The 57,671-nt window shown below is 37.2% G+C and carries 57 protein-coding genes (1 of these 57 running past the window's edge); 22 read left to right on the top strand and 35 right to left on the bottom strand.

Features of this window, described 5'->3' with window-relative positions; genetic code table 11:
- Positions 1 to 661: the 5' end (the start) of an alkaline phosphatase PafA gene (gene pafA / locus J4Q03_RS15875; protein ID WP_426049113.1), read on the bottom strand. Its footprint begins 986 nt before the window's first position; only the first 661 of its 1,647 coding nucleotides appear in the window; it begins with the start codon at positions 659 to 661; its stop codon lies beyond the left edge, outside the window.
- A gap of 69 nt (positions 662 to 730) precedes the next feature.
- Here pafA and J4Q03_RS15870 point away from each other — a divergent pair, with 69 nt between their 5' ends.
- From J4Q03_RS15870 to J4Q03_RS15845, 6 genes are all read left to right on the top strand, one after another.
- Positions 731 to 1,543, top strand: coding sequence for a hypothetical protein (locus J4Q03_RS15870; protein WP_426049112.1), 813 nt, complete (start codon positions 731 to 733; stop codon positions 1,541 to 1,543).
- A 9-nt stretch (positions 1,544 to 1,552) separates the two neighbouring features.
- Entirely contained in the window at positions 1,553 to 1,945 is a 393-nt protein-coding gene (locus tag J4Q03_RS15865) for a VOC family protein (protein ID WP_426049111.1), read from the top strand.
- A 21-nt stretch (positions 1,946 to 1,966) separates the two neighbouring features.
- On the top strand, positions 1,967 to 2,500 hold the full coding sequence (locus tag J4Q03_RS15860) for a GNAT family N-acetyltransferase (protein ID WP_426049110.1): 534 nt from the start codon (positions 1,967 to 1,969) through the stop codon (positions 2,498 to 2,500).
- Between the two features lie 120 nt (positions 2,501 to 2,620).
- Complete coding sequence (locus tag J4Q03_RS15855) at positions 2,621 to 3,205, top strand: TetR/AcrR family transcriptional regulator (RefSeq protein ID WP_426049109.1); 585 nt, start codon at positions 2,621 to 2,623, stop codon at positions 3,203 to 3,205.
- Positions 3,206 to 3,275: 70 nt separating this feature from the next.
- The gene (locus J4Q03_RS15850) at positions 3,276 to 4,013 is read left to right on the top strand and encodes an SDR family oxidoreductase (RefSeq protein WP_426049108.1); all 738 of its coding nucleotides are present in this window, start codon (positions 3,276 to 3,278) and stop codon (positions 4,011 to 4,013) included.
- A gap of 256 nt (positions 4,014 to 4,269) precedes the next feature.
- The gene (locus tag J4Q03_RS15845) at positions 4,270 to 5,187 is read left to right on the top strand and encodes an alpha/beta fold hydrolase (RefSeq protein WP_426049107.1); all 918 of its coding nucleotides are present in this window, start codon (positions 4,270 to 4,272) and stop codon (positions 5,185 to 5,187) included.
- Between the two features lie 80 nt (positions 5,188 to 5,267).
- Here J4Q03_RS15845 and J4Q03_RS15840 read toward each other — a convergent pair whose 3' ends face one another.
- The 3 genes from J4Q03_RS15840 to J4Q03_RS15830 form a co-directional block, all read right to left on the bottom strand.
- Entirely contained in the window at positions 5,268 to 6,194 is a 927-nt protein-coding gene (locus tag J4Q03_RS15840; RefSeq protein WP_111956739.1) for a malate dehydrogenase, read from the bottom strand.
- A 116-nt stretch (positions 6,195 to 6,310) separates the two neighbouring features.
- Complete coding sequence (locus J4Q03_RS15835) at positions 6,311 to 6,862, bottom strand: biliverdin-producing heme oxygenase (RefSeq protein ID WP_426049106.1); 552 nt, start codon at positions 6,860 to 6,862, stop codon at positions 6,311 to 6,313.
- Positions 6,863 to 6,888: 26 nt separating this feature from the next.
- Positions 6,889 to 9,078 (bottom strand): ATP-binding protein, encoded by a 2,190-nt coding sequence (locus J4Q03_RS15830; RefSeq protein ID WP_426049105.1) that lies wholly within the window; start codon positions 9,076 to 9,078, stop codon positions 6,889 to 6,891.
- A 568-nt stretch (positions 9,079 to 9,646) separates the two neighbouring features.
- On the opposite strand from J4Q03_RS15830, the gene J4Q03_RS15825 reads away from it, so the two are divergent.
- The 5 genes from J4Q03_RS15825 to J4Q03_RS15805 are packed head-to-tail and all read left to right on the top strand — an operon-like array spanning position 9,647 to position 15,626.
- A complete protein-coding gene (locus J4Q03_RS15825) occupies positions 9,647 to 10,807 on the top strand; it encodes a porin (RefSeq protein ID WP_426049104.1) in 1,161 nt (386 codons plus the stop codon).
- A 21-nt stretch (positions 10,808 to 10,828) separates the two neighbouring features.
- Entirely contained in the window at positions 10,829 to 12,259 is a 1,431-nt protein-coding gene (locus tag J4Q03_RS15820; RefSeq protein ID WP_426049103.1) for an anion permease, read from the top strand.
- A gap of 16 nt (positions 12,260 to 12,275) precedes the next feature.
- Positions 12,276 to 12,932 carry a succinate dehydrogenase cytochrome b subunit gene (locus tag J4Q03_RS15815; protein ID WP_426049102.1) on the top strand — a complete coding sequence of 219 codons (657 nt, stop codon included), beginning with the start codon at positions 12,276 to 12,278 and terminating at the stop codon, positions 12,930 to 12,932.
- A gap of 11 nt (positions 12,933 to 12,943) precedes the next feature.
- Positions 12,944 to 14,860 (top strand): fumarate reductase/succinate dehydrogenase flavoprotein subunit, encoded by a 1,917-nt coding sequence (locus J4Q03_RS15810; protein WP_426049101.1) that lies wholly within the window; start codon positions 12,944 to 12,946, stop codon positions 14,858 to 14,860.
- 10 nt (positions 14,861 to 14,870) lie between these two features.
- The gene (locus J4Q03_RS15805) at positions 14,871 to 15,626 is read left to right on the top strand and encodes a succinate dehydrogenase/fumarate reductase iron-sulfur subunit (RefSeq protein ID WP_426049100.1); all 756 of its coding nucleotides are present in this window, start codon (positions 14,871 to 14,873) and stop codon (positions 15,624 to 15,626) included.
- Positions 15,627 to 15,921: 295 nt separating this feature from the next.
- Here J4Q03_RS15805 and J4Q03_RS15800 read toward each other — a convergent pair whose 3' ends face one another.
- Together J4Q03_RS15800 and J4Q03_RS15795 are read right to left on the bottom strand one after the other, a co-directional pair.
- A complete protein-coding gene (locus tag J4Q03_RS15800) occupies positions 15,922 to 16,881 on the bottom strand; it encodes a hypothetical protein (RefSeq protein WP_426049099.1) in 960 nt (319 codons plus the stop codon).
- Between the two features lie 62 nt (positions 16,882 to 16,943).
- Complete coding sequence (locus J4Q03_RS15795) at positions 16,944 to 17,957, bottom strand: nucleoid-associated protein (RefSeq protein WP_426049098.1); 1,014 nt, start codon at positions 17,955 to 17,957, stop codon at positions 16,944 to 16,946.
- Positions 17,958 to 18,290: 333 nt separating this feature from the next.
- Between J4Q03_RS15795 and J4Q03_RS15790 the strand changes: the two genes are divergently transcribed.
- The 4 genes from J4Q03_RS15790 (at position 18,291) to J4Q03_RS15775 (ending at position 19,468) form a co-directional block, all read left to right on the top strand.
- Entirely contained in the window at positions 18,291 to 18,452 is a 162-nt protein-coding gene (locus tag J4Q03_RS15790) for a hypothetical protein (RefSeq protein WP_426049097.1), read from the top strand.
- 4 nt (positions 18,453 to 18,456) lie between these two features.
- Positions 18,457 to 18,813: a DUF7674 family protein gene (locus J4Q03_RS15785; RefSeq protein ID WP_426049096.1), complete on the top strand. Its 357-nt coding sequence runs from the start codon at positions 18,457 to 18,459 to the stop codon at positions 18,811 to 18,813.
- A 79-nt stretch (positions 18,814 to 18,892) separates the two neighbouring features.
- Positions 18,893 to 19,024 carry a hypothetical protein gene (locus J4Q03_RS15780; RefSeq protein ID WP_426049095.1) on the top strand — a complete coding sequence of 44 codons (132 nt, stop codon included), beginning with the start codon at positions 18,893 to 18,895 and terminating at the stop codon, positions 19,022 to 19,024.
- 48 nt (positions 19,025 to 19,072) lie between these two features.
- Positions 19,073 to 19,468 (top strand): DUF7674 family protein, encoded by a 396-nt coding sequence (locus J4Q03_RS15775; RefSeq protein WP_426049094.1) that lies wholly within the window; start codon positions 19,073 to 19,075, stop codon positions 19,466 to 19,468.
- A gap of 402 nt (positions 19,469 to 19,870) precedes the next feature.
- Here J4Q03_RS15775 and J4Q03_RS15770 read toward each other — a convergent pair whose 3' ends face one another.
- The 6 genes from J4Q03_RS15770 to pckA all read right to left on the bottom strand — a co-directional run bounded on the left by J4Q03_RS15770 (position 19,871) and on the right by pckA (position 25,004).
- The gene (locus J4Q03_RS15770; protein WP_426049093.1) at positions 19,871 to 20,596 is read right to left on the bottom strand and encodes a YoaK family protein; all 726 of its coding nucleotides are present in this window, start codon (positions 20,594 to 20,596) and stop codon (positions 19,871 to 19,873) included.
- A gap of 275 nt (positions 20,597 to 20,871) precedes the next feature.
- A complete protein-coding gene (locus tag J4Q03_RS15765; protein WP_426049092.1) occupies positions 20,872 to 21,468 on the bottom strand; it encodes a methyltransferase domain-containing protein in 597 nt (198 codons plus the stop codon).
- Positions 21,458 to 21,835, bottom strand: coding sequence for a glycine cleavage system protein H (locus J4Q03_RS15760; RefSeq protein WP_426049091.1), 378 nt, complete (start codon positions 21,833 to 21,835; stop codon positions 21,458 to 21,460). The genes J4Q03_RS15765 and J4Q03_RS15760 overlap by 11 nt, the downstream gene beginning before the upstream one ends.
- A gap of 19 nt (positions 21,836 to 21,854) precedes the next feature.
- On the bottom strand, positions 21,855 to 22,931 hold the full coding sequence (gene gcvT / locus J4Q03_RS15755; RefSeq protein WP_426049164.1) for a glycine cleavage system aminomethyltransferase GcvT: 1,077 nt from the start codon (positions 22,929 to 22,931) through the stop codon (positions 21,855 to 21,857).
- Positions 22,932 to 22,952: 21 nt separating this feature from the next.
- Positions 22,953 to 23,333, bottom strand: a complete 381-nt coding sequence (gene gcvH, locus J4Q03_RS15750) for a glycine cleavage system protein GcvH (RefSeq protein ID WP_426049090.1) — start codon at positions 23,331 to 23,333, stop codon at positions 22,953 to 22,955.
- Positions 23,334 to 23,399: 66 nt separating this feature from the next.
- The gene (gene pckA / locus J4Q03_RS15745; RefSeq protein WP_426049089.1) at positions 23,400 to 25,004 is read right to left on the bottom strand and encodes a phosphoenolpyruvate carboxykinase (ATP); all 1,605 of its coding nucleotides are present in this window, start codon (positions 25,002 to 25,004) and stop codon (positions 23,400 to 23,402) included.
- A gap of 129 nt (positions 25,005 to 25,133) precedes the next feature.
- Between pckA and J4Q03_RS15740 the strand changes: the two genes are divergently transcribed.
- Positions 25,134 to 25,823 (top strand): Crp/Fnr family transcriptional regulator, encoded by a 690-nt coding sequence (locus J4Q03_RS15740; RefSeq protein WP_426049088.1) that lies wholly within the window; start codon positions 25,134 to 25,136, stop codon positions 25,821 to 25,823.
- Positions 25,824 to 25,902: 79 nt separating this feature from the next.
- Here the strand turns inward: J4Q03_RS15740 and J4Q03_RS15735 are convergent, their stop codons facing one another.
- The 23 genes from J4Q03_RS15735 to dnaK all read right to left on the bottom strand — a co-directional run bounded on the left by J4Q03_RS15735 (position 25,903) and on the right by dnaK (position 49,395).
- Positions 25,903 to 26,244, bottom strand: a complete 342-nt coding sequence (locus J4Q03_RS15735; RefSeq protein WP_426049087.1) for a helix-turn-helix domain-containing protein — start codon at positions 26,242 to 26,244, stop codon at positions 25,903 to 25,905.
- Positions 26,245 to 26,294: 50 nt separating this feature from the next.
- Positions 26,295 to 26,753, bottom strand: a complete 459-nt coding sequence (locus tag J4Q03_RS15730) for a transposase (protein WP_426049086.1) — start codon at positions 26,751 to 26,753, stop codon at positions 26,295 to 26,297.
- A gap of 15 nt (positions 26,754 to 26,768) precedes the next feature.
- A complete protein-coding gene (locus tag J4Q03_RS15725; RefSeq protein ID WP_426049085.1) occupies positions 26,769 to 27,740 on the bottom strand; it encodes a hypothetical protein in 972 nt (323 codons plus the stop codon).
- Between the two features lie 92 nt (positions 27,741 to 27,832).
- Positions 27,833 to 28,999 carry a hypothetical protein gene (locus J4Q03_RS15720; RefSeq protein WP_426049084.1) on the bottom strand — a complete coding sequence of 389 codons (1,167 nt, stop codon included), beginning with the start codon at positions 28,997 to 28,999 and terminating at the stop codon, positions 27,833 to 27,835.
- A 139-nt stretch (positions 29,000 to 29,138) separates the two neighbouring features.
- Positions 29,139 to 29,951, bottom strand: a complete 813-nt coding sequence (locus J4Q03_RS15715) for a hypothetical protein (RefSeq protein ID WP_426049083.1) — start codon at positions 29,949 to 29,951, stop codon at positions 29,139 to 29,141.
- 2 nt (positions 29,952 to 29,953) lie between these two features.
- Complete coding sequence (locus J4Q03_RS15710) at positions 29,954 to 30,724, bottom strand: hypothetical protein (RefSeq protein WP_426049082.1); 771 nt, start codon at positions 30,722 to 30,724, stop codon at positions 29,954 to 29,956.
- 15 nt (positions 30,725 to 30,739) lie between these two features.
- Positions 30,740 to 31,465, bottom strand: coding sequence for a hypothetical protein (locus tag J4Q03_RS15705; RefSeq protein ID WP_426049081.1), 726 nt, complete (start codon positions 31,463 to 31,465; stop codon positions 30,740 to 30,742).
- A gap of 267 nt (positions 31,466 to 31,732) precedes the next feature.
- Complete coding sequence (locus J4Q03_RS15700; protein ID WP_426049080.1) at positions 31,733 to 32,197, bottom strand: helix-turn-helix transcriptional regulator; 465 nt, start codon at positions 32,195 to 32,197, stop codon at positions 31,733 to 31,735.
- Positions 32,198 to 32,740: 543 nt separating this feature from the next.
- A complete protein-coding gene (locus tag J4Q03_RS15695; protein ID WP_426049079.1) occupies positions 32,741 to 34,207 on the bottom strand; it encodes a hypothetical protein in 1,467 nt (488 codons plus the stop codon).
- Entirely contained in the window at positions 34,189 to 34,389 is a 201-nt protein-coding gene (locus tag J4Q03_RS15690) for a hypothetical protein (protein WP_426049078.1), read from the bottom strand. Before J4Q03_RS15690 ends, J4Q03_RS15695 begins: the two co-directional genes overlap by 19 nt.
- A gap of 316 nt (positions 34,390 to 34,705) precedes the next feature.
- A complete protein-coding gene (locus J4Q03_RS15685) occupies positions 34,706 to 35,053 on the bottom strand; it encodes a helix-turn-helix domain-containing protein (RefSeq protein ID WP_426049077.1) in 348 nt (115 codons plus the stop codon).
- On the bottom strand, positions 35,029 to 35,460 hold the full coding sequence (locus J4Q03_RS15680) for a transposase (RefSeq protein WP_426049076.1): 432 nt from the start codon (positions 35,458 to 35,460) through the stop codon (positions 35,029 to 35,031). The genes J4Q03_RS15685 and J4Q03_RS15680 overlap by 25 nt, the downstream gene beginning before the upstream one ends.
- Positions 35,461 to 35,504: 44 nt before the next feature.
- Positions 35,505 to 36,761, bottom strand: coding sequence for a hypothetical protein (locus tag J4Q03_RS15675; RefSeq protein WP_426049075.1), 1,257 nt, complete (start codon positions 36,759 to 36,761; stop codon positions 35,505 to 35,507).
- A gap of 71 nt (positions 36,762 to 36,832) precedes the next feature.
- The gene (locus J4Q03_RS15670) at positions 36,833 to 38,227 is read right to left on the bottom strand and encodes a TolC family protein (protein ID WP_426049074.1); all 1,395 of its coding nucleotides are present in this window, start codon (positions 38,225 to 38,227) and stop codon (positions 36,833 to 36,835) included.
- Between the two features lies 1 nt (position 38,228).
- Entirely contained in the window at positions 38,229 to 39,377 is a 1,149-nt protein-coding gene (locus J4Q03_RS15665) for an HlyD family secretion protein (RefSeq protein WP_426049073.1), read from the bottom strand.
- A 29-nt stretch (positions 39,378 to 39,406) separates the two neighbouring features.
- Positions 39,407 to 39,802 (bottom strand): DUF3302 domain-containing protein, encoded by a 396-nt coding sequence (locus J4Q03_RS15660; RefSeq protein WP_426049072.1) that lies wholly within the window; start codon positions 39,800 to 39,802, stop codon positions 39,407 to 39,409.
- 87 nt (positions 39,803 to 39,889) lie between these two features.
- Complete coding sequence (locus tag J4Q03_RS15655) at positions 39,890 to 40,591, bottom strand: hypothetical protein (protein WP_426049071.1); 702 nt, start codon at positions 40,589 to 40,591, stop codon at positions 39,890 to 39,892.
- A gap of 37 nt (positions 40,592 to 40,628) precedes the next feature.
- A complete protein-coding gene (locus tag J4Q03_RS15650; RefSeq protein ID WP_426049070.1) occupies positions 40,629 to 41,066 on the bottom strand; it encodes a hypothetical protein in 438 nt (145 codons plus the stop codon).
- Between the two features lie 147 nt (positions 41,067 to 41,213).
- Positions 41,214 to 42,446, bottom strand: coding sequence for a hypothetical protein (locus J4Q03_RS15645; RefSeq protein ID WP_426049069.1), 1,233 nt, complete (start codon positions 42,444 to 42,446; stop codon positions 41,214 to 41,216).
- 265 nt (positions 42,447 to 42,711) lie between these two features.
- Entirely contained in the window at positions 42,712 to 43,695 is a 984-nt protein-coding gene (locus tag J4Q03_RS15640) for a hypothetical protein (RefSeq protein WP_426049068.1), read from the bottom strand.
- A gap of 601 nt (positions 43,696 to 44,296) precedes the next feature.
- A complete protein-coding gene (locus J4Q03_RS15635; RefSeq protein WP_426049067.1) occupies positions 44,297 to 45,220 on the bottom strand; it encodes a hypothetical protein in 924 nt (307 codons plus the stop codon).
- A 542-nt stretch (positions 45,221 to 45,762) separates the two neighbouring features.
- Positions 45,763 to 47,067 carry a hypothetical protein gene (locus tag J4Q03_RS15630; RefSeq protein WP_426049066.1) on the bottom strand — a complete coding sequence of 435 codons (1,305 nt, stop codon included), beginning with the start codon at positions 47,065 to 47,067 and terminating at the stop codon, positions 45,763 to 45,765.
- Positions 47,068 to 47,496: 429 nt separating this feature from the next.
- Positions 47,497 to 49,395 (bottom strand): molecular chaperone DnaK, encoded by a 1,899-nt coding sequence (dnaK, locus tag J4Q03_RS15625; protein WP_426049065.1) that lies wholly within the window; start codon positions 49,393 to 49,395, stop codon positions 47,497 to 47,499.
- Between the two features lie 256 nt (positions 49,396 to 49,651).
- Here dnaK and ppk1 point away from each other — a divergent pair, with 256 nt between their 5' ends.
- The 6 genes from ppk1 to J4Q03_RS15595 all read left to right on the top strand — a co-directional run bounded on the left by ppk1 (position 49,652) and on the right by J4Q03_RS15595 (position 57,652).
- The gene (gene ppk1 / locus J4Q03_RS15620; protein ID WP_426049064.1) at positions 49,652 to 51,724 is read left to right on the top strand and encodes a polyphosphate kinase 1; all 2,073 of its coding nucleotides are present in this window, start codon (positions 49,652 to 49,654) and stop codon (positions 51,722 to 51,724) included.
- Positions 51,721 to 52,605: an exopolyphosphatase gene (locus tag J4Q03_RS15615; RefSeq protein WP_426049063.1), complete on the top strand. Its 885-nt coding sequence runs from the start codon at positions 51,721 to 51,723 to the stop codon at positions 52,603 to 52,605. Before ppk1 ends, J4Q03_RS15615 begins: the two co-directional genes overlap by 4 nt.
- 195 nt (positions 52,606 to 52,800) lie before the next feature.
- Complete coding sequence (locus tag J4Q03_RS15610) at positions 52,801 to 53,454, top strand: NAD-dependent epimerase/dehydratase family protein (RefSeq protein WP_426049062.1); 654 nt, start codon at positions 52,801 to 52,803, stop codon at positions 53,452 to 53,454.
- A 5-nt stretch (positions 53,455 to 53,459) separates the two neighbouring features.
- Positions 53,460 to 53,606, top strand: coding sequence for a hypothetical protein (locus J4Q03_RS15605; RefSeq protein WP_426049061.1), 147 nt, complete (start codon positions 53,460 to 53,462; stop codon positions 53,604 to 53,606).
- A 192-nt stretch (positions 53,607 to 53,798) separates the two neighbouring features.
- A complete protein-coding gene (locus J4Q03_RS15600) occupies positions 53,799 to 56,837 on the top strand; it encodes a choice-of-anchor I family protein (protein WP_426049060.1) in 3,039 nt (1,012 codons plus the stop codon).
- A gap of 104 nt (positions 56,838 to 56,941) precedes the next feature.
- Positions 56,942 to 57,652 carry a barstar family protein gene (locus tag J4Q03_RS15595; RefSeq protein WP_426049059.1) on the top strand — a complete coding sequence of 237 codons (711 nt, stop codon included), beginning with the start codon at positions 56,942 to 56,944 and terminating at the stop codon, positions 57,650 to 57,652.
- Positions 57,653 to 57,671 lie beyond the last annotated feature (19 nt).

Below are 57,671 nucleotides of genomic sequence, written 5' to 3'. Positions count from 1 at the left end.
TCCAGCCGTTTGCTATTAATTTTTCAGGCAGATTCTGCGAATTGAAAGATTTCACCCACTGAGGGAGATCATTCATATACCAGGTACTTGTAATAAAGTTTCCGGTACTGTCATCAAACCAGAAAGCTCCGTTCGGAGTATGTCCTGCCGGAAGAATGGAAGCACGGTCTTTTAATGAAACCCCGATCACTTTTCCCTGAAAATTGGTAGCCAGTCTCAATTCGTCCGTTACGGTTGTAGACCAAAGGTTTTTTGGAGAGTGACTTCCTATTTTGGTATTGGCTGTTCCTACAGGCTGAACGCTTTCATCTGTTGTACAGTACACATTTTTCCCGGTTTCTTTATCCGTCCAGTCGTTCCCTGCAATACCATGGATCGCAGGTACTGAACCTGTATAGATGCTGGTATGCCCCAAAGCCGTAACAGTAGGTACGTAATTGATATGAACATTGTTTAAAGAGTATCCTGTATTCAGGAGTCTTTTGAAACCATCGTTTCCGTATTTACTGTAAAAACGGTACAGATAATCCCACCTCATCTGGTCTACCACTAATCCTACGACTAATTTGGGTCTTTCTAATTGAGAGTTTTTGTTCTTCTGAGCATTGATTGTAATCACGGACAATAAAGCCGCTGCCGCAATTGAAATTTTCCTAAGCATCTAGTAAATTTTTGTTGACCACAAATTTACGGGTTTTGAAAGTTTTGGAGTGTGAAATTTTCTTTAAATTTGAGAACCTTCATTCAACCCATAAGTGCAGAAATGATTTTAGGAGTATATTGGTATTTTAAATTCCCGGAAAATGTATACAATTTTCAGTTTTTCAAATTTTTCCAAGGATTTGGAGGACATGCTGACAATCCGGCTGAGTTAAAAGCTCAGGTTTCAGTAGATCATCCCGAAAGTCTCATCCAAAAACTGGAGGAATTGCATTTCCGTTTTAAAAGGATGTATTTAGATATGAAGATCAATGAGGACCAATTATTGATCTCAACTGGTGATTATACACTTTTTGATGGGCATTTCCAGTTTGTTTCGCAAATAGAACAGCTGCTGGTTCATCACAATGCAGTTCTGACTGATGTGCCTTTTGAAGTAAAATCAAGCAGAATGTTCAGTCCGGAAAAGAAAGATTTTGAGACTATAGAGCACAGGTTTATGCAGATTACCGGTTCCGATTTTAAGAAAAACAATGCTGAAAACTGTTCTGTCCGCATTGACTGTAATCTGCCTGCAGCCAACAAAAATGATCTTATCAATGATCTTATCCGGATATGTAGTGAAGAAAATATTCAGGTGTTATATTATTATGATTGCCATTTTAAGCAACATACCAATCTGATGTTTTTTTTCTCCAACGGAAGACAGATGGAAAATGCCGTTCAAAATGTCGATATCAACGCTTTCGGAAACAAAGTCCGCCACTTGGATCAGAAATACCCGCTTCACTTCGGGCATTTCGGAGGAATGGAATATTATCCGCGGAACGGTCCTTTTGTGGAACTGATTACTGATGAAGAATATATTTTAAATAAAAAGTAAATTATTATTATGATCAAATTCAAATATGTCATTTTATATGTTGAAGATGTGGAAAAATCTATGAATTTTTATCATCAAACATTTGATATACCGATTAAATTTATCACTCCTGAAAAAGATTACGGAGAACTCCTTACCGGAGAAACCAGTCTTTCTTTTGCATCCATACATCTCGCCAGCTCTAATATAAAGCAGGGATTTTTATCTTCCAAATCTCAAGAAAAACCTTTCGGTATCGAATTGGGATTCACAACAGATGATGTTGAAAAACTGGTAGAAAAAGCGGTTAAAAACGGAGCCGTTCTTTATGAAGATATTGCAGTAAAACCTTGGGGACAAAAGGTAGCCTATATCAAAGATCCTGATCATTATTTAGTAGAAATCTGTACAGAAATTCAATAAACCAATCACATTCCGTATTCCATGGAAATAAAAAAATTAGAAAAACTGACTGAAAATCCCGCACTTCACTGGGGACTTAACGGATACAATACAGGCCAGATCCTGTCCATCTCTTTTATTGAATATGGCGGTTCTTTTGAATTTGTATTAAAAGAAAAGTCTATGCCCTACTCCAAGGTCTGGGAAACCCATTCCACCGACATTGAGGAGCTTAATGCAATCATTGAAAAAGGGCATTCTTTCGGAGCTTTTGAGGGGAAAGAATTGATCGGCTGGATCATCTGCGAGCACAGAATATGGAACAACAGCTTTTACATTGAGAATATTCTGATCAGCGAAAAGTCCAGAAGAAACGGAGCCGGAGCCCAGCTGATCAAAAATGCTGTCCGGGAAGCCAGACATTTAAACTGCAGAATCATTGAGCTTGAAACACAGAATACCAATTATCCAGCCATCCAGTTTTACAGGAGAATGGGCTTCAGTATTACAGGAATCAATACAAGACTCTATGAAAATCCGGAGGAAACGGCTGTATTTATGACTTTAGATCTATAAGATAAAACTTTTTTAGTCAATTTATTATCTCTTATAATCGACACCAACTATAAAACATATTGATTTTTTTATTTTGTACCGAATGGTACAATCACATATCTTTGTTCCAGAAATAATTCAATGGCAGGAAGACCTAAAATATTTGATGAGCAGGAAGCTGTTGCAAAAGCAACTGAAGTTTTCAGAGACAAAGGCTATGATACAGCTTCTGCGGATGAATTGCTCTGCGCTATGGGTATCGGGAAAGGCAGTTTTTATCTTGCCTTCAAAGGGGGAAAGCGGGAACTCTATATCCGGTCGATCACTCAGTTTTCAGAGTATTTTTATCAAAAGTTTTCAGAAAGTATTGCAATATCTGAGGACAAAGTACAATTCATCAGACAGTTTTTCCTGAATCTTGCCGAAGCTTCCGATTGTGATAAGAAACGGGGCTGCTATCTGGGAAATGCTTTGGTGCAGCTTTCTGAGAAAGATCATGAAATTAAAAAAATAACGGCCCTATTGCTGAAAAAGCTACAGGCTCTGTTTACAGAAATCATCAGAAGTGCTCAGGAAAACGGACAAATCACCAGCACAGAAGATCCGGAAATTATAGGTTGGCACCTAAGCAATTTATGGAACGGAATTCATGTTACAAGAAGAATGGAAAGCTCACCGGAAATTCTTAAAAGCATTATTAAAATGAATCTTAAAATATTAAGCTAAAATTTTTTATTCAATTATGTACTGTTTAGTACAATTTAAAATACCTATTAATTTAATACCAAAAAATGTCATGAACATCATCAACAACACGATTTTAATTACTGGCGGAGGCTCAGGAATCGGATTAGAAATTGCAAAAGCCCTGAACAAATATAACAAAATTATTATTGCAGGGAGAAATAAAGAAAAGCTTGATGCAGCAGCAAAAGGACTCGAAAATGTCTTTACTATTCAGGCTGATATTACCAATGAACAAGATGTAAACCGTCTTACCGAAGAAATTAAAGTGAATTTCGGCGGGCTGAACATTCTGATTAATAATGCAGGACATGCGTATGCCTATACTATTTCAGACACCTCAGACACTTACAGCAAAGCAGTCGCTGAATTTGAAACCAATTATTTTGCACCCATCCGTTTGACCGAGAAGTTGATTCCTCTCCTTAAACAGCAGGAAAATGCCGCAGTTGTGAATGTTTCTTCTATTGTAGCATTTGCTCCAGGCTCTCATGTTCCTACTTATTCAGATTCTAAAGCAGCTCTCCATTCTTACACCAAAATATTAAGGCATGAACTGGCAAAAGCAACTTCTGTTAAAGTTTTCGAATTGATGCCACCACTAGTTAATACAGATTTTTCAGCAGAGATCGGGGGTAAGGAGAATGGTATTCCTGCTTCTGAGGTAGCGGACAGCTTCGTCAATGCCCTTATCAATGATATCTACGAAATCCGCGTGGGCCATACCGAAGTTCTGTACAGCAACTTTTTTGCAGATTCCGAAGGAGCTTTTAGCGTGATGAATGCGTAATTTTTAACGTACGGATTTTACTGCGGGAAAAGAAAGATCTTCTCCCGCAGTTTTTGTTATAGTCCATACATCTAATTTTTCTCTATTGAAATTCAGAAAGTCTTTTAGCTGAATATTTTCATCCATTTAATACTTACTGATATATAAATGTATTCCTTTAATCCGTTATTCTTGACATGCATTTATAGAAACTTATCATTTTCAATTCTTAAATTTAACAAAGTAATAAATATCATTCTTCAACTGTTATTATCATATGAAAATCATTCATTTACTCTTATTTATATTTATCTCTGTGACTTTTATTTCGGCACAGGAAAGCAGCTCCGAAAGCTTTTTTGAAACCTTTGACCATGTCAGGGTTAAATACAAAATCTCCGGAAAAGGAGAAGCTTGCATCTTCGTTCCCGGAGGTCCAGGACAGGGATATCCTTCATTTGAACTTTTAGGAGGAAGCTCTCTGGAAAAAAATATGCAGATGATTTATATGGATCAACGTGGATCCGGTGAGTCAGGAAAATCTGAAAATTATCATCTGGATGCCATGGTTCAGGATATTGAAGAGCTGAGGCAGCATCTGAAGCTTGATAAAGTTTTTCTGCTTGCCCATTCTTTCGGAGGAATTATCGCGGTGAATTATGCTAAAAAATATCCTAAGCATACAAAAGGACTGATCCTGGCTAATATTACTCTCCATTTCCTGAATAATGAATCCGTGAAAGAACAGATTGAATATGGAAACAGTCTTCTTAAACAACCCAATAAAGCTGTTCCTGAAGACAGTCTTTCTGGGGAACTTTCAAAAATAAGTGCGGCATTGAGAAAGAAAAGAATTGGGTATAAATTTCTCACCGAAGACATTGAAACCATTAAGCAGATGGACAAAATAGATTCTCTTCATCCTAGAATTATAGATTTTGGCATGGCCGTAATCTCAAAACCTAAAGAATTCCCAGAATATTATACCGATCATGCGCCGATCACAAAAGACATTCATGTCCCTGTATTAATTATCACCGGAAAAAAGGATAAAGCCGTAGGAACACAGCATTACAAAACTTTTCAGTTCCCAGATCAGAAAGTGGTTTCCATTGATGGAGGACATCTTTTGTATTATGAGAAAAACAGGGAATTTGTAAATGCTGTTTGGAATTTTATAAGTAAACACAAGTAATAAATAAAGAATTGACCTCTGAAATAAAAAGCTCAGCGCGGCCTTCGGCCGCGCTGAGTCTTATATAAAGCTTAAATCAATTAAAACTTAAGATCTCCGTTCACTTCTCTCACAGCATTTGCTGCTTCAGCAAACTTCAACTGCTCATCTGCAGTAAGTGTTACGTTCACAATTTTCTCTACTCCATTTTTCCCAATGATAGCGGGAACACCTAAGCAGATATCATTTTGTCCGTATTCACCTTCAAGCATTAGAGAACAAGGAATCATTTTCTTCTGGTCGCAAGCAATTGCCTGAACCATCACAGAAACTGCTGCACCTGGTGCATACCAAGCTGAAGTTCCTAATAATTTAGTTAATGTAGCCCCTCCTACTTTAGTTTCCTCGATTACATATTTTTGTTGCTCATCACTTAAGAATTCCGTTACAGGAACACCATTTCTTGTAGCTTTGCTTAATAATGGAAGCATTCCTGTATCACTGTGTGCAGCGATTACCATACCGTCTACATCAGAGATAGGGCTTTCCAATGCTTCAGCCAATCTGTATTTGAATCTTGCAGAATCCAGTGCACCACCCATTCCGATGATCTTATGCTTAGGAAGACCTGAAGTTTTGTGTACCAGATAAGCCATAGTATCCATTGGGTTGGAAACTACGATGATAATAACTTCCGGAGAATTTTTCACTAAGTTTTCAGTAACCTCTTTCACAATACCGGCGTTGATACCGATCAGTTCCTCTCTTGTCATTCCAGGTTTTCTTGGAATACCTGAAGTGATCACTGCTACATGAGAACCTGCAGTTTTGCTGTAATCTCCTGTTGTTCCGGTAATTTTTGTATCGAATCCGTTAAGCGATGCAGTCTGCATCAAATCCATTGCTTTACCTTCAGCAAATCCTTCTTTAATGTCTACTAAAACTACTTCTGAACAGAAGTTTTTCATTGCGATGTATTCTGCACAGCTTGCTCCTACAGCGCCTGCACCTACTACAGTTACTTTCATATTGTATACTTTTTTTAAATTATTTTTTAGTTTAGTCTAAAAATTGAAACGCCCAAATTTAACAATTCCTGAAAATGTGGGCAATTTTTCAGGAATTTAATTAAGCTTCGCTGAAATTAATTGACGTTCAGTAAAAACGTATAGAGTTTTTTTGCTCCCGATAGAACCTCATTATAATTTTCTTCAGTAACTTCAGTATCTAAAACCTCTTTGAAGTTTTTCCACATCGAGCCTGTATTTTCCTGGTAGCATCCGAAGAAATTGAAGGTCACCTCATCAAAGCCTTCTGTTTTAGAAAGCTGTTTGGCGATCACATTACCACCTAAAGTAGAACCTTCGATCACATACATTGCACCCAAAGCTTCATGTTCATTATTAAACTCAAGATGATGGATGGCATTCTGATTCTCCAGAGAAAGACTCTCAAGATCCTTTTCGATAAGAGAAAGTTTTTTCCTGTTGCTGAGCTGAAGTTTTTCCGAATACTTATCAGAAAGACTTCTGAATATTTTATCTTCACTGTGAAGAAGCATCAGATAATTTGTACTGATGATCTTTTTATAATCTTCCAGTGTAAAGGTCTTATTAAAAATTTTTTCAGAATTGAAAAGTTTCTCCGCAGCATCGTGATATTCCGCTGTATTTTGCTTAAGATACTCTGATACCATAAATAAGGATTTAAAGTTTCCCAAATTTACGGTTTTTTGAACGTTAATATAAAGCAAGTTCCCTCTTTATTGCTTTCATAATCCACATTTCCTCCGATACGCTTCATAATCCTGTGCACAATAGACAATCCTATACCATTCCCTTTGAAGGTTTTAGCATTATCCATCCTGTTGAATATCTTGAACATTTTATGCTTTTCCTGCTCAGGAATTCCAATACCGTTATCTGAGATTCTGTATACAACAGTTCTGCCTTCTTCAGTTCCCCGGATTTCCACTTTCGGTTCTTCCTGATGTGAAGAATATTTCACAGCATTATTGATGATATTTAAAAACACCTGATGAAGCATCGTTTTATCCGAAAGTACATCGGGACACTCCTGAATAGTGATCACGCTTTTCGGACTATCGAAAGTAATCTTTGCGTTTTCCGATATCTTCTGGATCATATTCAGAGGCTGCAGGCGTTCCAGCTCTATCTCGCTGTGTTTAGCACGGCTGAGCTGCAGTACATCGTGCATCATTTCTGCCATATTGTCGATTTCTTCAACTATGGAATTCAGCTTATTTTTATTTTTTTCTGTTTTTTCAAAATTAGAAAGCAGCATCTGTGCATTCAGTTTCATCACGGTCAAAGGTGTTCCCAGATCATGAGAGATTGTGTAAGAAAAACTGTCAAGTTCTTCATTTACCTTTCTAAGCTCATTATTCAGCGCTTTGATCGCGTTATATTGTTTATGCGAGGTTTCCAGGATCACATCGCGGACAGCCTGTACCGAAATGATATCTCTGGAATTCCATCTTTTTGAATTTCCTTTGATATTTTCTGTAAAAATATGGAAAGAAGTTCTCGGCGAAACAATCTGTATTTCCTTACCATCCTGCACTAATACTTCTATTTTCTTCTCAGGGTTTCCGGCCCAGTCGATATGTTCATCAAACTCTTTACGGAACCAGATCAGCATTTCTTTTTTGCTTCTCTCAATAAAATAAATAATGATTCCGGCTGCATTTTCATCCAGCCCCAGTTCCTCTCCATAATCCTTAAGGAAGCTTCTGCTTACAAAAATACTTTCAGCAGTATTTTCAAGAGCCCAATGCGCAATGGCATCAATAATCCTGCTTTCAGGAACCACTCCAACAGTCACCGCATTCCCTTCTGAAATAATAGCTAAACCGTCTGCTTCAGGCAGCTTTCTGATCTTTCCTTTATTGTCTGCGAGAGAATCAAAAAGATTATTATGTTTCAAAAACTCCGCTTTCAGCTGTGACGATTTTTCGTTCAGCTCCAGCCGGTATTTCAGTTCATTTTTAGATTTGAAAGAAGAATAGGCATTGGAAGCCAGAGCCGTGAAAATTCCTGCCTGTACCCTGTCTTCAAGATCAATATGCTTAGCCTCCGAATTCTGGCATGTAACCAGACCCCAAAGATGATCCTCGATAATAATAGACACACTGAAACTGGAAGAAGCTCCGGAGTTTTTAATATACTGCCCATGAATAGGTGACATTCCTCTTGAAGCCACAAAAGTAAGATCAATATTTTCATCCGTTCTGCTCATCAAGGGAACTGTTTCAGCATATACATTACTGAATATTCTTTTTCTTTTCTTTAAATAAAGTTCTCTGGCCTGCCTTGGTATATCAGATTCAGGATAATAAAGTCCCAGATAGCTCTCCATATGATCATTCCTTCTTTCTGCAATCACTTTTCCCGAGCCGTCCATCATAAATTTATAAACCATCATGCGGTCATAATTCACAATTTTAGAAAGCGTGCTTAGCAATTGTTCCCACAGATCCTTTTCATTATCTATAACATAAAAATTGTCATACTTATTAGAAATGCGTTTATTGGGATTCTCCAGTACCGCTTCAAATTCAAGGAAAATATGTTTACCACTTCTGAAAACGGAAAAATGATATTCTTTTCCACTGATGAATACTTTATCGAAATGGGTCTCGTTTTCTCTTCTTGTAAAGTCCTGCAGGGAAGTATAAAGATCGGAATCAATAACTGTACGGAAAATTTCAGGAAAATCCACAAGGTTTCTTCCAAAAAGCTGTTCCGCATTTCCGATTCTAAATATATCCGTAATATTCCGGCTGAAAAAAGTAATGGATTGAGATTCTGCATCAATGCCAATCAGGTATCCAAAACTTTGTATATACCCAGGAATATGGATGGGTTCCTCATGACACTCTACAAAATTCATATATTTCTTTGATCTATCAAATATAACGATTTTTTTAACGGCATATTATTTTGTGGTATTAAATCACGGAAGCTCTTAAACTACCGTTACTCCCCGTATTAATAGGTTCATTTGATCTGATTTTCAGATCAAATGCTGTTATTTTTCAATATCGATTAAAAGGTTTACATAATAATATACTAAAAATTTCGCATTAAATCAAGTTTAATTTTCTGATCATGATTCATTGCATAAATCCAGATTAGTATCTGAAATATTATGTTAATTAAACAAAATTTATTAAATTTATATCACCAAATAAGGAATACGTTTAGAAAATATTGAATTTTTTTATAATATTTTCAACGGAATCTCCATTTAAATTCAAATAACACGATTATGAAAAAGTTCCCTTTGATTATCCTCACTCCTAGCTGCCCGTTAAGATCCGGAATCAACTACGAGACCGGTATATGGAAAGTCTGCAAAAATTCCGAGAACATGGTGATCACTACTTATTCCTTGATTAGGAGCAGGGACCTTTCGGATAACCGGGACCTTTAACAATAATTCATTAAACACAAGTACTATGACCTTTTTTTCACAAAAAAAGAGAAGCCTGTTAGTATGCGCTTTACTGGCTGCCTTTTCAGCCAATGCCCAGATTCAGGACTCACTGCGCGTCGATAAATACGAAGAAGACCATGTAAAATACCCTGTACTTCAGATCAAAGGACTTTTTCAGGCACGCTACCTTGTAGGTATGACCGAAGATGTTGATGTGAACGGTCTGCATCATGCGGACGGATCAGGAACCAGTAACAATTTCATGCTCAAATACATGAGGGTTCAGGTGCGTGCACAAATCAGCAAAAGAACAGAAGTTGTGGCACTCGCCAATTTTGCTGATTTTAAAAACGATCCCAAAAGCAGAGTCCTGGAAAATGCTTATCTGAAATATACTTTCAATCCTAAATTAGCCTTTACTGTCGGCCAGTTCAGACCCTGGTTCGGAATTGAGGAGACCTATCCTATTGACATCATCAAGTCTCTGGATTGGTCCAATCAGTATACAGAATTCGGAAAACTGGGGTGGACAAGTTTCCAGATTGGGCTTTCTGCAACGGGGCAGCTTCAGTTGGGGAAAATTCCTTTCCAGTATGCTGTGTCGGTCGTCAATGGGAATGGAAAGAATCAGATCAATGACAACGATAATGGGAAGCAATATTCTACAAGATTGGTTTTCGGTCTGTCTAAAAAATACAATTTCAATCTCGGCCTGAACGGAGGTATCGGTGAAGTTTCAAGCAAAAAAGTATATGCAGTAGGGGTTGACCTCAGCTCATTGATCCAGTTTGATCCGAAATGGAGTCTTGATATGCAGCTGGAAGCCAAACAGGCAACCAATCACGTACTTTACAACACGGTTGATCCGGAACTGAGATCTTCCAACCCTGACCAATATCTGATCCGTGGAGCTTATTTTCTTCCGAATGTACGCTATGAGGTCAATCATAAAAATCTCAGTGCTTTCGAACTGTCCTGCCGGTATGAATATCTGGATACCAACTTCAGACTGAATTCCAATCCAAGACAGACCATTACCCCAATGTTCGGACTGGAATTTCTGAAAAATTATGGCGCAAGAATTCAGCTGGGCATACAATTCGACCGCTACAAACATCAGGTAGAAAACACATCACAATACAACAGCAACCTGTTCATTGTTCAGGTGCAGAGTAGATTTTAACCGCTTAAATATGTATAGATCATGAAAGAAATTAATATCACAAATATCGCGATAACGTTTGCCGTTGCGCTGATCATATGGTTTATTCCGGCTCCGGAAGGCGTCGCTGAAAATGCCTGGCATCTGTTTGCTATTTTTGCGGCAACCATTTTAGGAATCATCCTTAAAGCCGCACCCATGGGCACTATGTGTATGATGGCCATTGCTTTTACAGCGCTTACCCAGGTAGTCGCTCCCGGAGATGCAGGAAAATCCATCACGAAAGCACTTTCCGGATTTGGGGATAAGGTGATCTGGCTGATCGGAATCTCCTTCTTTATCGCCAGAGGATTTATCAAAACCGGACTGGGAAACCGGATTGCCTTTTTATTCATCCGAATCTTCGGTAAAAGCTCGTTGGGGCTGGCCTACGGACTTGGACTGGCAGATGTATGTCTGGCTCCTGCTATTCCGAGTAACACTGCAAGAGGTGGCGGAATCATCTATCCTATTATGAAGTCTATGGCCATAAGCTTTGACTCTGTTCCTGAGAAGCCGGAAACCCACAGAAAACTGGGCTCTTTCCTCACCCTGAACAGTTATTATATGAACCTCATCGCCTCATCTATGTTCCTGACCGGAACTGCGAGTAACCCGATGTGCCAGAAATTTGCAGCAAATCTAGGGATCAATATTACGTGGATGTCATGGGCGGCTGCCGGTTTTGTTCCGGGATTGGTGGCATTCTTTGTCGTTCCATTGGTTTTATACAAATTGTATCCGCCTGAACTGAAAAAAACAGGGGATGCACCCAAAATGGCCGCTCAGAAATTAAAAGAAATGGGCCCTATTTCCAGAAATGAATGGCTAATGCTTTTGGCTTTCTTTATTCTGTTAGCCCTTTGGATATTTGGAGGAGCATTATCTATAGACGCTACTACAACAGCTTTCATTGGACTGACAATGTTGCTTCTTACTTCCGTATTGACATGGGAAGATATCAAAGGGGAAAAAGGAGCCTGGGATACGATTGTATGGTTCGCTGTTCTGGTGATGATGGCCAGTTCTTTGAATGAGCTCGGTTTTATCGGCTGGTTCAGTGATCTGATCAAAGTAAAAATTGGCGGATTAAGCTGGCAGGTGGCTTTTCCGGTGATTATTGTCGTATACTTTTTCAGTCACTATATTTTCGCGAGTGCAACGGCTCATGTGGCAGCGATGTATGCAGCGTTATTAGGGGTTGGTGTTTCTTTAGGAATCCCACCGATGTTACTGGCGATGATGCTTGGTTTTCTGGGTTCAATTTATGGGGTGCTTACCCATTACGGTCACGGTCCGGCTCCGGTATTCTACGGAAGCGGCTATGTCGAGCTGAAAGCCTGGTGGCTGAGGGGTCTTGAAATCGGAATCGTGTTACTCATCATCTATATGGTAGTCGGAGGACTGTGGATGAAAGTTTTAGGATATTATTAATCATTAAATAAAAAATATGCTGTCAACCTTGTCAAGAAAAATGCTGATGTGCCTTACAGGACTATTCCTGAGCTTCTTCCTGTTGATTCATTTCTTGGGAAACCTCCAGCTGTTTCTTCCACCGGAGCAGGCGCACCTGCAGTTTAATGCCTATTCGCATTTTCTGTCCGGAAATATTCTGATCAAAATGGTTTCATATATTCTGTATGCATGTATTATTCTGCATGCAGCAGATGGACTAATCATTACCTTAAAAAATAAAAAATCAGGAGGCATCTACGCGTCGGAAAAACGGGGAAGAGCCAGTAAATGGTATTCCCGTAATATGGGGATTTTAGGAACTTTGATCCTGATCTTCCTGGTGATCCATTTTCAGAATTTCTGGTATGTCTACAAATTCGGCAATCCACCGCTTGACGACAACGGAAATAAGGATCTTTATATTCTTGTTGTAACGGTTTTCAGAGAATGGTGGTATGTTATCATTTACGTAGTATCAATGGGAGCTTTATGCTATCATTTAATCCATGGAATTCACAGTGCAGCCCGCACGCTGGGGTTATATCACCCTAAGTTTGTGAAATGGTTTAAAACTGCCGGAATTGTCTACTCAGTCATTATCAGCATAGGTTTTGCGCTGATGCCGGTTTATGTATTTTTTACTACCCGTTAAACAGAAAAGTTATGATTTTAAATTCAAAAATACCTCAGGGCCCATTGGAACAAAAGTGGGACAACTATAAAAAGAAAGCTAAGCTCGTCAATCCGGCCAACCGTAAAAAGTTAGACGTTATTGTCGTGGGAACCGGACTTGCAGGAAGTTCTGTTGCTGCTTCCCTGGGCGAAATGGGCTACCATGTGAAATCATTCTGTTTCCAGGACAGTCCGAGAAGAGCCCATTCTGTAGCTGCACAAGGTGGCGTGAATGCCGCTAAAAATTATAAAAATGACGGTGACAGCGTGTACAGAATGTTCGTAGACACACTGAAAGGCGGAGATTTCAGAGCCCGTGAAGCCAATGTTTACCGCATGGCGGAATGTTCTTTAAACCTCATCGATCAGGCCGTAGCACAGGGTGTCCCGTTCGGACGTGAATATGGGGGCTATCTCAACAACCGTTCTTTCGGTGGGGTTCAGGTAAGCCGGACGTTTTATGCAAGAGGACAAACCGGACAGCAGCTTCTTTTGGGAGCCTATCAGGCACTGATGAGGCAAGTTGGAAAAGGAACTGTACAACTGTATTCCAGACATGAAATGCTTGACCTGGTCATGATCGATGGTAAAGCAAGAGGAATTATTGTCAGAAATTTAGATACCGGTGCCATTGAAAGACATGCTGCGCATACCGTTGTTCTCGCCACCGGAGGGTATGGCAAAATTTATTATCTGTCAACTTTGGCCATGGGATGTAACGGTTCTGCCATCTGGAGAGCTCATAAAAAAGGAGCTTTAATGGCTTCCCCGAGCTGGATTCAGGTACACCCTACTTCCCTCCCGCAATCCGGAGATTATCAGTCTAAGCTCACTCTGATGTCGGAATCATTGCGTAATGACGGAAGGATCTGGGTTCCTTCAAAAGCTGGTGAAACCAGGCCGCCCAATGAAATTCCGGAAAATGAAAGAGATTACTATCTGGAACGCCGGTATCCTGCTTTTGGAAACCTCGCTCCCAGAGACATTTCTTCCCGTGCCGCCAAAGAAAGAATCGACGCCGGCTTTGGAATCGGACCTTTGAAAAATGCTGTTTATCTTGATTTTTCAAAAGCAATCAGAGAACAGGGAAAGGAAAAGATTCAGGAGAAATATGGAAATTTATTTGATATGTACCTTAAAATTACAGGGTATAATGCTTATAATGAACCTATGATGATCTCACCCTCTGCTCACTTTTCAATGGGCGGGCTTTGGGTAGATTATGAACTGATGACCACTATTCCGGGACTTTTTGCTTTGGGAGAAGCTAATTTTGCAGATCACGGAGCTAACAGACTGGGAGCCAATTCACTTCTGCAGGCTTCTGTAGATGGCTATTTTATTGCTCCTTACACGATTGCCAATTATTTAGCTGATGAGATCCATACCGGAAAAATTTCGCCGGATGCTCCTGAATTTGAAGCAGCAGAAACAGCCGTGAAAGAACAGATTCAGGGTTTCATCAATATCAAAGGAACCAAAACAGTCGATTATTTCCATAAGACCTTAGGAAAGCTTTTATACGATTATTGTGGTCTGGCAAGAAATGAAGAAGGATTAAAATATGCAATAGAAGAAATCAGAAAATTAAAACAGGAATTTTACCGGGATGTACGGGTTTCCGGACAGGTAAGCCAAATGAATTCAGAATTGGAAAAAGCAGGACGTGTGGCCGATTATTTTGAGATTGGTGAACTGATGTGCTATGATGCCTTAACCCGGAATGAATCCTGTGGTGCGCACTTTAGGGAAGAGTTTCAAACTCCGGACGGAGAAGCATTAAGAAATGATGCCGAATATCAGTTTATCTCCGCCTGGGCCTGGAAAGGCGAAAGCACTGAACCGGAACTGATCAAAGAACCGCTGATATTTGAAGAAATACAGCCGAGCGTAAGAAGCTACAAATAAAACAGAAATTATGGATTTACATCTTAAGATATGGAGACAGAAAGACAGAAAGAGTGAAGGAAAACTGGTCAGTTATGATCTGAAAGAACTGAATCCTCACATGTCTTTCCTGGAAATGCTGGATACTTTAAATGAAAAACTCATTACAGAAGGCGATGAACCCGTAGAATTCGATCACGACTGCCGTGAAGGAATCTGCGGACAGTGCGGTATGATGATCAACGGCATTGCCCACGGACCTTTGAAGAACACGACGACCTGCCAGCTTCACTTGCGGTCTTTCAAAAACGGGGAAACTATTTTAATCGAACCTTTCCGGGCAGGAGCATTTCCTGTAAAGAAAGACCTTAAAGTAGACCGGTCGGCTTTTGACAGAATTATTTCTTCAGGCGGATTTGTATCGGTGAATACAGGCCAGGCCCCTGATGCAACAGCTATTGCCGTTACCCACCAAACAGCTGAGGAAGCTTTTGATGCTGCAGCCTGTATTGGGTGTGGTGCGTGTGTAGCCACCTGCAAAAATGGAAGTGCCGCCTTATTCACTTCTGCGAAAATCACTCATATGGTCCTTCTGCCTCAGGGTAAAGAGGAAAGAAGCGAACGTGTACTGAATATGGTCAGCCAGATGGATCATGAGCTTTTCGGGCACTGTTCCAATACGGAAGCCTGTGAGGTGGAATGTCCTCAGGGAATTTCTGTGCTGAATATCGCCAGAATGAATTATGAGTATGGAAGAGCGTTATTTTTCAGGAAAAAGAGCCAATAAAAGAACATACAATAGAAATAGCGGAGAAAGCAAATTGCCCAATCCGTTTTTTTATTTAATCTGGGTTTGGAATAAAGATTAGAATTAAGCGCAATGTAAATAATACTTTATACAGCATTCAGTTGATTCTTTAGGATAAACAAAGCCGTTTCACTCATTGATAAGCAGTACACAATAAGTATATAGAGCTTTGATGAATGAAATGCCTTGTTTGTCTTTGCGATAAGAATACAATTGTTTCAGGCATTTACCTATCCTTAATTCGGGTTATTTTTTATTCTATTTCCCCATGAGTCTAAATTCCCGGTATCGTTATTTTCTTAGGATCCTTTTCATGGTAAAAGATTTCGACGGTTCCTTGTTTTGGAACAGATGAAAGATCAAGAAGCCGTACAATTTTTTTGTAGGTTGTCATGTGCTCAATTCCTTTAAAATCTTTAAATCTAACCTGGAACATAATCTGGGGCTGATCATTCACCGTCAGCCCGGTTTGGGTAACGCTGATGATTTCTGCCTGAGCATTTCTTCCGGCAAACAGAATCTGCTCTTCTTTTTTGTTCTTTGTAAGCTTCCCAACGATCAGTTTATATACCAATAAGGTTAAAAGAAACATGATTCCGCTAAAAATAATCGGATGCATGAAGGTAAGGAACCTCCATCCGAAATCAAATGATTCTCTGAGGTAAAAATAGCTGTAAAGCCCTATGACATAAGCAACCATAAAAATCACCAGTAGGATCCTGAAGATCATATTTTTAACTTTAAATTTGGTCTGTGCCCCGCTTAGAATAAAATAGGGTTCTTTCGAAGTATCCGGATTCAGAAGAACCTTAACTGTTTTTCCAACATCAAATCTTTTTTCCTGAGGTTTTGTATCATAGAACATCATTTCATGCCGGATCAGTGTATTGCTGAGATTCTGAAAAGAAAGCACAATATGGATGAGATTGATATTGCTCTCAGGGTTATACTTTACAAGCTTATACTCTGTAATTTCCGCTTCCCTTGGAAGCCCGTTCTGTATAATATGACTGATGGTATTTTTTTCCTTAAATGTCTTAATGAGAAGATTATTGATCAGAAAAATTAAAACATACAGCCATATCAGCAAAGAAAAACCGAGATATACATAGCTCACGGCCACTGTATTTCTCGGTTCTGTTGTTATTTCCGAAGTCATCATATAAATAAAGATCGGAAACGGTATGCAGAAAAAAAGCATATAAAGTGCCCAGAAAATGATCATAAATTTCATAACTTTTTATTTTGCGGTGCGAGATAAAGTTATGATATTATTCTTTAATGGACCTTTCTCCGTTAAACTTCTTTATCGAAATAAAGTCTGTAGTATTTTCCTTTGTCGTCCTCACCCATTTCAAGCTTCTGCCTGTCACCATGGATATAGATGTGGAAGTTTTTATCAAGTTTAATGATACTTTTGAAATGACGCTGGGTTTTCTTTACAGCAGCTTCACTGATGGGGAATTCTTCAGCAATATTCACCTGCATATCCTGCTCGTAATCGGTTTTGAAATTCACGAAACTTTCAATCACATGCTGGTCTCCCAATACTTCATTGGTAAAATCATCCAGCTTAAATTCTTCTTTCTCTTTGAAGAAATTAATGGATTTATTTAAGAAATCTGCCTGGTCTGCTTTGGAAACTTCAAATTCCTGCGGAAGCTGTTTTGTGATATAGTCTTTATAAACCATCAGAGCTTCCTGGGTATGGAAATATTCGTCGTCACGCTGTTTTACTTTCAGAAAATCTTCAAACCAGTAGTACATATCTCCGTTTTTGTTGTTGTCCACAACAGAAAGTACATATCCGGTCTCTTTATTATTATTGTAGATTAAAGCTGCTTTATCTATTTTGGACAGACCGATTCCCTGATCTTTTTCGATGTCAAAAGTTTCTGCCTGAGGAGAAATTTTCAGGAAAGATTCTCTCTTTTCTGTTTTAAAGATTCCGATCTTGTCTACTTTATCCGGACGGTCACTTTCTTCTTCAAAAAGTACAATAAACAGCTCCCCGCCCTGAACTCTAGGGTTTTCAGCCGCTTCAAAAAGGTGTTTTGCAATATTTTCAGATTCCCAAAGGAACTTTGCTTTGTCTTCAAAAATTTCGGATACGGAACTGTAAACCGGATTATTGACCAAATATGTGTCACTGTAAAAATTGAAGGTTTCTTCTGATTTAAAAGAACCTAAAAAATAATCTTCAAGCAACTCTGCCATTCCTTCTTCCAGCTTCAGCTCTTCCTGAGACAGCGTTAAAGATTCTCCGTTGATTTTATTTCCTACTCGGTGTACTATAATTTTTGAAAACATGTCCTGAATAATTTGGAGTGCAAAGATATTCATTCTATTCTTTCCATCATACAAATAAAATAATCCCAAAAGCCAAAAGTTGATATAACATTAAGTTTTGCATGATGTTAAAAAAAGTATATTTTTTTATCTCTTGCAGATTGGCAGCCGGAGCAGATTATACTTCAAAATAAGCTTCTTCATTTCGTTTTGATAAAAAGCTTATCATTTTGACAGGATAGTTCCGATTCCGGCATACTCTAAAAAACAAACAACTATCTGATTTTCAAATTTTTAAATAAAATTCACTTTCAAAGGAACGCCATTCGCTTTGTTATTTTCAAAATATATAATATGGACTTGAATACCTTAAACCGCATCGACAAATTAAGAAGATTAAAAAGCAGAGGCCCGCAAACCCCGAAATGGCTGAAACCTTACCATATGCTATTCATGGCTTTCCTGACCATTTTCATCTTCGGAGCCATCATTAAACTTTTAGACCAAAATCATTAATCATATGAACTATTCAGAAGCCGTCCAGGAAATTACAGAGATTATTCCTGACTTTGAAAATGATCTTACGGAAAGTACTCAACAGAACCCGTATAGTTTGATCCGGACTTTCACTGAGCGTATCAAAAGTATGGTCCGACAGAATGACAGGAATGTTTTATTTAAAAGTCTCCAAAAGATGGATAAAATTTACACAAACGGAGATACTGATTTAAAAATTGCAGTAGAAGGAACTTTCATTTATTCTCTGGACAATTTTACAGCTTTCTGTGGCGGGGAATACCGAAAAGTGATTTTTAGTCACATTTCAAAGGAGTTACAACAGATATACTCAAGACAGATATACAATCATGGCATATAAATTTTATTAAATTTTTATTATGTTTCGTTGCAAAAGCACATTTTGCCTGAAAACTAAAACGATTAAAAATCAACAGGTTATGAAAACAAAAATCAGAAGAATTTCCGACTGGAAAACGTGGAAAACAACGACTAGCAGGCACAATACGGAGGTATTGCTTACTCACATTGCAGTGATCGTAGGGGTTTTTATAATTGCTGCCATGCTGTAAATTTTGGTACACATTTAGCTGCAAGATAAGTACTGAAAAATGTTAGTTATGATGAAAGTACAAATGCAGGCTATCAATAAAAAAATAGCCTTTGAATACTTAAAATTTTTCTATCCGCCACTTCGAAATGAGATCACACAGTTATCTGTTCAGGAAAACTTTGCCGGTGTTATTCAGGCTACTATCAATTATTTGAAGGATATGCTGCAGGAATCTAAGATCTATATCGTAGCGCATCACATTAAACTGATGGACTGGATTTACAGAAACGGTGATTCTTATGTAAGAACCGTCATCGAAAACCTGTTTGTAAGGTCTCTGGAAAGTTTTAAAAAGCATTCCAAGATCCAACAATGGAAGCTTCTTTATCAGAATATGCCTGATAACTTTCAGCTTATTTATAATGAGCAGCAGAAGCAGGATGAGATCTTTTTCGGGAAATAAGAAATAATTTAATTTGTAAATAGGCTCTTCAGGCACCGTGTCTGAGGAGCTTTTTATTTGATTTTAAAACATTTGGCAAAAGCGGAGATAGTGTTATGTTTTACAGATATTTCATTAAATTATATTTCACCATATGGTGTAAAATGTATACTTTTGCAAAAAAACATCCGATAAGCTGATACTTATTGGAGATATTAATCTTTAGTCAACTATGGATTATACAACCTAACAAATTTTGACGATGTGTAATCAGATCCTTGAAATATCCTTTCATTATTTATTTGATCTGAGAGCAACCCTCCCCTGACTAACTGCCGGGGGAGTTTTTTATTGAGCCTTTTTACAAAAATTTTAAATTCATTTAAGGCAGGTACAGAATATGTGGCAAAATTAATTAAACATCTATCTGAGTTTTCTTCTTAAAAAATAATACCTGTACAGAATCCTGTCATACCAGATTATATAAACAAGAAATCCTGAGGCAAACAATAATGTTTTTATATAAAAAAGCTTATACAAAAGGCCTCCTACAATACAGCCAGAGAAAAAGCATATAATAATTACCAGTTTCAAAAATATACTTTTTTTAAGTTGCTGGTGAGCCGTATATTCTTTATTAAATACTATTTGGGACAAATCTATTCCTAAATCTGTAAAGAGACCTGTAAGATGGGTTGTTCTTACAACTGATTGAGAAACTCTGGTTACCAAAGAGTTCTGAATCCCCATAGAAAAAAGCAGTATATAGGCAATGATATGGGAGGAAAGCGAAAAAGCCCGTGGCAGATCACCCGATAATCCTACAAAAGATAAAAGTATAATTTCTATTATAATAGGAAACGTATGTGGCCGTATTTTTTTTCCGTTCCGATAAAATTCAATAATCAGGCTTGATATAAAAGAACCCATCAGAAAAAACAGAATGAAAAGCAAATACATAAAGGCCGACTGGTGTTTCTTGAAAAGTATTTCTTCAGAAAAAAAAGCAAAATGCCCTGTTATATTGGTTGTTAAAACTTTTACGGATAATACTCCGGTAATATTGACGATGCCTGCAACAAAAGAAAGTGCTGATGCAAGTTTAAGATTATGAGAATAGGTTCTCCGTTTTCCTCTGTGGCGAAACATGTTTTATGATATTTAAATAACATTGATATAATAAAAAGCAGAATCAACACATTAAAAATCTCAAAGTTCTAATCAATTCCCGAGATGAGATGAATGTTAAAAAGTATTACTACAAAAGAATTGTAGTAATACAAAAAAAATATACATAATCGTCAGACCTATGTATTCTGTTTGCTCAATAATTTATTTTCATCCTGTGTTTTACTATTTCAGAAAACACCCGATTCTGCATATCCATTCAATAAATGCCGGGCTTTATTCATTTTTATGACAGACTAGCTTATCTTTTTCCAGAAATTCAATAAGCCGTTATAATCAGTCTTTTCCAAATCGAAACTGCTTGGAATTTCATCCCATTTACTCCAGTAAGTGACCAAACGCGTTCCTACCGGTGTTTTATCCAGCTGATCTCTTACATAATTGGAGTAGGCATAATATAGATCTTTATCTGTAGGCACTTTATCATCAATGGAACATGTAAGATCTATATTTTCATAAAATGAATTAAAAAAATAAAATGCATTATAATCAGAAAAGGAAACTTCATTAATATTGGAATGAATAAAGTTCACATTAGAAATTTTGTGTTTTTCAGCTATTTTTTTTGATATTTTAATAAGGAATTCCCTCTGCTCGACACCATAGAATATTCCCCGGGTAGAGGCAGCGCCCACTAAGCAGAATTTCCCGGCACCGGCACCAATATCCAATACTTTACTGTTAGGAGCTTCCGCCAGATATTCAGCGGCCGTTCTTGCCACTTCAACAGGAGTCCAGTGACGGCTTGCCAGTTCTTTGATATGAACGGGATAGAGCTTATTGAACTCACTGTCTTTTACGTCAATATTTAATTTGAGATGCTTAAAAATCATTTAACAATAGATTATATTCTTCACAGGTTAAAAATTCGTTGGCAAAGATATGGGTTGAAATGCTCAAAAACCAATTATTATAAGGGTCCGTATTGACGTGTGAAGGCTTAGTGTTTAAAATAGTATTCACTGCTGTAATTTTACATGCACAGGGTGCGATAAGGGAGAAGGTTGCATTAATTCCGTAAACGGCTCCCCATGACACTGATTTTCCTATTGTACTTCCTTTCAAATCGAGTTCGATCAGGTTAATCTCTCCTATTTCTTTTTGTGCAAAATCAGTGATACCGATACAAAAGTCATACAGTCCAACTTTTCTTAGCCACAAATGATCTTTAGTATAGTACAGGTTTTGAGGAATTAACATATTGATTAAAATTTATTTTTTAAACAAAGGGAGTCCTGGCAATAACGGCTCTAACGGGTTTGTTTCTGATATTGATAAAGATTTCACCTCCAATACTGGAGTTATTTGTAGAGACATATCCCATTCCTATCGCCTTTTTTAATGTTGGAGATCTCGTACCTGATGTTACAACACCTATAATTTCTTTATTTTCATTCCAGATCTCATAATCATGACGGGGAATTCCTTTTCCGGTCATTTCAAAGCCCACTAATTTTCTGGCTACTCCGATTTCTTTCTGGGTTTTAAAAAAATCACTATTGACAAAATCTTTTGTAAATTTTGTAATCCAGCCTAAACCGGCTTCTATAGGTGATGTTCCTTCATTGATATCATTTCCATATAAACAAAATCCCATTTCCAGACGAAGTGTATCCCTGGCAGCAAGTCCCGCCGGTACAATCCCTTCATCTTTTCCAGCCTGAAAAACAGTATCCCACAAATGCTCTGCATATTTATTTTCAACATAGATTTCAAATCCTCCTGCTCCTGTATAACCAGTTGCTGAAATTAAAACATTGGGAATATGGGCAAATTCACCTATTGTAAAAGTATAATATTCCAATTTTTTTAAATTGATGTCTGTAAGCTTCTGCAGAGTGTGTATTGCTTTTGGTCCCTGAACAGCGATTAAAGAAATACCGTCTGAAATATTTGTTACTTCGGCATCAAAAGAATTATGCCTGCGAATCCAGTCCAGGTCTTTCCTGATATTTGAGGCATTAACAACCAATAAATATTCATTGCCGGTGATCATATACACCAAGAGGTCATCAATAATTCCGCCTCTATCGTTGGGCATACAGCTGTACTGCACTTTCCCGGGACTCAGTTTTGAAACGTCATTTGTAGTCATCTTCTGGATTAAATCCAAAGCTTCCTTTCCATGTATCAAAATCTCGCCCATATGAGAGACATCAAAAATACCGACTCCGTTTCTAACAGCCTCATGCTCATGATTTACTCCCGTATACTGAACAGGCATTTCATAACCTGCAAATTCCACCATTTTCCCACCAAGTATATGATGTATTGTATTAAGTGCCGTTTTCTTTATTATTACAGAGCGCATATTGTATTATAAACCTATTAAAGATAAGTATGAGGAAGATCTCAGAAGACCTTCTACATCAAAAAGATTCTCAATCTTAATTTTGATCATCCATCCATCTCCATACGGATCGGAATTAACGAGTTCAGGATTGGTACTTAACTTTGGATTGAGCTCAATGACTTCACCTGCAATGGGCAGAAAAAGATCTGATACTGTTTTTACCGCTTCAACAGCTCCAAATATTTCATGCTGTTTTAATTTCTCTCCAAGGGTTTCGATTTCAACATAGACAATATCGCCTAATTCTTTCTGGGCAAAGTCAGTGATTCCAATGTATGCTGCACCGCCTTCTATTCTTACCCATTCATGATCCTCAGTATATAAAAGGTTTTCAGGAATTTTCATTTTTATTTTTTTTTGCCAGGGATGCTATCCCTTATTCTCAATATTTATACTATGATTACGGCGTGATCATATTTTAATTATAGCAGGATCTAAAACCGGGCCTCCATTCATTATTTCTTCATTGGCAAATGATTCAAAATCTTTAAAGTTCAATATAAATTGTGATGCGAGACTATTGGCTTTATCATCATATGCTGACTGATCTTCCCAGGTATTTCTGGGATTTAAAAGCTCTGAAGGGACGCCTTTACATTCAACGGGCATCTTTAATCCAAATACAGCATCACTTACAAAATCCACATTCTTTAATTCATTTTCCAATACTGCGGTAATCATCGCCCTGGTATAGGAAAGTTCTATACGTTTTCCTATTCCATAGGCTCCTCCGGACCAACCAGTGTTAATAAGCCACACGTTTACTTTATTATCTTTTAGCTTTTTCCCTAATAATTCTGCATATTTTGTCGGATGCAGGGGTAAGAACGGTTTTCCAAAGCAGGCGGAAAACGTGGTCTGAGGTTCAGTGATTCCTTCTTCAGTTCCTGCTACTTTCGCAGTATATCCGGAAACAAAATGATACATCGCCTGCCCTGCTGTTAATTTTGAAATAGGAGGCAGTACTCCAAAAGCATCACAGGTTAAAAAGAAAATGTTATCCGGCATTCCACCGATAGAAGGATGTATGGCATTATCAATAAAATCGATAGGATATGCTGCCCTCGTATTTTCAGTTACAGGAGTATCATCGTAATCAACAATATCGGTACCTTCAAGAAAACGCACATTTTCAAGCAATGTTCCAAAACGTATTGCTGAAAAAATCTGCGGTTCTTTTTCCTTACTTAAATTCACGCATTTCGCGTAGCATCCACCTTCAAAATTAAAAACACTTTCGTTGTCCCATCCGTGTTCATCATCACCAATTAATTTCCGGAGCGGATCTGCAGAAAGGGTAGTTTTTCCGGTTCCTGAAAGACCAAAAAATACCGCAGTATCTCCATCATCACCAATATTGGCAGAACAGTGCATTGAAAGTACATTTTTTTCATGTGGCAGTAAATAATTTAATACCGTAAAAATTCCTTTTTTGATCTCTCCGGTATAAGCACTTCCTCCGATCAGAATTATCTTTTTCGAAAAATTAATGATTGTAAAATTATGCTGCCGGGTCTTATCAACTTCAGGCACAGCTCTAAACTCAGGAGCTACCAATATTAACCACTCGTGCTGAAAAGTCTCCAATTCCTTTTGAGAAGGTCTTAGAAATAAATTGCTGACAAATAAACTCTGCCAGGGTTTTTCAGTAACGACCCTTATATTTAATTGATATTCAGCTTTTGCACAGGCATAAACATCTTTAACATACAGATCTCTGGCAGAGAGATGGGCAGTAATACAATGGTACAAACTGTCGAAATCTGCCGGCTGAAAAGGATGGTTTACCTCTCCCCACCATATAGAGTCTTTGGTTTTTTCATCTATAACAATGTATTTATCCTTTGGAGAACGACCTGTAAATTCACCGGTATCACAGGCTAATGCTCCAGATCTCGTTATAATGCCCTGGTTTTTTTTTAACGTCTGTGATATTAACTGAGGTTCTGATAAATTCCAAAAAACATCTTTAGCAGGGTTAATACCAAGATTCTTTAGATGTTCTGTATATTCCATTAAAATCAATTTATTGTTTACGTAAAAGTAGAGAGTTTATCAGTAAACCATAATGATCCAGGTCTTGATAAAACTTGATTTAAGTCAAGTTATTCCTTAGCTAAAAATAGCTTAGTTTTGTTTTATAGTATGATTTCAAAATTTATTTTTAACAATCAATATCTTTATGAAGAGCTTCCGGAGTGTGATAAGGATCTGCTCAAGGGAATAATGCATCATAAAAATTACCGTAAAAATGAAGCAGTATTCACTGACGGTACAATTCCTAATGGAGTTTTTTATTTAAAATCAGGGAAAGTAAAAAAATACAAGGTAGATAATGATGGCAGGGAACAGATCATTTACATTTACAATTCAGGGGAGTTTTTTGGATATTCAGCTATTTTAAGTGATGAGTCGTATGGAGATACCACCCAGACTCTTGAAAATTCGGTCATCTCTTTTATTTCAAAAGATGATTTTCTTGCATTACTTGATCAATCGGTGGTATTCTCAAGATTACTCTTAAAAAGTTTAAGTCATGAATTCAGTGTCATGGCAAACCTGATGACTGTATTATCCCAGCGGACCGTCAGAGAGCGGGTGGCTCTCAGCCTGTTAATTTTACATAATAAATATAAGGCAAGTAATATGAGCAATGAAGACAGCGTATTCATTACGCTATCACGCCAAGATTTAGCCAATATGGCCGGTACAGCCAATGAAACATTAGCACGCATACTTCATGATTTTAAAGAGGGTCATCTTATTATTATGGAAGGTCGTAAAATACAGTTAATCAATTTTGATCTGTTAACTAAGATCGCCAATTTTTATTAATGAATATGATCATCTGCTATTAAGTAATTCCTTAAAATCAGGTAAATGACGGCTATTTACAGAACTAAGTGGTGAAGATTCAGATAGTTTCATCTTGGATTGAAAATAATCTCTTCCATCTGGCAACCGTATTTCTGCTTAGCTTAAAGTGTCGTGCAAGCTGCATATTATTCAATTTGTTTTTTTCCTGATAATTCAAAATCTTAAGTATAGAAGATTTATTGTAAGACCGGTGGCTTTGATTAAACGCTTCTGTCCCCTGATCTGCCAGCCCAAAGATCTTCCGGTTAAGTTCTATGATATCCAATACTGATAGTTCCTGTTTATCTAACAGGAATTTACACTCCTCTTTTCTATCAGGATGCTTTTTATTTATTATATCGTTATAGATACGATGATAATCCGGACTTAAATTTTCCATAATGCTTTTGATAATGATTGCTTTTTTATAGTCGGTTTTTTATAATAATGTCACCGGTTTACATAGAACTTATTTCTTAAGGCATACTTCTTTATCCAGTTGTATAAAGTTGTTTTAGGAATTTTATATTCATCTATAACCTGCTGTTTTGTTTTTTCTCCACTTTTTATCGATTCCAGAATGAAATCTATTACTTCTTTGGTGTATATATTTTTCCTGAACTGAGGAAGCATGGATTCTTTTTCTTTTGAAGAACTATTATAATTCATACTTCCCGGTGGAGCATACAATATCAAATGCTGAGAATAGACTCTGAAAAAATCATATTCAAGTAATTTGGACCATTTCAATAAAATATCTGTAGGCAGTTGCTCCTGTAAAAACATCTGCCTTATCTCTTCATTATTACATTTAAGAAAATTACAAATACGTTCTGTTTCAATCTCAAGTTCCACGACCCGTTGTTTGACTAATGAGCCTATGTGGATGTTTTTAAAATCCCTGTCCATAATTTTTTAAGGGTGTTATGGGGTAGAAAGTTGCTGTAGAGAGAAATTTCTGCTTTCCGACAAAGATGCCGGTGCTGTAATGTGGGCATCATTCGTAGGCTTATTTAATGCACCCCAGTTCATTGTAAGATAGACTTTGTCACCTGCATTAAGATGTACAATGCAGTTCACATTAATGGGCGTGTTTCCTGTTGAAGCAGTGCCATTATCGATATTCCCCCTGTTTCCGCCAATAATATTGAAAAGTGAAGTTCCATTCTTAGTAATATTCAGGTTGATCCCTGTAAAGGCTCCAGATCCTGAAACCGTTCCTCCGCTTCCAAAATAAGCATAACCTTCTATTTTATAAATTCCTGACTCCAATATCTGCCAGTAATCTCCAGCATCATTCCAGACTGCAGAGCCACCCTGGTTCACAATAACATCTCCTACAGAAAACGGAATAATCTGAGGAATACTGCTGTTGAAACTCGTTAAATTACCTCCTGAATAAGTAACTGTATCAGAAGCTCCCAGTGCAGCAATGGTAGGAATTGTTTTGTTAATTAAGATTCCTATTTCCCAGGTCGTCCCGCTGGTTGTTCCTTTACTGATAAACATGGTATAGCCGCCGGGTGTTAAAGTTACACTTGAAACTCCTGCACCAGACTGATTATCTATCAGTTCAGATCCACTGGCTGCAATAGTAAGAGGCGCAGTCCCTACATTTTTGATATAATAAATTCGGCCTAATATATTTCCTGCAGCAGGAGCCGCAGCGGTTGCAGCAGGGAGAGTAAATGTTCCTGCTGAAGTTCCGCTATAGGCCATATAAAAATCATGGGTCCCCAATGTTGTAGAAACAGCTACACTCTTGTACTGTCCTGCTATAGAACCGTTCACTGTAAAGGTACTTCCCGGTAATGCTGTATTAATTCCAACATTTCCGGCTTGGGAATAAATAATATTTGGCAGCATCAGTACAGCTGCAATTAATAAGTTTTTCATAATAACATTTTTAGGCATTAAATAATTTAGAATTGTACTGTGATTTCCAGGATGATCATCCCTAAACAGTCAGCTTACATTTTCCCTGTCTGCTAATTTTTATTAACAAACTTTTCCATTTCTATACTTTTTTCTTTTAAAGTTTTTATTTCTTTCTTTAATTCGAAAACATACAGATACAGTTCCTCTATTTTTTCCAGATTTATTTCTGCTGCTCTGTTGAGGATAATCCCGCCCTGAGTTTTTATTTCAGAGGCAGAAGGAACGCCTGGTAAATGTTTATTAAGACGTGTAAACTCTTCCACTTCATCCAGCTCCATCATTGTATATGAAGAGTTTAACTTTGATATTCCCTCAAAATGTTTTTCAAATACATAATCCGGAGTAACTGTTCCTGAAGCCAGAATATTTCCTATGACATGCAGTTTTTGAGAAGGGGTCTCGGTCCCGATGCCAAAATTCCCGTTTGTGGCCAGTGTGGCCCTGTTGGAACCCACATTAAGAGTCAAAGGTCCGGAAGAGGTACCTGTACCGACAAGTAATCCTGTACTCCCCGTGGACAATAATCTGGAGCTGCCGTCATTTAAAAGTTCCATATCAAGCATACGGTTTGAATTGATCAGTGCTCTGATCAGGGAGCTGGAACTGCCTCTGGTAATAAGTCTTGTACTGCCGGGAACAGCAACATTAACATCAAATGCTATATGATTATTTACATTACTGACGCCATTTTGAAACCATAGCATTTTATTATTGGTATTAACCATTCTGTCACTGTTGAGCGTTCCGTCAGAATTATAAATATTCAATCCCAGCGGAAGGGTAACAGAGCTTGAAGAAACTCCGTTTACCGTAGTGGTGAGTGTATTTCCTGAAACCGTATTGCTTATACTATTAATAATCGGTGCAGTACGGGCTATTCCATTTACTGTAGAGGTCATGGTATTCCCCGAGCTGCTTAATGCATGGGTAATTGTAGCTCCTGCTTTTATCCATTTTGAGCCATCATTGTAGTATAATCCGGGAGTCACATCAGAAACAGTTGCCGTATTATATATCATCATTCCTGCCACATGAGCACTAAGCGGCGAGGGGCTTGAAGTGGAGGTTAATGTAATACGCGTATTGAGAATACCTTTGTTGGTGGATACTACGTCCAGCGCTGCATCAGGATTCGGAGTAGAAGTATTAATTCCGATCTGACCAAAAGAAAGTGTAGAAGCCAAAACAGCTCCTAAAATGATTGCATTTTTTTTCATTGTGTATGTGTTTTATTATTGTGTTTTAATTAAATAACAGGAAAATGATCATGTAAACTGACTGTACCGAGTGCTCTACAAAATAAAATTCTGGCCGTCCTGTTTTTTCATCCCTGTTCTTCCATTACGCCCCATTATTTTAAAAGCTTCCCATGTACCGTAAAGTAAGATTGGAAAGGGTACCATTAGGGGTAATTGTGACAGGGTCTGTAAAGCCGGCATCTCTGTAATACCTGTTGATCGAGAACCGGATCCTGTCATTTACATTGAGCGTTACGAATCCAGATATAGCCGAATTACTGTCGAAAATAGTGGCTCCGCTGGGAAAGCCGTAGGCAGTCCGCAGATTAGGAGCAGGTTCTGCTCCATTGACCAAAATCATCCCTTCATAGGCGTCTCTGGCAGCATTAACACCATTACCGATGCTATGAAGAGAGAGGACACCCTGCACGTGATAAGTTCCTGCTTTTTTTACAACCAGTTCACCGGATGCATTGATCTCAAAATTACCTGTATCATTGGCAATAAGCGTATTGATATCAAAACCAAGGGTCCTTACATTCGTTGAGGATGAAGTCAGAGGACCTTCATTAAAGGTATTTTTACAGCTTACATAGGTAATGGTTTTATCCGTGGTCATTTTATTCATGGAGAAAAAAGGAATCCATGTATTGCCTGTATTATTCCACCAGTAAAAACCTCTTTCAACAGCCTCGGTCAGAGGATCTTCAAAATCAAGAAAAACCAGTAATCCATGCTCTTTGGCATTCGTCACATTCAGCGAAGTTACTCTGGGAACAATGACTCCTTCATTGCTTAAAGGATTATTTTTATCAGCTGTCCTGATTTCCAGTGTCGTTTTGGGTGTATTGGTGTTGACCCCTACCTGAGAGCTTAGAAGGCCAAAACAAAATAAATTTCCCACTATAAGTAAAGTTGAAATATTTTTCATAATTAATCTAAATAAGATAAGGTTAGTGTATAAATAGACTCCGGGCCCACTGCAGTATCACAGGAGTTAATTCTCCTCGTTTGTACGGATATTCTCTGCCCTTTAGTTAATATAATAATATCCGAAATAGTATGATTGGTACTTCTTTTAGCATTATCTGCAGACGGTAAGGGTGATTTGGATATCAGTACAGGTGTGGCCCCGTTATTGATAAAAACACCCACTTCCGTTAAGGTAGCCCCAAGATCACCGCTGTTCTTATATAGCCCACCGGTGAAGAATAATGAATAATTCCCGGTTTTTCCAACAATAATATCCCCATTCTGTAATGTATAATTGGCATCCGGTGCCTTCAATGATGTGAATGGAGCTTTAAACCAGATATTGATGTTCGCATCTCCGCTGGCAATGACCGGAAAGCCAATTCCCGAAGCTATTGTTTTAAAAAGATTTTTGCCTAAAATTTTGGTCTGGAAAATATATTGCCATAATTTTTTGTTATCATCCCAAAAATAATACCCCTCAAAACCGGCTGCGCCAGTACCGGCATTATCTAAAAATACCAACATTGCATTCTGATTCTGCCCGGGATCAGCAGCCGAAAAACGGCTGACGGTAGGAAATAATATACCTGCTGAATTCTCCGGAGTATCAGGATTTTTTGCACGGATATCCAACAAAGACCGTGGGCTGCTTGTATTGATACCTACCCCATTTTGGGCATACAAACTCCCTAAGGAAAAAATTAAAAAAAATAGAGTTATCTTTTTCATAGTATTAAGCATTAATTAATCATTCAAGTAAGTCATTGTAATACAATTGGTTCCATACCCCGTATAAACAGTACTTCCAGTTTCCGTGGTCTTCTGTATGGTCACTATTACAACATCATTCTGGGCTAATGTTAAAATCCCGCTAAGGGCAACACTGGTAGCCGTTGTTCCTTCATTAGTTAAAGAGTTAGAAGTTGTCAAAACTGTTGTTCCGTTCTTTTTGATTCTGTAGGTATAGATGGCCCTGTTCTCGTTTACAGTACCCACTGTTTTTTTTAATGCTGAATTAAAACTGACCAGGTAGGTGCCGCTCTTTCCTACGGTAATCTGATTACCCGAAACAGAAAAACCGGCAGGATCATAAGCCTTTAATGTACTGAACAGCACATTGTTTTCTGTATTTCCAGAGGCAGAATACCCACTTCCGGTTACTACATAAATAGCATCATCATAGAGACGGTTAAAATTACTTAGAAAAGAAACCCAGTCTGTACCGTCCCAATAATAAAACCCATCGGGAAGTGTGCCATGCTGAGATAAAAAAACCGTATGGCCTTTTGCCTGGGCAGCAGGAAAAACTTTTACCCTGGGAATTAAAATTCCGTCCATACCCGTAGGAGAGGAAATACTCGTCGGTTCTAAATGAAGGCTTGCGGAAGGAACCACAGTCCTTATTCCCACCTGGGCAAATGAGAATATAGAGGCCAGTATGGCCCCCAGAATAATTGCATTTTTTTTCATTGTGTCGTGTTTCTAGAATTGTATATTAACCTTAAGCAGCAAGAGTATACATCCGGCAAGTTGTATCGATGCCGACTTGGGAATGCCTGGAAAGTATAAAGCGCAGGTGGGGATTACATATTTTTTCATCTCAATGGGTATTGTAGTGTTTAGAATCTTGTTATTGTGTTTGTTCCTACAAATCACTAAAAATATTCCAGTTTAAGCAAAAAACACAGGTACCAACAAGGTACCAACAAGTGTAAATAATTAAAAATCAATAACTTATTATTCATCAAGATTTTTACGCAGCCATAACGTAGTATCATCTTTTGGGGGAATATTGAGTCTTTTTCTTAAATTATATTTATTGTTTTTAATAGTCTGAACTGCTTTAAAAGTATATTTGGCTATATCTTTAGTGTTAAAGCCTAAATAAATATAGGCACAGAAGATAAGCTCAGAAACTTTCAGATGGGCATTGATCTTTATTAATTTTTTACGGAATTCAGGATACTTTTCCTGAAAATGTGCCCAAAACTCGGGGCTGTTATTTTTTGCCAACTGAATGATTTCATCGAAAGCCTCCTCTGTTTTCTGCTCAGACAAAGAAGTTTTTTTCTCTTTCTTTTCTTCATCTGAAAAAAATAATAAATAATACATCAATGAAACAACTGTTGTCACACCTCCAATGACCATATAACATATATTGAAATTCTTTTCGTACTCTTTTTTGTTTTGTTTTGGTAGCATCCCAGATAAATAGCTCTAATTAATAATTCTTAAAGACAATAAGTGATGATGATATTCATCCAAATATCACTTATTAATATGACCTGTATCTGACAGTTTTAGGTCTAAACCTAGTTGTGCGCCCATGCGGAATCTTCCTAAGATCGAAATATTCATTTTTTTCCATTTGTGTTTAAATTTTTAAGGGGTTTGAAGTTCTGAGAGCACAAAGCAAAAGAAGTCAGCAGTGAAAACAAAAAAAATAAGGTACCAACAAAGTACCCCTATATTATAATAAACACGGATAGTGACAGTTAACTATCTGTAGAATTCCATATTCAAAAGGACAATTTTGTCTTGCTACGGAACATTCAAAGCTTTTTCCCGGAGTATCTTATTATTCTCTATGTCTGGAAAGTTGTAAAAGTACAGCCTGCTATATTCCTTTTCTTCCATAAATGAATAACCGGCACATCAAAACCTGCCGTTTCAGACTGTTTTAAGGCGTATTCAGAAAGTTTTCTTTAGTTGTAATCTAGTATTGATGAATAGCGATTATCCTGCTCATCCTGCATGACTTCTTATCCATACTATAAGGTCATCCTGTGTAGGAATACTTAATCTTTTTCTTAAATTATATTTATTATTCTTTACCGTCTGAACCGCTTTAAAAGTGTATTCAGCTATATCCTTTGTATTGAATCCCAAATAAATATAAGCAGATAATATAAGTTCGGATGTTTTCAGATTAGGGTTAATATCCAGTATTCTATAACGAAAATCGGGGTATACTTCCTGGAAACGCCCCCAGAACTCAGAACTGTTTTCTTTAGCTAACTGTATAATTTCATCAAAATTTTCATTTACTTTTTGCTCCAGCTCTTTCACTTGCCGGTCTTTTTGCAAAATGACTGATTTATTTTCTTTCAACAAAAGATCCTTTTTCTTCGCCTTCCTGTAATATGAAAAACTCAATAAGCTTATTATGACGGTAATCCCTAAAAAAAGTCCTCCCAAAATATAGTACAGCTTCTTATTTGAATTCCGGCTCTGTTTTTTTTCATCTTCAATAATTTTTTTTCCGGAGGTTTGTAAAGCCATTAAGTTAGTTTGATCAAAACTGTCCCTTAGTTTTGTATATTTTTGCAGATATTCATTGGCTTTATAAACATTATCCTGAAGACTGTATATTTCAGCGATATCTTTATAATTCTTCATGATATTTTTAGGCCTCTTCATTTTAAAAGATAGGCTGAGAGATTTTTCATAGAATTCCAAGGCTTTCTTATAATCTTTTTGGCTTTTATAATACCGCCCGGACATATAATTAAACACCAGATAATCAAATGTTTCTGTAGACACTTTTAATAAACCTTCAGCCTTATCCAGGTAAAACTTTGCAGAATCCTGATTTTTCTTTTTATAAATGAAATAGTCTGTAAGGTTTGTTGCTTCCACCACTCTGGGTAAGATCTTGTATGCTTTATGAATATAATAGTACATAGAATCGTTGTCCTGAATCCGTCCGAAATTCACAGCCTTACTTCCATAAATATAGTGCAGACGTTTTCTCTTCTGCTGTTTGTTGTTGATTTTTAAAGCTGCTTTTATCGCCTTATTATAGTTTTCATTGGACTTTTCCATAAACCCCAGTTCATGATAATTTTTTGCATAGGCTGCAAAAAATGCTGATAACAGCAAAGGATCATCCTCATATTCAGCTAACAGGGCTTCTGCTTTTTGCAGGTACAGCTGTTCTTCATTGTATTTACCCAACGAATGAAGAAAACTGGCTATATGAATATATCCTCTTGCCTTGCCTTTTGTATAATTGATCTCCTCTGACAGCCGTATTGCTTTTTTGCTCTGTTCAATCCCATCATAAAGCTTACCTTTCTGAAGGTATTGACTTCCTATTTCCTCCTGTAATCGGTCTATTTCTGCAGAAGACGATTTCTGAGTATAAAATACACAGGATAACAGCAAAAAGAAAAGCAAAACCATCCTGTTTTTCACACCTGTTCTTTCCATTCCTGTTCTGCTACAATTAGTTGCACACCCATATAAACAATACTTCCAGTTTCCGTGGTCTTTTGTATACCCGCCGGCTCCAAATGAAGGCTTGCGGAAAGAACCACAGTCCTTATTCCCACCTGGGCATTGGTAATTAAGTTTCCCACAAGAAAAGTAATAAGTACTATTCGTTTTTTCATAATTATATTAGTTCTTGATTAATTCAATTCAGAACAGATATCTGATGTATATTAAAAGGGTCTAAAAGAGTAACACATTAAAACACAATCATTAACCAAATATAACAAAACAACATATAATATACGTTAAAAAACTTAATTAATTAAATATTTTTTAATACATATGGATTATTTTTGTAAATCACTTAAAATTGAATAAATAATCAGTCTATAAAAAGATAATGGATATCGAAAACCAGAATTCTGCAGTGACCGAGAACTTCTCTGCAGAAAGTAATGTATGGAATTCGTTTTTTTTAGTTATCCCAGAGCATTCTTAAATAATTTTATATATTTTTTTCCATTTGGCGACTGTATTTCTGCTCAGTTTAAAATAAACTGCTAACTGGGTATTATTTAAATTATTCTTCTTTTGATAGTTTAACATCTGTAAAATCGCCTGCTCATTGTAAGCACGATGCTTCTGGTTAGAAATCTGACTTTTTTTGCTTTGCTGAGAAAAAATAATATCATTCAGCTTAATAACGTCCAAGTCAGAAATCTGTTCTTTAGAAAGAATATCTTCACAATACTTCCCTTTTTCCGGATGTTTCAATTGAATGATATCTGAATAAATTTTTCGGTAATCCGGTTTTCTACCTACTTCTTGTATTTTTCTATCCATTTATATAAAGTGGTTTTAGGGATTTTGTATTGTTGTATAATTTCTAACTTAGTTTTCTCCCCGTTTTCTAATAATTCCAGAATAAAATCAATCATATCTTTTGTATAAATATTTTTCCGGAACTGAGGAAGTCCGATTTTTTCACTATTTGATGTATTCTTTTCAACGGAAGACGGAGGAGAAAACAGGATCAAATGGTGTGAGTACAATCTGAAGAAATCATACTCGAGCAGCTTGGATAATCTTAGCAATGTAGCTGTTGATATATCTTCTGAAGACAGAACATTCACAAGAAACTCCTGATCGCACTTAAGAAAACTGAGAATTCTTTCTTCTCTGATATTCAGTTCCTCAATCCTCAACCGGATTATTTCTCCAATGTGTATTTCTTTAAAATTTAAGTTCATAAGCATTAATAAAATGGTTCGCCCTTACCCTATTTAGATTAGGTTTATAATTTTATTACGGTAACATTAGAAACGTTTCCACTTCCACTTCCTCCATCTTCATTTTTTAAGATCCCATAGATTTCATTAGATGCAACAGCAAATGTAATTTGCATTCCTGCAGTTGCCGGTATCACTGTATTATAGGCTGCCAGCGACCCTACGGTTATATTGGCCGCTCTTGCTACCGGAGAATACGTTGTTCCTCTTCCGATATAGTTCCCTCCGGAACGGATTCCTAAGGTCATCTGAGCCCCGGCATCAATGTCACGGAAACTTATCTGCATCTGGATGAGGTAATTTCCTGCCACATTGAACGTTAATACCCCTGTTGTGGTGTTGTAGCTATATAATGAAGAGGTAATTTCAGGAGCGCTAAAAAAGACAGTGCTTGCTCCAGAGGACATGCCTGACTGATTAGCAGCTAATTTCGCATGAAAAACAGGTTGTGCAACCGTAGGCGAATATTTCAATATTCCTGTAGATAAATCTACAACTACATTATTTTCAGCTCCGGAAGCCTGATTTAATCCTTCAATTTTTACCGGGTCTTCACCTGCAGAAGGTGCTACATGAAGCTTATGGGTAGGATTTGGGGTATTAATTCCGAAATTTCCCGTTGAGCTAATAACAGCCCGCTGCTGGGTATTGGTACTAAAACCAAGAGGTGTTGCATTACTGGTGCCTAACAGGAATTTTGTTGCCGTGCCTCCAGCTATTATCTGCGCAGCATTCGAATCGCTCACTAACATATCTACCATAGCAGAGCCGCCCTGAGCCTGAACATATCCCGTTGATGAACCCAGGACAGATAGAGTACTCTGGGTGCCATTGTTATTTAATCCAATGGAATTTGATCCGTTTGTGAACTGCAATGTATTTGTCCCCATAGTTACCGTTCTATTCGCCAGCAAAACACCATCTGCATTATAGATATTAGGCCCTATAAAACTTTGCCAGGCACTTCCGTCAAAATAGTAATAACCAGGACTTGTTACTTTAGCAGTTTTAGTGGTGGTTGGGCTTGCAGGTTGCATAATATAGACTACGGTTCCTGTTTGGGGTGCAAGGTATAATGCATCTTTTGCTTTCAGTTCGTTTCCTGTAAGACGGGGCACTATAAGCCCATCAATTTTTGTGGCATCTGTTGGGCTCGCTACAACATCAAGTGTTGCTTTGGGCATATGAGTATTAATCCCTACTTGAGAGAAAACATTAGATCCCATTAAAAATAGGACAACGGAAAAAATAAGTCTGTTCATTAGTTTATGTTTTTTTAAGATTATAATTGTTGAGATTTATTTGAAGGAACACGCTATTGTAGTCAATCATTTTATTTATACTTTGGGGCTCCCAAAGCCAGGTATAAATTAATGCGCTCTATTCGTTCCTGTAGCTCTAAATCGATAATGTTCATTTCTTTTTTTAACAGGCTACGCTGTTTCAGTATCAGCTCAAAATTATTGTTGGTACCTATTTTTATCTGTTTTTTGGTCAGATTGATGTTTTTTGTAAGCTCTGTTATTACTTCTTGGTTATAGGTTAGTTGTTTTTCAAGAGATAGTACATTTGCCCAGGAGGATTCTATCTCGTTTAATGCATTTAATACCGTTTTTGAATATTCTTCAACTGCCTGCCGTTGTTCTGAATCTCTGATTTCCACATTTTTTTTTAATTTCCCGCCATTAAATAAAGGAGTCATTAAACCTCCACCAACTTTAATCAAGGGATTTGAATACAATGAGTTGATAGCACTTATATTGGTGTTGGCTGTACCCAAAGTAGAACTAATACTCAATGATGGCATTCTCGCTGCTTTGGCTTCTTGTACTTCGTAAAAAGACTTTTCTATTTGATACTGCTGTGCTAAAATATCAGGTCTATTTTCGATAAGCGGTAAAGGGAACGTTTTTGGAACTGAGGCTGTTATTGGATTAAATTTTGTTTTTGTTCTGATCTTTCCTTCTGGATATTTACCAATTAGCAATTCTAATGTTCTCCTAGATTGAGCATTGGCATTATTTATTTTTTCCAGATAATTGCTGACAGATATTAGTTCAGCTTTAATGTTAGATAAATCAATATCATTTGCAGTCCCTATGTCACTTTTAATGCTGTATAACTTTTCTAAACCTTGTGTTAATTTTAGGTAATCATGTATTTTTTGTTCTTGCAGATGGCCCGCAATATTCAAAAAATAAGCTTTAGCAATCATAGACGCAATGGTTTGCTTTATCTTTTCATTCTTGTATTTAACTGAAAAATAATCACTTACACTCGCCATCTGGTTGGACTTATTTTTTCCCCAAAGATCTAATTCCCAATTGGCTTGTACTCCTAGATTTTGAATTTTAGTACCGTTTATCAAATTATTGGACGTGTTGGTAACGGCATTTATGGCAGGATACAAATTTGCTCCTGCAATAGACATAGCCAATTCTATTTGGTTAAGTTTTTCCTGAGCTATAATAATATCGGCATTATATTGTAATCCTTCTTCTACAAGCATAGCTAACTCAGAATCATACAAACTATTAATCCATTGAAAATCGAGGCTTTTTTCATCTGCATTCTTATCCATTATCCATTCTTCGGGAATGTTGATATGCTGAGCAATGAGACTCTTTTTTTTAAGTTCATCAGTACGCTCTTTTGTTGCATCTTTGTACATAAGACAAGACGATAAAACAAACGGTACAACAGAAAGTAAAATTATTTTTTTTGACATTCTAATGAAGTTTTGGAATAATATAATTCAGCTTACTATTGACTCTAATCATCACTTTTCTAACCATATGCAACGCCTTTACATGGTCTGAATAAATGACGGCACTTCCTCTGGCGCCTGTGGTAAGAACACCATGCTCAGGATCAATAACAAATGTTGCAATCAGTTTTCCATCTGGTTCAGGATAATGGCCTGCAGTATCTGGTAACCCTGCCTGCGCTCCCAACATACCACTTGCATTATTCATTAAACCTTGGCTGGTGGCATCAATGACATACTTCAATCTGGCTTTTATTACTTTTCCGGGTTCCGTTTTTAAAGCCAGTTCCACCTCGTTATTTCTTGTTATGGCCTCTACTTCATTTTGAGCGAAAAATGCTACTACCGACTGCTGTTTCTGGATAAGCACAAAAGCAGATTTAAATGGTGCTATTATTGCGCCTTCATTAAGCTGCATATTGGGTATTGTTCCATCAGTAGGAGCAAGAATAGCAGTTTGCGATAAATTCCATCTCGCCTGATCTAATCTAGCTCTGGTTTCTGAAACAGAAGAATTCTCTCCTCCAAAGCTCGCAGTGGATTTTGTGATGAGTGATTGCATTTGAGACTGTGCGGCACTTATTCTTAACTGCAGTTCTTGTGCATCGGTGACAGCTTGTTCTAAATCGAATTTATTAGCAGCACCCGCATTTACCAAACCTTGAAACTGCTGTACACGTTTATTGGCAAGCGTTAACTGAGCCTGCATACTTGCAATATTTTTTCTTGCGTAGGCAATGTCATTGTCATAGGAAGAAACGGTCGCTTCTACATTGCTTAATTTGGCTTCTAAAGATTTAATCTCCTGTAAATAAGGTTCTTTATCAATTACAAAAAGAGTATCCCCTTTCTTCACTTCCTGATTGGTTTTTACATAAACTTTTTTAACCCGCCCCATAACCTGACAGGTGACGTCAACACTACGGTTAAAAACCCTGACGTCATGGGAAATGGGACAATAGTAATTCAGGCTTAATATAAGAGCAGCCGTACCAAAAATGGGTAACGAAAAAACAACTACCTGGCTTTTAAAATTCCAGGGAATAAGTTTAAACTTTTTAATGAGCAGCCAGCAAATTCCGGCATAAAAGGCAATGATAATTTCTAGCATTATTTTAGGTTTAGTCTTTATAATATATCCTATTGAATTTTGGGGTCTGTCGACTCGGTTTCCTGCTCAGCAACGGTATCATTCGTATTAGAAACACCGGGGTTTCTATGTTCTTCTTCTGGAAAATCTCTTTCAGGATATTTATAGTTTGCCCATATCAGAGCAATAGGCCATAACAACCCTCCGACAAAAAGAGATAATAAGCACATTGTTTTTATGGCTTGCAGCTGTGGATGATTGTTTTTTTCAGCAAGTACTTCAGGATAAATATGGGCTTTCCAAAACAAATAAATTCCGGCAAAAGGCAGTATAAGCATTACGGTCCATGAAATAATATCGGCTAACCTATCCTCAAATCCACCACCGGAAGCGAAGGCATATTGCGAGCTAATCAGGAACAAAATTGAAAGCAGTGTTTTTTTCATTTTTATAGTTTTTTAATTGGTATTTTTGATGCTGGAATTATTGACCACCAATTTGTTTAACATTTTAGTGATCATTTTTTATGTTTTTTAATATTGAAGAAACACTATGACCCCTATTTCCAGTACTATTGCTGCTATATTTACGGCAATCGTGTATTTTGGGGAGATAAGCGACTCTTTTATGATATAATAATTGGCTCTTATCAGCTTGTAAAAGCCAATCATAAATAAAATGAATGAAGCTATAAAAACTGATAAAAGTTCTACAGCAGTGGAAGTCCCATCCAATACAATTTCATTGATATTTAAACTTCCACCGGTAGCAGCCATTCCAAAAAACAGCAGAATAAACGGCAATAAGAAATAAATGGAAGTGTACAAAAATGCAAACAGATATTTCTTAAAACCCAGCCCTGATATTCTTTCTTTATTGAGAAGCGTTATAATCAAACTCATAAAAATAGCCGTCATATTGTTGAAAAAAAATATAGTAATGGCTTTTTCCGTAAAGTTTAAAGATCCCAGCAATTCTGTAATCGGAAAATCAGACTGGTTATTATCGTAAATAATAAGACTGGTTGCTACTGAAGTATAAATACTGAACCGGACAGGTGATAATATATCATCATCCTGTAACTCTGCATCTTCATTTACTTCTTTTTTTGCCAGATCATAACACAGCCTGGAGCTTCTGAACAGCGCAAAAACTGTCCCGGGAAGCAGCAGTAAATCGGTTAAAATTTTGAGGCATAGTTTCTCAAAACTATCCAATAATTTATCAAACTCCACAAAATGTTATTTTAAATTCAATGAGCATTCTGCCTGATTAATCCTGTTTATTGAAACGTATCATTTTGTATTCTTTACTGACAATTAACAATACGCTTGGTTTAATATTATAACTCAGTTTTTCTCCGGATTTAATTTTATAATAGAATTCGGCCTCAGCAGGATGGGTTTTCACCAACTTTACAGGGACGATTTCTGTAGAAGTACCTGTTACAGGCAGCATAATGGCGATTACCTGCTCTTTGGAAAAATCAATGGCTGTAGGCATCCCGTTTTTCCCCATATGGGCTGCTGTTCCAAAAATTTTATCAAATTCTTGTTTTGATGTAATTACCTTTTCGACAGGTATATTTACCGTTTGGGTATTTTTGACAAAATAGTTATCAGCCACCTTAAAGGGAACTGACTCTGCTGTATGGCTATTGGTTGTACATGAAAACAACAATGCCAGGCAAATAATAAGTATATTTTTCATTTTGTAATTGTTAATAGTTAAAAAATTCATTTATGATTAAATATGTAATAAACCTGTAGTTAATATCTTGGGATTAAAAAAACATAACAAAAATAAATTCAGACTCTGATTATGATTTATAAAAAAGTGTAGTATTTTAGAGGCTTATCAGTTGCTCATCCTGATAGCCGATATTTGCCCGCCAGTTATTTTAGAAACTTTTGTGTAAGCGTATCGTAAATCAATAACATCGTTGACATTGAGGTGTGTCAGATAACCCATATTTTGTGTTGTTTTAGTAGATCCATCCCCGTATCCATCGTTTACCTGATTTATCATTGTTCCGTTAACTCTAAGTGAGAAAACTGCAGTCCCACCACTTGGACTGTTCATAGATATATCTGCAGAAACAGCAGCGGTAATCTGATAATATCCAGCAGCGGTTACGGTGTATTGCCCAGTAGAACTATTATAGGTCATCCCCGATAATAATGGGTTAGTATCCATACTAACTATTCTGAAGGTATTAGCACTTATGTTTCCTGAAATTGTAGTTCTAAAGCCCAGTAGAGACGTAGAAGGGATAAACAAATTTGTTGTTTTCAGTACACCAGCATCATCAGCTACTACGACCTTATCTGCATTATTTGTACTGCTATTGGCATTAATATCTCTTACTCTAAGGTTACCTGAAGTTACATCCAGTTTTTCAGTAGGTGTTGCTGCAGAGGTACCTAAACCCATTTCACCCGTGGCCAAAATAGTTGATTTTATACTCCCATTTGTAACAAAATTTATAGGCTCTGCATTATGAGTGCCTACGAATAATTTTGTTGCTGTACCTCCAGACATAATCTGCGCAGCATTCGAATCAGTCACAAACATATCTAATGTAGCACCACCACCATGTGCCTGGATATATCCCGTTGTCGAACCTGACGCAGATAGGGTACTTTGTGTACCATTGTTGTTCAGTCCAATGGAATTCGAACCATTTTTAAACTGTAATGTATTTGTTCCCATGGTTACCGTTCTGTTCGCCAGCAAAGCACCGTCTGAATTATAGATATTAGGTCCTGTAAACTCCTGCCAGATATTTCCGTCAAAATAATAATAACCGGCACCGGTTACTTTAGCAGTTTTAATGGTAGTAGGACTTGCGGCTTGAGTAATATAAACCACAGCTCCAGTCTGGGGTGCAAGATACAATGCGTCTTTTGCTTTTAGTTCGTTACCCGTAAGACGGGGAGCAATAAATCCATCAATTTTTGCAGCATCTGCCGGACTTGCAGCTACATCAAGTGTTGCTTTTGGGTTCGTTGTATTAACACCTATTTGTGCTGAACCAACGGTAAATCCTGCTAAAAAGAAGATAGCGGCAAGAGTTTCTTTGTTCATCATTTGTTTAATATTTAAATTATAATCTTTAAGATTTTTTATTATTGAAGAAATACCCTCCCCCTACTTCCAATGCGACTGTCAATCTATTTATAACAATCAGGTACTTCAGGTGAGATAATGTTTTATTATATTGTAATTAACTCTTATCAATTTTTATTTTTGACAGAATAGCTACCAGCAATCCTAAAAGAAACTGACTCTGCTGTATTGGTTTTACATGAAAATAACAATACCAGAAAAAATCAGCAGCTGGTATTACAATGAATTAGTATTTACTGATGATTAACCAGGCAGCACCAGTGCTTTGTACTATAATACCTCTTCCGAAATCACTATTGTTGAGGGTATAATTTGAAATAGTTGCTCCGTTCACCATAAAAGTTCCTGATACTATGTTGCTGTTAGCGTTCCCGTTAATAAGGTTATAGATACGGCCGACGTTAGTGGCATTTGCTGCTGGTAAAGAGATATTCCCTGTAACCATAACCGTATAATCGTTATTGGCTACGGTACCGCTTGCTAAGGTTCTTAAATTTGCTGAAAAAGAACCGTTTACATGTAATGTACTGTTAGGGTTTGTCGTTCCTATTCCCATTTCTCCCGTAGGTAAAATAGTTGATTTTATAGTTCTATTGGTGACAAAATTAATAGGGTTTGCAGTATTAGTCCCCACAATTAACCCTGTTGTTGTACCCGACGTAACTAACTGTGCAACAGATCCATTATCCACAAACATATCGAAAAACGAAGAATTTCCTCCTGATACGCGAAATGCCCCACGCAAAGAACCATTATTAACAATAATACTTTGATTTCCATTGTTATTGAGTCCTATGGAATTGGTGTCATTGTAAAAAGTAAGAACATTATTTGCCATATTTACATATCTGTTTGCCAATAAAGTACCGTCTGAATTATAGATATTCGTTCCCATCAAGTTTTGCCAGGCACTTCCATCAAAATAATAATAACCAGCAGCGGTTACTTTTGCAGTTTTAGTGGTGGTAGGGCTTGCAGCCTGTGTAGCATATACCATGGCTCCTGTCTGTGCGGTAAGATACAGAGCATCTTTTGCTTTTAGTTCGTTTCCTGTAAGCCGAGGTGCTATAAAGCCGTCAATTTTTGTAGCATCTGTAGGATTTGCAAAAACGTCAAGTGTTGCTTTTGGTGTTGGAGTATTAATACCAACCTGTCCGGAAGCCAAGCTGGAAAATGGTAAGGTTGAAATAATTAATAATGTATTTTTCATTGTTTTGTATTTTATGTAAAAATCACAGTACAGAAAATAGTATCCGCAATTTTTTTAACTAAGAGATTGAATCATAAATGATTCTTTTGTTCTGATTAAACTCCTCCAGGAAGAGACCATATAATCTACCTTTATATGTCGGTTTTGGAAAAATGTACTTGCTTTTGGCGCTTGATGTTGTGGAGAGCTATTTTTGTCCACAGTTTTTGACTGTCTTACGAATTCAGCTTTGTTGACTTTTTTCTCCGCATAAACAATTGTGTCACGGGAAAAAGCAGACAGCAAAAATAAGCTGAGCGAATGAAGGTGAAAAGTCACCGTCATATTGACAAGAGAATATTTGTCTGAATAATACATCTTTGTGTTTTTGTTTTTTCGGAAACAAATTTATACCAGACGCTATTTACAATTGCAAAAATAAGATACAGCACAAATACAACAGTGACGCAACATACACATTATCAACATTATAAATTACAATACAGATAAAAAAACATAAGCTGAATTGTGAAATATAATTTAAAAACAGGTTAACATTATGATAATTGTCTACAAGAGATTAAGAAAATAGTCACTCCAGGATTGAGTTTTATATAGCTTTTTATTCAATAAGCTTTTTGATACTTATAAAATTATCCAGATGCGGCTGGTTATAAGAAGCTGCTCCACTAAAAATCTTATTCGCAGATATTATCCCTCCTGTTCCGTTATAAAATTTTGCCTTTAAATAAAAGGTCTGAGTCGTGGTATTTCTAAAATAAAAAGTTTTGAATAAAGTTGAATTTCTTGTATTTGCAGTTGTTGTTCCTTTGTTAGGCTCCATTGAGGTTCCATGTATTTCTGAACCAGCAGCATCTCCGCTTAAATTCTCAAATGCAGCAATAAAAATATCAGCAGTTGCCGGATTATTTTGATAACCTGCATCATTTGAAATACCAATCAATCCATAAGATACTTCATATAGTCCCGGAGATAAAGTAAAGCCTCCATTACTGGGGTTATAGCTGCCCCCTACTGTATTTAACTCATTAAACAACAAACTATTAAATACAACATTATACCTGACGTTATTTGCCATTGCTGTAAGGTCAGTGGTTCTGTATGCAATAAATTTTGGAACAAAAACGTTTGATTGCGGACACAAATTATTCCATTTATTGGATACTGTACTATAAATCTGAAGACATCCTGTATCGGTATTCATCAATTGAAGTCCGTTTGAGGGAGTACTTATTGCATTAATTTGGTTTGTTGTTAAACGAGGAATTAAAATACCTTTGTTACTGGACGTAATATCCAGAGCTGATGCAGAACCAGGTACAGTAATGCCTATTCCAACACTTCCTTCCGAAGTAACGACAAAATCATTTACTTGTTGAATAGAAGTAGGTGTGCCTGTTAAGGGGTTATCTTTTCCTCCATCAACATTAAAAACTCCTTGCGGATTTTTAGTATTAATACCAACTTGTGTAAAAGCAAAGCTTGAACATAGAATTGCATATACGATAATAAATTTTTTTTTCATCTAGTGTTTTATTATAAAATTTGTGTTTTTCAATAATTAATAATTGGCAATATTTTATTATTGTTAAAATACTGATCAAAATAAGAGCTTCTCTTATTTGGGTGTCAAGTCTATCAATATCCTTTGCCTTTTAGGTCTTTGAAATCATTTTTGACATTGGATTTCGGCGTTTGGATAAGGGGCCTGGAATAGATAGATTACATTCTAAAATGTAAATGGAAGATTTTTGATTTTCTGACAGATGCAGAATTTTTAGTTAAGTAAGACATTTTTGTATTTGTGTTTGTTTTCTGGAAACAAATATATATGAGACACGTCTACAAATATAAAAATCAGGTACAGCACAGATACAACAACACAATAACACACACGTTATCAGTGATATAAATTACGTTTACGAATGAAAAGCTAAAGCTAAATTGTGAGATATAATTATAAAACAGCTTTAGGCAACTCATTTTCTGTGATAGATTTAAGAAAATCACACAGATTTACATCCGGTGTAAGGTATCCTGAATGAAAAGTAAATAGAATTGTAAAATTTAATTTTGTTTATCGTCTACAAGAGACTTAAGGAAATGATAAAGATCCACATCCGATCCAAGATTGAGTTTTTTTCTCAATCTGCTTTTCTTTATTTGTACGGATCTGTGCTGCATAAAAGTAAACTCTGCAATGTCTTTGGAAGAAAACCCCAGCCAGATTAAAGCACAGAATACAAGATTAGATTGGGTTAACTCAGGGTTGAGCTCCAGAAGCTTTTTAGAAACATTAGGATAAACTTCCTGAAATTTTGCTAAAAATCCAATATCATTACTCTTTGCCAACTGCATTATTTCTTCGTGGGCATCCACAATTCTGCTTTTCAGTTCCAAAGTTTCATTTTCTTTCTGGGAAATTATTTCTTTGCTTTCTAATATTGCTTTCTTTTTTTTCTTATTCTGATAATATAAATAAGTAAGCAATACTAAGCTCAAAAAGCCTACAATACTACTATATAAAAGTATTGTCTTTCTAAGAGTTTTTTTTTCTTTATTTTTTTCTTCTTCTATTTTTTTTATAGATCGCTCTATTCCCTTAGTTTGCGAATTTTCCAAACTGTCTTTTAGAAAAATATACTTTTCCAGATACAATTTTTCCTTTTCCGGTTGTCCAAGTTTTTGGTATGTTTCATTTAAAAGCTTATAAATTTTTACAAGACGCTCAACATTTTTTTTCTTTAATCCAAACTCAAGTGATTTCTCTAAATATTCACGGGCTTTTTCCTTATTGTCCTGGTTCAGATAGTAATGTCCATAACCACAATATATTAATGATTTTGCCTGATTTGTTGCATGTTTATCATTCCTGGTAACATATACCATTGCTTTTTCTAAATTGACATACGCTGAATCCTGATTAGGCTGATGTTCTAAATAATGAAGGGCTATGCAAGCATAGGCAACAGGATTTTCAAATTCTTTATTCGATTTATAGAGATAAACAAGAGCAGAGTCTTTTCTCTTTTTACCATAAAAGAGGTATGCACGTTCATTATAAATATAGTTCAAAAGGTAGTTTCTTCTTCTGTCCGGTGAATCCTCAATTTTTTTCCCGTAGAATATCGCTTTGTCATTATATTTCAATCCCAAATCATACAATTTCATCATATTATAGACTACAGAATAATAACCATAAATTGTTGCACTGGTATTGTTATCTATAAAATTTCTCTCTGTAATTTTTTCTGCAGCATCCAGTTCTTTGAGACTTTCATTGAAACGCCCATAATTATAATATCGGTTGGCAATATTGAGATGTCCCCAAACAATTCCTTTTGGATAATTTTGTTTCTCCGCCTGTCTCATTAATTTTTTATTCCAGGCAATGACTTCATCAAAAGACTTATTTTGTATTGCCCAATAATTGTTATGAATTAAAAGAGAATCAAATTGTTTAGGTGTAAGTTTTTGGGAAAAGACAGCTTCCGATGAGAAAAAACACCCAGCAGTAATTAAGAATTGGAATAAGTAATTAAAACATTTCATTGAAAATAAAATTAATAATATTTTATCTTTTTTTTGTTAAAAATAGTAAAACTAATTAATTTTTTTTCTTAATAGCTCTACTTAGCGGTATTACAATCATATCCGGACCATCCATCAACCAGGATAATAACATCCTCATAATAGTTTTTCGCTTCAAAAACACATATTGGAAAATGAAAACATAAAAAAACCGCTCTAAACATTTGTTTAGAGCGGTTTTGATTATTTATTATTATTGGTAATCAATAATTACTTTACTTCTTCAAAGTCAGCATCCTGTACATCATCAGCACCTCCTGCATTACCTCCAGGATTTTGCGCTCCTGCATCTGCTCCCTGAGCCTGCTGTCCTGCTGCATACAGTTCTTCTGAAGCGGCCATCCATGCTGCATCCAAAGCTTCTGTTTTAGCTTTCACATCGTCTGCATTTTTAGCTTCAAAAGCGGTCTTCAATTCTCCGTGAGCTGCTTCGATTGCTGCTTTTTTGTCAGCAGACAATTTTTCTCCGAATTCTTTTAGCTGCTTTTCAGTCTGGAAAATCAATCCGTCAGCTTTGTTGAAAATTTCAACTTCTTCTTTTTTCTTGGCATCAGCTGCAGAGTTTTCCTGAGCTTCTTTCTTCATTCTTTCGATTTCTTCATCAGAAAGACCTGAAGAAGCCTGGATCTTGATCGTCTGCTCTTTTCCGGTTCCTTTATCCTTAGCAGAAACATTTAGGATACCGTTGGCATCAATATCGAAAGTTACTTCGATCTGAGGAACTCCTCTTGGTGCCGGTGGAATATCAGCAAGATCAAATCTTCCGATCTCTTTATTATCGTTGAACATTGGTCTTTCTCCCTGTCCTACTCTGATGCTTACAGCCGGCTGGTTGTCAGAAGCTGTAGAGAATACCTCAGATTTTTTAGTTGGGATGGTAGTGTTCGCTTCAATCAATTTAGTGAATACAGAACCCATTGTTTCAATACCTAGAGAAAGTGGTGTAACGTCAAGAAGCAATACATCTTTTACATCTCCTGTCAATACTCCACCCTGGATTGCAGCTCCAACAGCTACTACCTCATCCGGGTTAACTCCTTTTGAAGGTTTTTTCCCGAAGAATTTTTCCACTTCTTCCTGAATGATCGGGATTCTTGTAGAACCACCTACCAGTATTACCTCATCGATATCAGAAGTTGATAAACCTGCATCTTTCAACGCTTTTGCTACCGGCTCCATAGATCTTCTTACTAAATCTGAAGCCAATTGCTCGAATTTAGCTTTAGTTAAAGTCTTTACTAAGTGCTTAGGACCTGTAGCCGTCGCGGTGATATAGGGTAAGTTGATCTCTGTCTGAGCAGAAGAAGATAATTCAATTTTTGCTTTCTCAGCAGCTTCTTTTAATCTCTGAAGTGCAATAGCATCAGTTTTAAGATCTACCCCTTCTTCAGATTTGAACTCATCTGCCATCCAGTTGATGATCACATCATCAAAGTCATCACCTCCTAAGTGCGTATCACCGTTAGTAGACAATACCTCGAATACACCGTCACCCAGATCAAGAATAGAGATATCAAAAGTACCACCTCCAAGGTCATATACAGCAATCTTTTGGTCTTTATGGCTTTTATCCAAACCGTAAGCCAATGCAGCAGCTGTAGGCTCGTTGATGATTCTTTCTACTTTAAGACCTGCAATTTCTCCGGCTTCTTTAGTAGCCTGTCTCTGCGCATCGTTAAAGTATGCAGGAACCGTAATTACCGCTCTTGTAACTTCCTGTCCAAGGTAATCTTCAGCAGTCTTCTTCATTTTCTGAAGCGTCATCGCAGAAATTTCCTGTGGTGTATATTCTCTGTCGTCAATTTTTACTTTTACAGTATCATTTGGTCCTGCCACTACTTCATAAGGCACTCTTGAAATTTCTTTAGCATCTTCCTTAAAATGAGTTCCGATAAATCTTTTGATAGAGTATACAGTTTTCTTTGGATTCGTTACAGCCTGTCTTTTTGCAGGATCCCCTACTTTTCTTTCACCATCTTCCGTAAATGCCACAATAGATGGAGTGGTTCTTTTACCTTCCGCGTTAGGGATAACAACAGGGTCTTTACCCTCCATTACAGCAACACATGAGTTGGTTGTTCCTAAGTCAATTCCAATTATTTTACTCATAATATTTATATTTTTTCTAATTTTTATATTCTAATTTACACTCTCAATTTCTCAATATCTGTACCATATCCTTTTTTGTGACAAAATGACAGAATAGAAAATAATCAAAGTGAATAATGTCCGCCTGATTATGTTAAATTGTACTATCCAAGACAGTTTGAACATTGGAAATATTAAAAAATTAATCAAAGTTTAACCTTAGAAATATCAATTAAACTCTACGAATTGCTATTTTTGATAAAATATAAACTTTAGAATGTCAGTACACTTTAATCCGCGAGATATTACATGGCTTGCTTTCAATGAAAGGGTTTTACAGGAAGCTATGGACGAAAATGTCCCCTTACATTTAAGAATACGTTTCCTGGGAATCTTCTCCAACAATTTAGATGAATTTTTCAGGGTACGCGTGGCAGGATTAAAGCGGGCAATGGATTTTAAAGAAAAAGTGATCGCTGAATCTTTCTATCAGCCTCCTTCCAAAATTCTGCAGCGGATCAATGAAATTGTGATGAAGCAACAGCAGAATTTCGATAAGACCTGGAAACATATCCAGGCTGAAATGGCTGATCTTAAGGTTTCTATTAAGACCTCTAAAAATCTGACCGCCAAACAGAAGGAATTCGTAAGACAGTATTTTGATGAAGTAGTGGAATCCAATGTCATTCCTATCCTGCTCCATGAAAATACGCCAATGCCCTATCTGAGGGATAAAAGTCTCTATCTGGGCGTTGCCATGAGAAAGAAAGACTGGCAGTATTCCAGCAATTATGCGATTATTGAAATTCCGTCACGTTTTGTAGGAAGATTTGTCCTGCTGCCTACAGAAGATCCGGAAGAAAAAAACGTGATGCTGCTTGAGGATGTTATTACATTCAATCTTCCGCATATTTTCTCATATTTCGGCTATGACGAATTTTCTGCCAATGCTTTTAAAGTAACAAAAGATGCTGAGCTGGATCTTGATAATGACATCCGCACCAATTTTGCGGAAAAAATAGAAAAGGGACTCAAAAACAGAAGAAAAGGAAAGCCTACCCGTTTTGTATTTGATAAGGATATGGATAAGGCCCTGCTGGAGCTTCTTATCCGAAAATTGAATTTAACAAAAAAAGACAGTATTATTCCGGGTGGAAAAATTCATAATTTCAAGCATTTTATGGACTTCCCTGATGTCTTTGAAACGTATGAAAGACCTGCAGAAAGATCTTCTTTTACCCATCAGGCTTTTGAAAACGGAGAAAGGGTAACGGATGTTATTTTAAAGAAAGACGTTCTGCTTACTTTTCCTTACCATAAATACAATCCGGTAATTGATCTTTTACGTGAAGCTGCCATGGACCCGGATGTAAAATCTATACAGATCACTGCTTACCGCCTGGCCAGTAACTCAAAAATCAGCAATGCCCTGATCTACGCCGCCAGAAATGGTAAGGAGGTAACGGTTATGCTTGAACTTCAGGCGAGGTTTGACGAAGAATCCAATCTTAAGTGGAAAGAAATGTTTGAACCCGAAGGAATTACTGTACTTGTAGGCCTTCCCAATAAAAAAGTACACGCCAAACTCTGCATCATAAAAAAAAGGGCCCATAATAAAACGCTCCAATACGGCTTTGTAAGCACCGGAAACTTTAATGAAAAAACAGCAAGAATTTACGGAGATCATTTATTGATGACGTCGGACAGAGGTATCATGGCAGATATCAATAAAGTATTTAATGTCCTGAAAAAACCAAAAGATGATTTTCTTCCTATCTTGAAAACGTGCAAAAACTTAATGATCTGCCCACAGTTCATGCGTGAAAAGATCGTTCACCATATTGATAAGGAAATTGAAGAAGCTAAAGCAGGAAGAAGAGCAGAGATCATCGTCAAGGCCAATTCTATGAGTGACAGAGCTCTTATTGAAAAGCTTTACGAAGCCGCCAAAGCCGGAGTCATTACAAAAACAATTGTAAGAGGAATCTATTGCGCTGTCAATCAAAAGGAGTTTAAAGAAAAGATAAAAGCGATAAGTATTGTCGACGAATATCTGGAACATGCAAGAGTCATGTATTTCTATAATAAAGGTGCAGAAGACCTTTATATCTCATCTGCCGACTGGATGACCCGGAATCTGGACTACAGAATTGAAGCGGCTGCAAAGATCACAGACAAGGAACTGAAGAAAGAATTGAAAGATATTCTCGATATTCAGTTGAGAGATAACGTAAAAGCTCGTATTTTAGACAAAAAATTGAGCAACGAGTATGTGAGGAATGATAAAAAGGAATGCCGTTCTCAAATAGAAACCTACAAATATTTAAAAGCTAAAACAAGCAAAGAATGAAGATTGCAGCGATAGATATAGGAAGCAACGCCGCCAGACTTCTGATCAATGAAGTAAAGATCAGCAACAGAAAACCTGAATTTATAAAACTTAATCTTTTAAGGATTCCTTTGAGGCTGGGCATGGATGTGTTCACCATGGGGATGATTGGAGAGGAAAGGGAAAAAATGGTCGTCGATTCGATGAAGATTTTCAGCGATCTTATGAAGATTTATAAAGTAGAGCATTACCGTGCGTGCGCCACCAGTGCCATGCGTGATGCCTCCAATGGAAATGAAATCATCAGAAGGGTTCAGGAAACTTCAGGAATTAATATTGAGATCATCTCCGGTGACGAGGAAGCTACCCTTATCTATGAAAACCATGTTGCAGAAGGGCTTGACAAGGAGTTTGCCTATCTGTACATTGACGTGGGAGGAGGTTCCACAGAACTTACTTTTTACGAAAACGGAAAAATGGTTTATGAAAAATCCTTCAATATCGGAACGATACGCCTTCTGAACAATCTGGTAACTCCTGAAAACTGGCAGGAGATGAAGGATGAAATTCAAAAGAATATTGTCAGTAAAAGACCTGTTGTAGCCATTGGTTCCGGAGGAAATATCAATAAAGTTTTCTCGATGAGCAAAACCAAAGACGGAAAACCGATGACACTTTCTCATCTTAAAAAAGTGTATAAAGAATTTAATGAGCTTTCTGTAGAGGAAAGGATGACCAAACATAACCTAAGAGAAGACAGAGCCGATGTTCTGGTCCATGCCTTAAGGATCTTTAATAACGTTATGTCGTGGTCGGATATCAACAGGATATTCGTTCCAAAAATTTCCGTGGCCGACGGTCTTATCCACAATATCTACAGCCAGCTGCACGAAAAGAAATAAATTTTCCATTGTATATTATTGAAAACCAGCCATCAATTGGCTGGTTTTTTAGTGATAAGATTATAAGAAGATCTCTTCTCTTCGCCTGCAAGTACGGGAGTCTTCAGTATTATCTTCCAAAATGTAGAATTTTTGCTGTAAATTTAAAGTAAAGCTAAGTGGTAGTACGTCATGCATCATATCAACAGAAAAAGAATGAATCCGATCAAAATAATTCTCACAGGAGCAACCGGTATGGTAGGTGAAGGTGTTTTAATGGAATGCCTTGAAAATCCCAATGTTTCCGAAATACTAAGCGTAAGCAGAAAGCCTTCCGGAAAAACACATGCCAGGCTTAAGGAATATCTGGTTCAGGACTTCTTATCTATCGACCTGCATGATGAAAAACTTAAAGGTTATGATGCCTGTTTCTTCTGTGCAGGGATCAGCAGCGTAGGAATGAGCGAGGAAAATTATACGAAGATCACTTATGATACTACAATTCATTTTGCCAAAGCAGTTCTGAACCAGAACCCGGAAATGGTCTTCAACTATGTTTCAGGAACATCTACGGACAGTACAGAAAGCGGAAAAATGATGTGGGCAAGGGTAAAGGGCAGAACAGAAAATACTTTGAGAAAACTAGGCTTCAGGAATGCCTTCAATTTCCGTCCGGGATTTATGAAACCCGTTGAAGGTCAAATCAATGTAAAATGGTTTTTTAAACCATTTATTTGGATTTTTCCTGTTTTATTACCTTCAAAATCATTAACTTTACACGAAGTGGGTAGAGCAATGATCAATGCCGTACATAGAGGCTATCCTACATCAACTTTGGAAATTAGGGACATTAAAAATTTAGCAATATGAGGGATATGTTAAAAAGAATAGTTCTTGTTATTTTTATACTTCTGGTTCTGATGGCTGTTTCAGGATTTTTATACATGCAGAAACATCCTTTGGAAGGAAAAAAATCGGCAGATAAAACATCAGATAGCCCTCGAAACATGATGACCAGATAAAATACAGGAACAAAAAGACGGATATATCTGTTTATAAATTTATTTTTTCCTTTCCTTATTTTACAATACATTTTGCGATTTTTTCCTTTTCTCAATAACTGTTACCTTTTTATTAAACATTTCTTAAGATTCCATTAAAATACTTGCAGTGTATAAAGTTCATTTTTGCATAAAATCTAATGCAAGTAAAAAATGATCAACAATTACCTATTAAAAGGATCTGTCATTGCCGCATTTTTCCTTCAGGGCGGGCTTTTTGGACAGACACTTATCCATTACTGGAATTTCAATAATAATACATCCGCAGCATCCGTTACAGCACCTTCTTCCACTTTGGTGGGCGGCTCTCTTGCTGCTGTAGCCGGAGGAACAAGCGAAATAGATTTTGCGGGCGGTACAGGACAAAACTTCAGTACTGATAATTTAAATGCCCGGAACGGAGATCCTTCCGGAACTCATTTGAGATTCAACAATCCTATTGGGGGAGCTTTAATGTTCAATCTTCCTACGACAGGTTATCAAAATGCCGTTGTAAAATTTACAACGAGAAGATCCGGACAGGGTGCAGGAACTCAGTCCTGGTCATATTCAACGGATGGAACTACTTTTGTTCCATATCAGACCGTCAATCCTCAGGATGCGAACCCCCAACTGATTACTTTTGATTTTTCTACTGTTTCAGGAGCTTCCAATAACCCGAACTTTAAATTAAAAGTAGAATTTTCTGCCACAGGAGGCGGAACGGGCGGAAATAACCGTTTTGACAATTTTACAGTAGATGCCGCCGCTACCGGAGGAGTAGATACCACACCTCCAACAACCACCTATTTTCCCGCTCACAACACAAATAATGCTTCCATTTCGGTAAATCCAACTATTTCGTTCAATGAAAATATAAGACTTACTGATAATTCCGCGATCAACGATTCTAATGCACAAAGCCTTGTAGAATTCCGTATTGGAAACGCTTCAGGTACTCAAGTTCCCTTCACTACGACTTTTAACAGTAATAAGATTACAGTAATCCCGACAACGGCACTTACTCCCGGACAGACCTATTATCTGGCCTTAAAACCCAATACGGTTGAGGATGTAAGTGACAATGGAGTAACAACAGTAACTTCAAGTACCTTTGCTACAGCAGGAACAACGGTTTCTCTGGCTAAAAACTTCATTAAGGTGAATGAAGATGCAGGAACTCTGGCTTTCAAGATCAATGTAATCAATCCTTCCGCAGCTACAGTCAATCTTGTGGTAAAGCCGGCACCGTTCAATACGGCAGGCAGCAGTGATTTCACTTTAGCCAATCAGACAATTAATATTACACCATCCACAACAAGCTATACTATAGATATTCCTATCCTTAATGATACGCTGGAAGAACAGCAGGCTGAATATTTCGTACTAAACCTTGAAAACCCATCCGGAACAACGATTTCCGGAGATCCTTCAGCAACGGTTTATATTGTTGATAATGATAAGCCCGCTCCGGTTGCTTCGGGGCAGATACAACTGAATTATATAGGAAGTTTTGACCCTTCCGGAAACAACAACAGTTCTACAGAAATTGTGGTTCACGATCCTGCCAGCCAGCAATTATTTACCATCAGTTCGATCACGGATGTTTTTGACATTATTAATTTTACTAATCCAGATGTTCTTTCCGTGGTTAAAACCGTAAATATGGCTCCATACGGAGGAATTACCAGTATTGCTGTTAAAAATGGTATCATTGCAACTGCTTCTCCCAATGCAGATCCGCAACAGAACGGTTCTGTGGTCTTTTTTGATATTAACGGAAACTTCCTGAAACAGGTAACCGTAGGTGCTCTTCCTGACATGATTACTTTCTCTCCGGATGGAACAAAAGTGATCACGGCTAATGAGGGTGAACCCAATGATGCATATACTACGGATCCTGAGGGAACAATCAGCATTATTGATATTTCGGGGGGTATTGGAAGCCTTACCCAAACTAATGTTACGACTCTTAATTTTAACAGTTTTGATTCTCAGACAGCCGCTTTAATGGCAACGGGCCTGAGAAAAGTAAGAACAAACAATACTCTTTCCCAGGATCTGGAACCTGAATATGTTACGGTAAGTTCAGACAGTCAGAAAGCATGGGTAACGCTGCAGGAAAACAATGCCGTTGCTGAGATTAATTTAGCCACAAAAACAATTACCGGAATCTGGGGATTGGGTAAGAAAGACATGAGCCTGCCTGGTAACGGTTTTGATGCTTCGGATAATAATGGTGAGGTACTGATCGCCAACTGGCCTGTAAAAGCCTACTACATTCCTGATGCAGTGCAGAACTACAAAATAGGAACCACCAATTATATCGTCACAGCCAATGAAGGGGATGAAAAAGATCTTTCCGGATACAGTGAAAGAACAACGGTGGGGGCCAATGCTTATACCCTGGATCCTGTGTTGTTCCCTCAGGCATCTGTTCTGAAGGCTTCTCATAATTTAGGACGATTCAGAGTTTCCAGCGCGACGGGGAATACGGATGCAGATACAGATTTTGAAGAGATCTCAGCTTTAGGTGCACGTTCATTCTCTATTTTCAATGCAGATACAAAACAGTTGGTTTATGACAGCGGTGACCGTTTTGAAAGATATATTTTCGCAAAGCATCCCCTTATTTTTAATGCTGACAATGAGGGCAACGGCGTTAAAAACAGAAGCCGTGCCAAAGGTCCCGAACCGGAAGGAGTTGCCTTGGGTACCATTAATGGACAGACTTACGCTTTTATCACTTTAGAAAGAACCGGAGGGGTAATGGTTTATAATATTACGGACCCTAATAATCCTGTATTCACAGATTATAAGCATTCCCGTTCTACCTCCGCTTACGGCGGTGATAATGGACCTGAAGGCATTACCTACATTGCACCGGGAAATACAACAACTGCAAAAGGCTATGTTATTATCGCTAACGAAATCAGCGGAACATTATCAATGTACGAAGTTGCTTCTCCTACAACATTAGGAACCGGAGAAATAAAAACAGATAAAGCAACATTCAATGTGTTCCCTAATCCTGTAGCAAAAGGAAGTACATTATACTTCAACAGGGCACAGGATTATGAGCTGTACGACATGTCAGGAAAGATGCTCGGAAAGGAGAAAAATGCTTTAATGATAGATACTTCAAAGCTTTCTGTAGGCGTTTACCTTGTGAAAACATCGGAAGGACACATCAAGAGGGTTATTGTAAAATAGAATATTTGATTAGTTGATTGAAAGGCCCTGGATTTCCGGGGCTTTTTTTATGCTTAAATTCAGTAGTTTTGAAGCATTTACTAATGCCTTGAAATAATTAAAATATGTTTGGATTTGCTTTTGAAAATGGAACGGAACCGGAGATTATCACCTATATGGATGAAGTAAAAAATCTTGAAAGTTCAGCAGGTATTACCTATCTTACTCTTCGGCTTATGAATGTAGATAATGTTCCCAAGCTGATATCAGCAATAGAAAATAGCACAAAAATCTATGAAAATAATGGTTTCATTTGCTTGCTTGATGATAAAAAATCTATTGTAGCCAGAACTTTCATCAGTCATATCAGAATATTGAAGTCTAAAAAAAATAATGTCACTTTAGCAGGACGGGTATGGTGCTATCCTCCAGGGTATCATAAAGCCTGGAAATTGAGACTCAATAATGAAATTACAAACAAAAATATATGGAAAGGCTTTGAGAAGAATGAATTACAAGGCTGGTTGGTATACGCGCTTCATACAACCCAAATAAATGAAACCAAAAAAAATATAAGTATTCGGATTGACGGAAATGAATTTCATAATCTGGACAGCTTCTTTTGTACTTTAGGAGAGGAAATCAATGGTATTGGCGGATATTTTGGGAGGGAAATTTATGCATTGTATGACTGTATGCGTGGAGATTTTGGAGTAGAATCCATTTCAGAATTGACCTGGCTTAATCATAAAAGAAGTAAAAAATTATTTAAAACTAAATTTGATGAGATACTTCAGGTTTTTGCAGATCATCAGGTAAAAATTATTTTAGAATAAATACGGGGGGGGCGGAAAG

The sequence above is a fragment of the Chryseobacterium sp. NFX27 genome (assembly GCF_049887855.1).
Lineage (GTDB): Bacteria > Bacteroidota > Bacteroidia > Flavobacteriales > Weeksellaceae > Chryseobacterium.
This window is presented reverse-complemented; position numbering and strand designations above follow the sequence as displayed.

Excerpts from the sequence above, each read along its gene's own strand:
- J4Q03_RS15865 (WP_426049111.1), top strand. The coding sequence starts at position 1,553 with ATGATCAAATTCAAATATGTCATTTTATATGTTGAAGATGTGGAAAAA.
- J4Q03_RS15860 (WP_426049110.1), top strand. The coding sequence starts at position 1,967 with ATGGAAATAAAAAAATTAGAAAAACTGACTGAAAATCCCGCACTTCAC.
- J4Q03_RS15855 (WP_426049109.1), top strand. The coding sequence starts at position 2,621 with ATGGCAGGAAGACCTAAAATATTTGATGAGCAGGAAGCTGTTGCAAAA.
- J4Q03_RS15850 (WP_426049108.1), top strand. The coding sequence starts at position 3,276 with ATGAACATCATCAACAACACGATTTTAATTACTGGCGGAGGCTCAGGA.
- J4Q03_RS15845 (WP_426049107.1), top strand. The coding sequence starts at position 4,270 with ATGAAAATCATTCATTTACTCTTATTTATATTTATCTCTGTGACTTTT.
- J4Q03_RS15840 (WP_111956739.1), bottom strand. The coding sequence starts at position 6,194 with ATGAAAGTAACTGTAGTAGGTGCAGGCGCTGTAGGAGCAAGCTGTGCA.
- J4Q03_RS15835 (WP_426049106.1), bottom strand. The coding sequence starts at position 6,862 with ATGGTATCAGAGTATCTTAAGCAAAATACAGCGGAATATCACGATGCT.
- J4Q03_RS15830 (WP_426049105.1), bottom strand. The coding sequence starts at position 9,078 with ATGAATTTTGTAGAGTGTCATGAGGAACCCATCCATATTCCTGGGTAT.
- J4Q03_RS15825 (WP_426049104.1), top strand. The coding sequence starts at position 9,647 with ATGACCTTTTTTTCACAAAAAAAGAGAAGCCTGTTAGTATGCGCTTTA.
- J4Q03_RS15820 (WP_426049103.1), top strand. The coding sequence starts at position 10,829 with ATGAAAGAAATTAATATCACAAATATCGCGATAACGTTTGCCGTTGCG.
- J4Q03_RS15815 (WP_426049102.1), top strand. The coding sequence starts at position 12,276 with ATGCTGTCAACCTTGTCAAGAAAAATGCTGATGTGCCTTACAGGACTA.
- J4Q03_RS15810 (WP_426049101.1), top strand. The coding sequence starts at position 12,944 with ATGATTTTAAATTCAAAAATACCTCAGGGCCCATTGGAACAAAAGTGG.
- J4Q03_RS15805 (WP_426049100.1), top strand. The coding sequence starts at position 14,871 with ATGGATTTACATCTTAAGATATGGAGACAGAAAGACAGAAAGAGTGAA.
- J4Q03_RS15800 (WP_426049099.1), bottom strand. The coding sequence starts at position 16,881 with ATGAAATTTATGATCATTTTCTGGGCACTTTATATGCTTTTTTTCTGC.
- J4Q03_RS15795 (WP_426049098.1), bottom strand. The coding sequence starts at position 17,957 with ATGTTTTCAAAAATTATAGTACACCGAGTAGGAAATAAAATCAACGGA.
- J4Q03_RS15790 (WP_426049097.1), top strand. The coding sequence starts at position 18,291 with ATGGACTTGAATACCTTAAACCGCATCGACAAATTAAGAAGATTAAAA.
- J4Q03_RS15785 (WP_426049096.1), top strand. The coding sequence starts at position 18,457 with ATGAACTATTCAGAAGCCGTCCAGGAAATTACAGAGATTATTCCTGAC.
- J4Q03_RS15780 (WP_426049095.1), top strand. The coding sequence starts at position 18,893 with ATGAAAACAAAAATCAGAAGAATTTCCGACTGGAAAACGTGGAAAACA.
- J4Q03_RS15775 (WP_426049094.1), top strand. The coding sequence starts at position 19,073 with ATGATGAAAGTACAAATGCAGGCTATCAATAAAAAAATAGCCTTTGAA.
- J4Q03_RS15770 (WP_426049093.1), bottom strand. The coding sequence starts at position 20,596 with ATGTTTCGCCACAGAGGAAAACGGAGAACCTATTCTCATAATCTTAAA.
- J4Q03_RS15765 (WP_426049092.1), bottom strand. The coding sequence starts at position 21,468 with ATGATTTTTAAGCATCTCAAATTAAATATTGACGTAAAAGACAGTGAG.
- J4Q03_RS15760 (WP_426049091.1), bottom strand. The coding sequence starts at position 21,835 with ATGTTAATTCCTCAAAACCTGTACTATACTAAAGATCATTTGTGGCTA.
- gcvH (WP_426049090.1), bottom strand. The coding sequence starts at position 23,333 with ATGAAAATTCCTGAAAACCTTTTATATACTGAGGATCATGAATGGGTA.
- pckA (WP_426049089.1), bottom strand. The coding sequence starts at position 25,004 with ATGGAATATACAGAACATCTAAAGAATCTTGGTATTAACCCTGCTAAA.
- J4Q03_RS15740 (WP_426049088.1), top strand. The coding sequence starts at position 25,134 with ATGATTTCAAAATTTATTTTTAACAATCAATATCTTTATGAAGAGCTT.
- J4Q03_RS15735 (WP_426049087.1), bottom strand. The coding sequence starts at position 26,244 with ATGGAAAATTTAAGTCCGGATTATCATCGTATCTATAACGATATAATA.
- J4Q03_RS15730 (WP_426049086.1), bottom strand. The coding sequence starts at position 26,753 with ATGGACAGGGATTTTAAAAACATCCACATAGGCTCATTAGTCAAACAA.
- J4Q03_RS15725 (WP_426049085.1), bottom strand. The coding sequence starts at position 27,740 with ATGAAAAACTTATTAATTGCAGCTGTACTGATGCTGCCAAATATTATT.
- J4Q03_RS15720 (WP_426049084.1), bottom strand. The coding sequence starts at position 28,999 with ATGAAAAAAAATGCAATCATTTTAGGAGCTGTTTTGGCTTCTACACTT.
- J4Q03_RS15715 (WP_426049083.1), bottom strand. The coding sequence starts at position 29,951 with ATGAAAAATATTTCAACTTTACTTATAGTGGGAAATTTATTTTGTTTT.
- J4Q03_RS15710 (WP_426049082.1), bottom strand. The coding sequence starts at position 30,724 with ATGAAAAAGATAACTCTATTTTTTTTAATTTTTTCCTTAGGGAGTTTG.
- J4Q03_RS15705 (WP_426049081.1), bottom strand. The coding sequence starts at position 31,465 with ATGAAAAAAAATGCAATTATTCTGGGGGCCATACTGGCCTCTATATTC.
- J4Q03_RS15700 (WP_426049080.1), bottom strand. The coding sequence starts at position 32,197 with ATGCTACCAAAACAAAACAAAAAAGAGTACGAAAAGAATTTCAATATA.
- J4Q03_RS15695 (WP_426049079.1), bottom strand. The coding sequence starts at position 34,207 with ATGGAAAGAACAGGTGTGAAAAACAGGATGGTTTTGCTTTTCTTTTTG.
- J4Q03_RS15690 (WP_426049078.1), bottom strand. The coding sequence starts at position 34,389 with ATGAAAAAACGAATAGTACTTATTACTTTTCTTGTGGGAAACTTAATT.
- J4Q03_RS15685 (WP_426049077.1), bottom strand. The coding sequence starts at position 35,053 with ATGGATAGAAAAATACAAGAAGTAGGTAGAAAACCGGATTACCGAAAA.
- J4Q03_RS15680 (WP_426049076.1), bottom strand. The coding sequence starts at position 35,460 with ATGAACTTAAATTTTAAAGAAATACACATTGGAGAAATAATCCGGTTG.
- J4Q03_RS15675 (WP_426049075.1), bottom strand. The coding sequence starts at position 36,761 with ATGAACAGACTTATTTTTTCCGTTGTCCTATTTTTAATGGGATCTAAT.
- J4Q03_RS15670 (WP_426049074.1), bottom strand. The coding sequence starts at position 38,227 with ATGTCAAAAAAAATAATTTTACTTTCTGTTGTACCGTTTGTTTTATCG.
- J4Q03_RS15665 (WP_426049073.1), bottom strand. The coding sequence starts at position 39,377 with ATGCTAGAAATTATCATTGCCTTTTATGCCGGAATTTGCTGGCTGCTC.
- J4Q03_RS15660 (WP_426049072.1), bottom strand. The coding sequence starts at position 39,802 with ATGAAAAAAACACTGCTTTCAATTTTGTTCCTGATTAGCTCGCAATAT.
- J4Q03_RS15650 (WP_426049070.1), bottom strand. The coding sequence starts at position 41,066 with ATGAAAAATATACTTATTATTTGCCTGGCATTGTTGTTTTCATGTACA.
- J4Q03_RS15645 (WP_426049069.1), bottom strand. The coding sequence starts at position 42,446 with ATGATGAACAAAGAAACTCTTGCCGCTATCTTCTTTTTAGCAGGATTT.
- J4Q03_RS15640 (WP_426049068.1), bottom strand. The coding sequence starts at position 43,695 with ATGAAAAATACATTATTAATTATTTCAACCTTACCATTTTCCAGCTTG.
- J4Q03_RS15635 (WP_426049067.1), bottom strand. The coding sequence starts at position 45,220 with ATGAAAAAAAAATTTATTATCGTATATGCAATTCTATGTTCAAGCTTT.
- J4Q03_RS15630 (WP_426049066.1), bottom strand. The coding sequence starts at position 47,067 with ATGAGACAGGCGGAGAAACAAAATTATCCAAAAGGAATTGTTTGGGGA.
- dnaK (WP_426049065.1), bottom strand. The coding sequence starts at position 49,395 with ATGAGTAAAATAATTGGAATTGACTTAGGAACAACCAACTCATGTGTT.
- ppk1 (WP_426049064.1), top strand. The coding sequence starts at position 49,652 with ATGTCAGTACACTTTAATCCGCGAGATATTACATGGCTTGCTTTCAAT.
- J4Q03_RS15615 (WP_426049063.1), top strand. The coding sequence starts at position 51,721 with ATGAAGATTGCAGCGATAGATATAGGAAGCAACGCCGCCAGACTTCTG.
- J4Q03_RS15610 (WP_426049062.1), top strand. The coding sequence starts at position 52,801 with ATGAATCCGATCAAAATAATTCTCACAGGAGCAACCGGTATGGTAGGT.
- J4Q03_RS15605 (WP_426049061.1), top strand. The coding sequence starts at position 53,460 with ATGTTAAAAAGAATAGTTCTTGTTATTTTTATACTTCTGGTTCTGATG.
- J4Q03_RS15600 (WP_426049060.1), top strand. The coding sequence starts at position 53,799 with ATGATCAACAATTACCTATTAAAAGGATCTGTCATTGCCGCATTTTTC.
- J4Q03_RS15595 (WP_426049059.1), top strand. The coding sequence starts at position 56,942 with ATGTTTGGATTTGCTTTTGAAAATGGAACGGAACCGGAGATTATCACC.